Raw genomic sequence first — 54,920 nt, forward strand, 5'->3', positions numbered from 1 at the left:
CCTTTTTCCCCACCCCCCGCTTGTCCTTTCGGCTGTAGGGCCGTTCGGGCTGGGGTGTGGGTGGTCGGCCGGGCCGACCTCCCACTCCGTTTTCGTTGCCGGCCGCGGCCCGCGGCCGGACCCGCCCGAGCTCCGCGCCTATCGTTTGACGATCAGATCGAGGACGGCGGCGATGCGTTCCTTGACCGCCGCACGGTGGCGGAGCGCTTCCGGTGCCGACTCGGTGCCCGGCGCTCGCACGCCCCGGTCCGCGAGGACATAGAGCAGGCGCAGCGTGCGCAGGCAGTTGGTGAGGTGGGCGGGAACCGGGGTACTGAGGCGGTCGGCTCCGAAGCAGGCCCCGATCGGGTCCAGCCATGTGGTCGCGTCGCGCTCGCTCAGGTCGGGCCGGGTGAGAACACGGGCGACCGCCCTCGCCAGCCGGTCGTCCTCCAGCTGGTCGAGCACGTGGTCGGTGGGCGTCGTCAGCCGCGTGGCGGCGAGGTGCAGCATCCGCACCGGATCCACCTCGGGGTGGCGCCCGAACCGGTCCAGCAGGTCCGCGCCGTGCGCGACGGCATGAAGCCAGCCGAGCTTCTCGTCGTAGCCGCGCAGATCCGTCTCCGCCGGGTACCACCGCTCGAACGCGTCCACCCAGCCGGCCCTGAAGTCCCCCTTCTCCACGAGCATGTCGAGCACGAGGGGGGCGAACGTGCGGGCCTGGATCTCCCGGTCCTGGAGGCGGGCGGCCATCTCGTCGCCCAGCGCCAGCCGCCGGGGGGCGTCGATCACCCCGCGGGCTATCCAGGTCGCGAGGACGGAGTAGGGCGCTCCGTCCCGGACCGCCGGATCGGGATCCCCCAGGGCGGCGGAGAGTTCTCGCACCAGTTCTTCCAGGGGGCGGTCGGCGGGTACGGCACAGTCGTCGGATTCGATCATGGTCCAGTCGGTCACGGCAGGCAGGATAGGCCGGCGCTGCCGTACCGCGCCGTGAATTACGCGGGCCCCGGACCTCCGTACGGCGGGCGGACCCCCGCCCGGGTGGCACCGGGCTCCCGGATGGCTGGGGGTGGCTGGGAGGCTGCTGGGGGTTCGGCCAACGAATGACCGGGCGACGGCCAAGCCGAGGGCTCGGGCCGGGCGACCCGTGCCGGAATGCCCGGATTCGGCCGGTCAGCCTTCTCCCAGGCGGCGTCCAGGGTGCCGCAAGAGCGCGCCGCGAAGCTGTGCGGCATGAAGGTGCTCCCGCGACGGCGTGGTGCCGTCCTCGTCAATTCCGCGCTCGGCGTGGCCCTGCTGGGCGGCGCCGCCCTGGTGTACACCACCCTGGACAGCGGTACCGGCGTGGCGGCCGGCAAGGCCCAGGTCCGGACGGCGACCGTGGCCAAGGGCACGGTCCTGGCCACCGTGTCCGGAACCGGCACCCTGGCCTCGCCCACCGACGCGGCCCAGGACTTCACCACCGGCGGGCGGCTCACCGCCGTCAAGGTGGCGGTGGGGGACACCGTGACCAAGGGGCAGGTGCTCGCCACCGTCGACACCACGGCGGCCCAGCAGCAGGTGGACGCGGCACAGGCGGCGCTCACCACGGCCAGCGCCAACCTCACCAAGGCGCAGGCCGGCGTCACGACCACGACCACCCAGCAGATCCCCGGCACCGCCAACTCGTCCGGCTCGGGCGGTTCCGGTGGCACCGGAGGATCCGGCGGCACGGGCGGCTCCGGCGGCGGTGGGGAACGCGGGGCGGGCGGGAGCAGTACGCCCGCCCCGCAGACCACCACGATCACCACCACCAAGGTCGACGACGCCGCCGTGGCCCAGGCCCAGCAGCAGGTCGCCACCGCGCAGACCAACCTCGCCAACGCCCAGGCGGCGCTGGCCGGGACGACGCTCACCGCCTCGGTGGACGGCACGGTCGCCTCCGTCTCCGGCAAGGTCGGCGACACCGTCGGCGGCGGTGCCCCGGGCGGCACCTCCGGCGGTACCGGCAGCGGCTCCACGACGGCGAAGTCCGGCAGCACAAGCACGGGTTCGGGCACCCCGAGCGGATTCATCGTGCTGACCAACCCGACCGGGATGCAGGTCACCGCCAACTTCTCCGAGCTGGACTCGCTCAAACTGAAGAAGGGCGAGGCGGCCACCGTCACCCTGAACGCGCAGTCCGACACCAAGCTCAACGCAACGGTGCTGTCGGTCAGTTCGCTGCCCAGCGGCGGTGGCGGCACCGGCGGTTCGACGGCCGTCCAGTACGCGGCGACGCTGCAGATCGGCGGTGACACCAGCAAGCTGCGCACCGGTCTCAGTGCGACCGTCTCGGTGATCACCGGTGAGGCGGACAGCGCGCTCTCGCTGCCGACCGCCGCGCTGGCCGGTACCGGCACCAGCCGGACGGCCACCGTCGTCCACCCGGACGGCTCCACCGAGCGGGTCAGTGTCGAGGTGGGCGTCGAGGGCGACACCACGGTGCAGGTGGTCTCCGGGCTCAAGGAGGGCGACAAGGTCGAACTCGCCTCCACCAGCGGGGGCAACGGCTTCCCGAACGGCTCCTTCCCGGGCCTGAACGGCGGCCAGGGCGGCCGCGGCGGGGCGGGCGGGACCGGCGGTGCGGCGGGCGTGGCCGGGGTCGGCGGCGCGGGCGGCAGTGGCGGCGGCGCGGGCCGGGGCGGTAGTCGCTGATGGAGCGTCAGGCATCCTCCGCGCCGCCCCCCGTGATCCAGATCCGCCGGGTCACCAAGGCGTACGGCCACGGCGACGCCACCGTGCACGCGCTGCGCGGCCCGGCCGACCCGGTCACCGGTGAACCGCTGGGCGTCAGCCTCTCCATCGACCAGGGCGACTTCGTCGCGGTGATGGGCAGTTCGGGCTCGGGCAAGTCCACCCTGATGAACATCCTCGGCTGCCTGGACGTCCCCACCGCCGGCCGCTATCTGCTGGACGGCATCGACGTCGGCCACCTGGATGAGGGGCAGCTCTCGCTGGTCCGCAACCGCAAGATCGGCTTCATCTTCCAGTCCTTCAACCTGGTGCCCCGCACCACCGCCCTCGCCCAGGTCGAACTGCCGCTCGCCTACGCGGGCGTACGGGCCGCGGAGCGTCGTCGCCGGGCGCTGGCCGCGCTCTCCCTGGTCGGCCTGGCCGAGCGGTCCGGCCACCGGCCCAACGAGCTCTCCGGCGGCCAGCAGCAGCGGGTCGCGGTGGCCCGCGCCCTGGTCACCGCGCCCGCGATGCTGCTCGCGGACGAGCCCACCGGCAACCTGGACAGCCGCTCCACCGAGGAGGTGCTGGGCATCATCGACGGCCTCAACGCCACCGGCCGTACGGTGGTGCTGATCACCCACGAGGACGAGGTCGCGCGCCACGCCAAGCGGGTGCTCCGGCTGGTGGACGGCGCGATCGTCAGCGACGTCCGGCAGGCCCCGGTGGCCGGGCCGCCGCCCGCGCTGCGCGGCGCCGCCGGCCGCCAGGGGGTGCTCGCGTGATCCTCTGGCAGATGATCCGCTTCGCGGTCGGCGGTCTGGCCGCCAACAAGGTGCGTTCCGCCCTGACCATGCTCGGCGTGCTGATCGGCGTCGCCTCGGTGATCCTGCTGCTCGCGGTCGGCAACGGCTCGTCGGTGGCGGTGAAGGAGTCGATCACCTCGCTCGGCACCAACTCCCTGACGGTCAGCTCCGGTTCGTCCTTCGGTGGCTCGCGCGGCGCGACCGCCGCGAAGAAGCTCACGGTCGCCGACGCCCAGGCGCTGGCGAGCGGCGCGGACGCCGCCGCGATCAAGTCCGTCGCGCCGGTGGTGACCACCAGCGGTACCGCGCTGTACGGGGACATCTCGTACAGCCCCGGCTCGATCGTCGGCACCTACCCCGCGTACTTCGAGACCGCCAACCAGAAGATCGGGCACGGCGACTACTTCTCGAACGACGACGTGCTCAACTCGCGCAAGGTCGCGGTGCTCGGCGCCACCACCGCCAAGCAGCTGTTCGACACCGCGGACCCGGTGGGCAGGCAGATCACCGTGGGCGGCACACCGCTCACCGTGGTCGGCGTGCTCCAGGCCAAGGGCGGCACCGGCTTCACCGACCCGGACGACGTGGTGATCGCGCCGCTGCCGACCGTGCAGAACGCGTTCACCGGCTTCGGCTCGGTCAACCAGATCCTGGTGCAGGCCACCTCGGCGGAGACCACCGCCGAGGCCCAGGCGGAGATCACCCGGGTGCTGCTCGGCACCCACGCGATCGCCGACCCCGCCAAGGCGGACTTCCGGATCAGCAACCAGGCCTCGCTGCTCACCGCCCGGGAGAGCACCACCAGGACCTTCACCGTGCTGCTCGGCGCGGTCGCGGCGATCTCGCTGCTGGTCGGCGGGATCGGCATCACCAACATCATGCTGGTCACCGTCACCGAGCGGACCAGGGAGATCGGCATCCGCAAGGCGCTCGGCGCTCCGCGCGGGGTGATCCTGGGGCAGTTCCTGACCGAGTCGACCCTGCTGTCGGTGCTCGGCGCGGGGCTCGGGGTGGCGGTCGGCATCGTGGGCTCGCGTTTCAGCATCGTCGGCATCAAGCCGGTGGTGATCCCCGAGTCGGTCCTCGGCGCCTTCGGCATCGCCGTCGCCATCGGGCTGTTCTTCGGCAGCTATCCCGCCAACCGGGCCGCCTCCCTGCGCCCCATCGACGCCCTCCGGCACGAGTAGGACGAGTAGGACGAGTAGGACGTGACACCCATGAGCAACGAGATCACCCCGGTCAATCCCGCTACCCCGGCCACCCCGGCCGAGCAGGTCGTCCTGCTCTCCACCCCGCCGGACGCCCGTGACATCACCGCCGAGCTGGCCGCGCCCCCGCGCCGCCGGCTGCCCTGGGTGACGCTGGCGCTGGCGGGCGGGGTGATCGCCACGGCCGCGTTCGCGGGCGGCGTCTGGTACCAGCAGAACCACGGTTCGTCCGGCGGGAAGACGGTCGCGGCGGGCGGGCAGCAGCCCCGGGCGGCGGCGTCCGGGGGCTACGGGCAGAACGGTTCGCGCCGCGGCGGCCAGAACGGCCAGGGCCAGGCCGGGCAGAACGGCCAGGGCCAGGGCGGTCAGGGCGGCGGTCAGGGCGGCTTCACCCGCGGCACGGTCAAGGCGGTGGACGGCTCCACCGTCTACCTCACCGACGCCAACGGCAACACCGTCAAGGTGACCACCGGCGACACCACCAAGGTGCAGCTCAACAAGGAGGGCAAGGTCGCCGACCTGCAGCCCGGCCAGAGCGTGACGGTGGTCGGCACCCCGGACGCCGACGGCGGCTACCACGCCACCCAGCTCGTCGAGGGCGCGGCCGGCGCCGGGGCGGGCGGCTTCGGTGGCTCCGGCGGCTTCGGCGGCTTCGGCGGTGGCAACCGCACTGCTCCCTCCTCGCCCGCCACCAACGGGTAGGGAGGAGGGGTCCAAAGGCTGACCCCGCAGCCTGCGGACGTCGGCGCGGTCCGGTCGAAATTCCTCCGGCGACCGGACCGCGCCTTCGCACGTCAGGGCCCGTGCGCACACCATCCAGCCGCACCCGGCGGGCTTGGCGGCCCAAATCCGCCCGATAAGGTGTTAATCCAACATTCATCGATGGCGCATAGCCTCCCCGGGCTAGCCTCAAGCTGAACGCCATCGTGCGACCGGGAGGCGGAACCCCCGTGCAAGGCACTGTGTCCACACCAGGCAGCTCGGCGGTGGCCGGCGGCCCTGGCGAGGCGTTCCTCCTCGTCGTCGACGACGAACCCAACATCCGCGAGCTGCTCTCCGCCTCCCTGCGCTTCTCCGGCTTCCGGGTCGCCTCCGCCGCCAGCGGCACCGAGGCGCTCGCCCTGATCGCCGCCGAACGCCCCGATCTCGTCGTCCTCGACGTGATGCTCCCCGACCTCGACGGCTTCACGGTGGTCGAGCGGCTGCGCGAGCAGACCAGCCGGGGCCAGCTCGCCGGCCCCGGCCACGGCCACCCCGGCGACCACCTGCCGGTGCTCTTCCTCACCGCCAAGGACGGCGTCGGTGACAAGGTCCAGGGTCTCGCCGTCGGCGCGGACGACTACGTCACCAAGCCGTTCAGCCTGGAGGAGCTGATCGCCCGGATCCGGGCGATCCTGCGCCGGGCCGGCGGCCCCGCCGAGGACGGCCGGCTGATCGTCGCCGACCTCACCCTCGACCCGGTCGCCCACGAGGTCACCCGCGGCGGCTCCCCGGTCTCGCTCTCGCCGACCGAGTTCAAGCTGCTGCACTACCTGATGGCCAACGTCGGCCGGGTGGTCTCCAAGGCGCAGATCCTCGACCACGTCTGGGCCTACGACTTCGGCGGCGACCTCTCCATCGTCGAGTCGTACATCTCCTACCTGCGCCGCAAGCTCGACTCCGGCCCGGCGCACGGCCCCAAGCTGATCCACACCGTGCGCGGCATCGGCTACGCGCTGCGCCGGCCCCCGCAGAACTGACCGCCGCCCGTGCTCACCCGGCTCTCGCTGCGCGCCCGGCTGCTCGTGCTCGCGCTCGCCCTGGTCACCACCGGGCTCGCGGTCAGCGACACCGTCGTGCTCGGCACCGTCCGGGTGCAGCTGGTGGAACGGCTGGACGAGCAGCTGCAGCGCTTCGGTGAACCGCTCTCGCACCGCTCGCCCAGCCGGCTCACCTGGCCCGACGCCAAGCAGTCGGCGGTCGGCGGCAAGCGGACCACCCAGTACCTGGCCGCGCTGCCCAGCCAGTACCTCGTCCAGTACCTCTCGGTGGACGGCAAGGTGCAGCAGGTCGTCCGCCAGCCCGTCTCCGACACCGACCCGGCGCCGCAACTGGGAGGCCTCGACCCCGCCGACACCGACCCGGACTCCCCCTTCGACCTGCCCGACCAGCGCGGCCACCGCACCTGGCGGGCCGTGGTCCTGCCGCTCCAGCGCCAGCCGGCCCCCGCCAGCGTCTTCGCCGCACCCGCGCCCACCCCCGCGTATCTGATGGTCGCCGTGTCCCGGGAGGACATCGACGCCACCGTCGCCAAGCTGCGCACGTCCTTCCTGGCGATCGGCGGCGCGGTGCTGATGCTGATCGCCGGGCTCGGCTTCTTCGCCGTCCGGGCCGGGCTGCGGCCGCTGGAGCGGATCGAGGAGGGCGCCGAGCGGATCGCCTCCGGCGGGCTCTCGCACCGGATGCCGGAGCTCTCCCCGGGCACCGAGGTCGGCCGGCTCTCCATCGCCCTCAACGGCATGCTCACCCAGATCGAGGCCGCGTTCGCCGCCCGTGCCGAATCCGAGGCCCGGATGCGGCGGTTCGTCGCCGACGCCTCGCACGAACTGCGCACCCCGCTGGCCGGCATCCGCGGCTTCGCCGAGCTGTACCGGATGGGCGCGCTGCCGACCGAGGCCGACGTCAAGCGGACGATGAGCCGGATCGAGAACGAGGCCGTCCGGATGGGCACCCTGGTCGAGGACCTGCTGGTGCTCGCCAGGCTGGACGAGGAGCGCCCGCTCGACCTCGCCCCGATGGACCTGCGCACCCTCGCGGCGGACGCCCTGCACGATCTCACCGCCCTGGACCCGACCCGCCCGGTGGCGCTCACCGGCCTGGCCGGTGTCGGCGCGCCGGGCCCCGCGCCCGTCCTCGGCGACGAGGCCAGGCTCCGGCAGGTGGTCACCAACCTGGTCGGCAACGCCGTGAAGCACACCCCGCCCGGTACCCCGGTGCGGATCGGCGTGGGCACCGACGCGGGCCTCTGTCTGCTGGAGGTCGCCGACTCCGGCCCGGGCCTCACCGAGGAGCAGGCCGTCCGGGTCTTCCACCGCTTCTACCGGGTCGACGCCTCCCGCAGCCGCCAGGACGGCGGCGGCGCCGGCCTCGGCCTGGCCATCGCCACCGCGCTCACCCACGCCCACGGCGGCACCCTCACCCTGCACACCACCCCCGGTGCCGGCGCCACCTTCCGGGTGGAACTGCCGCACCAGCGGTGACCTTTCGCCGTCCACGGCCTGCCGTCTCGTCAATTCGGCGGCCCCGGCCGGCCGATGAGGTCAGTGACCGGCGTCCGGGCCGTACTCCCGGGCCCGAAGACCGGCCTGGAAGCGGGAGGTGGCGCCGAGCGCCGTCATCAGCTCGGCCACCCGGCGGCGGTAGGTGCGCAGCGAGACGCCGAGCAGCCGGGCGCCGGTCTCGTCGGTGTGACCGGCGGCCAGGGTGCGCAGGATCTGCCGGGCCTGCCCGGTGAGGTGCGGCGGGCAGGCGCAGTCGGCGAGGTCGGTGGCGGTCTCCCAGCTGGCGCGGAACAGCGAGCGCACCCCGTCGACCACCTCCGGTGAGTGCACCACGGTGTACGCCCGCACGCCGCGCACCGGGGCGCCGGCCAGGATGGCGGTGCGCCGGTCGATGATGATCGCTTCGCGGGACAGCGGTCCGTCGCTGATCCGGACCTCGATGCCGGAGGCGGCGATCCGCCGCAGGCGCCGCAGCGACTCCGGGTCGGCCAGCGCGCGCCGGGTGTAGAGCTTGCGCATGGTGAGGCCGGGGACGACGTGCGGCCGCTTGCCCTCGGCGAAGGCGGCGTTGACCCCGGCCGACCACGTCACCAGGTCGGTGGCCGCGACCAGGAACTCCTCGCGCGAGCCGACGAAGAGGTGGCCGGCCCGCTGGACGAGTTCCCGCTCGCCGTGCAGGGTGATGATCCGGTCGGTGTTCATGGCAGCAACCTGCCAGATCGGACGGGGGAGTGGCGAGGGCGGCGGAGGGTGATGGGTATGACGACCACACCCCACGCCTCCACCGCCGGCTCCCTTCGACTCGGCGGCGACCTGCCGGTGTCCCGGATGGGCTTCGGCGCGATGAAGCTCCCCGCCCGGGACTGGGACGGCCCGGCCTGCGACCCGGAGCAGAGCCGTGCCGTCCTGCGCCGCGCGGTCGAACTCGGCGTCGACCACATCGACACGGCCTGGTTCTACTTCCACCGGGACGTCTCGGCGAACGCCCTGATCCGCGCCGCCCTGCACCCGTACCGGGACGAGCTGGTGATCGCCACCAAGGTCGGCCCGGGCCGTGAGCCGGACGGCGGCTGGATGGACCCGGCCGGTCCGGCGGAGCTGCGCGCGGCCGTCCACCGCAATCTGCGCGAGCTCGGGGTGGACCGGCTCGACCTGGTCTATCTGCGCCGGATGCCCAGCCAGACCGCGTCGATCGCGGATCGCTTCGCCGTGCTGGCCGAGCTGCGCGAGGAGGGGCTGATCCGCCATCTCGGCCTCAGCAACGTTCGCGCGGACCACCTCGCCGAGGCGCTGGAGATCGCTCCGGTGGTGGCCGTGCAGAACCGTTTCAGCGTGCTGGAGCACAGCGCGGAGGACGCGGCCCTGCTGGCCGCCTGCGCGGAACGGGGCATCGCCTTCGTGCCCTTCTTCCCGCTCGGCGGCTCCGGGGTGCCCGCCGATCCGGGGCTCCGGCGGGTCGCCGAGCGCCACGGGGCCACGCCCGCCCAGGTCATGCTGGCCTGGCTGCTCGCCGTCTCCCCGGCGATCCTGGCCATCCCCGGCACCTCCTCGCCCGCCCACCTGGAGGAGAACGTCGCGGCGGCGTCGCTGCGGTTCGGGGCGGACGACCTGGCGGAGCTGGGGGCGCTCGCCCGGCGGTGACCCGGAACGGGTGTTCGTCTGCAAATACCTTTAATCCCATGGGAGTTTCCTGCCGGGACCGAAGGGAAGACCGCCCGCGACGAGGAAGATCCGCAGCACCCCGGGGGTACCGAGATGGCCAGGCCCGACGCGTCCTTCCGGCGCGACCTCAGCGAGTGGCGGATCATCCTCGTCGCGTGGCGGCTGCTGGTCCTGCAGGCGTCCCACCCCGTGGTCGGCGCCGGCATGGCCGAGCACTCCACCTACCGCGCCCACCCCTGGCGGCGGATCGAGCACACCATGGGCAGCGGCCAACGGCTCTTCTACGCCGACGCGGAGAGCCTGCGCCGCGAGATCGAGCGCCTCGACCGCGCCCACCGGCGGATCCGCGGTACCGCCCCGGACGGCCGCCGGTACGACGCCGAGGACCAGGACACCCGGGCCTGGGTGCTCCTCACCCTCTTCGAAGCCGTCGTCACCATGCGCGAGTTGAGCGGCGACCCGTACCCGGCGGGCGAACTCCAGCGGGCGTACGAGGAGTTCGGGGAGGTCGTCAAGGCCTTCGGCCTCCCGGCCTACGCGCTGCCGGCCACCGCCGCCGAACTGCCCGGCTACGTCGACCGGATGGTGCGCGAGCAACTGGAGTTCGGCGAGTCGGTGCGCTACCTGCTGTACGACATCCTGCGCGAGGCGCCCCGTCCGCGCCGGCTGCGGTTCCTCGGGGCGGCCGGCTGGAAGGTGCTGCGGGCGGTGGTGGCCGCGGTGCTCACCAGCCTGACCGTCGCCGACCTGCCGCCCGCCTACCGCGAGCGCTTCGGTCTGGTCCGCACCCGCCGCGCGGCCGCCCTCTCCTGGCTGCTGCACCGGGGCGGCCGTGCGCTGATGACCCGGCTGCCCGACCGCCGCCGGTACCGTACCCAGGGGCCGCGGATCCCCGCCCAGCGCGGTCGTCCGCCCCGGCGGGACGCCCGCCGGCCCCGGCTGGACCAGTTCTTCCGCGAAGTCCTCGACCAGACCGGCGACGGCTTCGTCACCGCCCGCGACCTCCAGGCCATGGCGCACAACGTCTGCTGGCAGCTGGAGCTCACCGAGGCGGCGGAGGCCGCGGTGTACGCCGCCTTCGACGCCTGGTGGGAGCAGCTCCGCGCGGCCATGGACGCCAACGGCGACGGCCGGGTCAGCAAGGACGAGTTCGTCGCCGCCACCCTCGCCGGCTGCGACCGCGATCCCGGCTACCTCGAAGGCGGGCTGCTCCCCGCGCTGCGCGCCGTCTTCACCGCCGCCGACACCGACGGCAGCGGCTACCTGGACGCCGACGAGTACCGTGCCGTGTTCGGCGGCCACCGCGTCCACCCGGCGGAACTCTCGCACGGATTCCGCCAGTTGGACGTGGACGGGGACGGCCGCATCACCGAGGAGGAGTTCCTCCGCGGCTTCACCGAGTTCTTCACCGCCCGCGCCGCCTCCACCCCCGGCAGTCAGCTCCTCGGCCGGGCCTGAGGCGTCTCCTGGTCCTGAGCCGTCTCCTGGTCCTGAGGCGTCTCCCGGGCCTGAGGCGTCTCCCGGGCCTGAGGCGTCTCCCGGGCCCGCAGGGCGGCGATGGTGTCCGCGACCAGGGTGCGGGCCCCGGCGACGGTGGCGGTCAGCTCCTCGGGGCCGGCGCCCGGAGCCGCGAGCAGCTGGTGGGCACGGGGCCCGAAGCCGGGCGGGGCGCCGGGGAGGGCCGTGGCGACGGCCAGCGCGCCCTTCTCGTTCAGGCACCAGCGGCGGGCGTCGGCGTGCAGCGCCTGGACCAGGATGCCGACGGCCCGGGAGAGGCAGAGCGAGACGTACAGCGTGTCGGCCCGGGCGGCCCCCTTGGCGGCCGAGACGACCAGGAACTCCGCCTCCCAGACGGCCGCCGTCAGCGCCGCCCGCAGTGGCTCCGGGTACTCCGCCATGGTGGCCCTGGCTCTGGCCAACTCGCCGGTCGGATCGGCCAGTACCCGTCCGAGTGCCAGCTCGCCCGGGTAGCAGGGCGACCAGAAGCCGAGCGGGTGCCCCGCCTGTACGCCCACCTCGTAGCGGCCCTCGCGGCAGTCCGACCAGACCCGCTCGACCCGGTCCAGATCGCGCAGGATCCAGTCCACCGCCACGCCGTCCACCTCCAGCCAGGCGCCGCCGTTGACCCACGGCCCCCAGCCGCCCGGCCCGGCCACCTCGACGCCCGGGCCGGCCAGGGCCCGCAGAGCGCCGAGGTCGGGTTCGCCGCGGTAGTAGACGCCGAGGTCCCAGTCCGACTCCGGCCGGTGCTCCCCACGGGCCCGGCTGCCACCCAGCAGGACGCCGACCACACCCGGCACCCCGGCCAGCCTCCCGGCCATCGACTCGATGATCGTCCGCATGAGGTGGAAGTCTGGCACGGACCGGAAACCGCTCGCCGGACGTACGGGTCAGGCCGTACCGTCGAAGGCTATGAAGGTGCTATCGGTCAATGTGGGCAGGCCCCGGCAGAACCCGTGGAAGAGCGGCGTCGGCGCGACGGGGATCGACAAACGGCCGGTGGACGGCCCGGTGGCCGTCTCCGCCCCCGGCCCGAAGGGCACCGGCCGGGTGGGTCTGGCCGGTGACCAGGTCTTCGACGTCAAACACCACGGTGGCGACGACCAGGCCGTCTACGCCTACGCCCGCGAGGATCTCGACGGCTGGGAGGCCGAGTTGGGCCGCCCGCTGGGCAACGGCGTCTTCGGCGAGAACCTCACCACCGCCGGTCTGGACGTCAACGGCGCCCTGATCGGTGAGCGCTGGCGGATCGGACCCGACGTCGTCCTGGAGGTGTCCTGCCCGCGGGTACCGTGCGGCACCTTCCAGGGCTGGCTGGAGCGCGACGGCTGGATCAAGCGCTTCACCCGGGCCGCGGTGCCCGGTGCCTATCTCCGCGTGGTCACGCCCGGTGACCTCCACGGCGGCGACCGGGTGGAGATCGTCCACCGCCCCGCACACGGGGTGACGATCGCTCTCGCCTTCCGCGCCTTCACCCTCGAACCCGGCCTGCTGCCGGACCTGTTGACCGCCGAAGCACTTCCCGACGACCTCCGGGAGCTGGCCCGCCGGCGGATCGAGGCCTAGGATCGGAGGTACGGCATCGCGTGTCGGTCACCGGCTGGGTGAGGCATGGAGGTAGCCCGTGAGTGCCTTGATGGAGGCATTCCGCATGGCAGTTCAGTTGAATCACACCATCGTTCACGCCCAGGACAAGCGGGAGTCCGCCGAGTTCCTGGCGAAGATCCTCGGCCTTGAGGTCGGCGCCGAGTGGGGGCCGTTCATCCCGGTGGCCACCGAGAACGGCGTCACCCTCGACTTCGCGACCGTCCCGGCCGAGTCGATCGTCGCGCAGCACTACGCGTTCCTCATCTCGGACGAGGAGTTCGACGCCGCCTTCGCCCGGATCAAGGCGGACGGCCTCACCTACTACGCCGACCCGCACCTGAAGCAGCCCGGCGAGATCAACCACCACCACGGCGGCCGGGGTCTGTACTTCCTCGACCCGGTCGGCCACGGTATGGAGATCATCACCCGCCCGTACAGCAACTGATCCCTGCTACTCCCCGTTACGGCGAGGGGAGTTTCCACGGCGCGGGGCGAGCGTCGCGCGCTCGCCCGGCGCCGCGGGAAGGGTGATCAGAGGGTGTCGAACTCGCCGGTGCGGACGGCGGTGACGAAGGCCTGCCAGCCCGTCGGCGAGAAGCACAGCCGGGGACCGCCGGGGTCCTTGCTGTCCCGGACCCGGCCCGGGTGGGTGTCGTCCACCTCGATGCAGGCGCCGCCGTCGTTGTTGCTGTAGCTACTCTTCCGCCACTTCTCCTGCTGGTGTCCTTGCACGGCCGTACTCCTTCGAGATGTGCCTGATCATTGCTTGGGGCAACAGGAACAGGACAGTGTCAGACAGCGCCGAACTCGCCGGCCTGCACGGCGGTGACGAACGACTGCCAGACACCGGTCGGGAACACAAGAACGGGTCCCCCCAGGTCCTTTGAGTCACGGACGGGGACGATATCGGGGAGGTCGGGCGATACTTCCACACACGTCCCGCCGTTGTCGCTGTACGTGGACTTGAACCAGGAAACGTCGGACAGGTCTACGGGGATGGCGGCCTCAGCCATGGGTGGAGTTCCTCTCGTGCCTTGCGGATTGTTGCCAGTGATGCAGCCTGCGACAGCGCCTCAATGTCTCGGTAGTACGAGAGACGTAGCCTCGCTCAGGTGATTCGGGTTTTCAGAAGGCGCTGCCGCCCCGGTGCGAAGGGGCGGCAGCGCCGAAGGGCTGATCAGCTGGCGTCGAACTCGCCGGTGCGGACGGCGGTGACGAAGGCCTGCCAGCCCGTCGGCGAGAAGTGCAGCCGGGGTCCGTCGGGGTCCTTGCTGTCCCGGACCCGGCCCGGGTGGGTGTCGTCCACCTCGATGCAGGCGCCGCCGTCGTTGTTGCTGTAGCTACTCTTCCGCCACTTCTCCTGCTGGTGTGCTCGCACGGCCGTACTCCTTCGAGATGCGTCTGATCATGGCCCGGGAGTCCCGGGGTGACAGGGCCAGAGCCCTCAGCAGATCGTAGGACCTGCGGCGTTTGGCCACACCCTTGACGTCTTCGATGAGCTCGCCGTTTCGGGCGCCTTCTTCCCATGCCATCGACGGGCTGTCGGAGACTGTGTACAGGAAGAGAGAGCCACCCATCTCGGCGTGCTCCCCTGCGGTGAAGGGGAGCACCTGGATCGTGATGTGGGGGCGTCGATCGGCAGCGAGTGCGTCAAGCTGTCTGGCCATCACCACGTGTCCGCCGACAGGGCGATGGAGCGCGGACTCATCGATGATGAACCAGCAGTGGGGTGGTGTTTCCGAATCCAGGCGCTTCTGCCGGTCCAGCCGTGTCGTGAGCGACGTGTCCAGTTCTTGTGGAGTCATGTATGGATGCCCTACCTGGAGTGAGAGGCGGGCAAGTTCGGGCGTTTGGAGAAGTCCTGGGACGGTGGCGCAGGAGTACTCCTCGATGACAGAAGCTCTGGCTTCCAACTCGGACCATCGGCGGTACTTGCCCGGGAACTTTTCCTTCTTGGCGACTCGGTAGATCCGGCCGAAGATGCCGTCCGTTCCGAAGGCGGCATCAAGCTTGGCCGGAAGATCGGGCGGAGGCATCGATTCGGCGCGCTCGATGCGAGCCAGGTGCCCCTTGGAGATGTAACCGACTACCAAGGCCAGTTGGTCCAGAGACATGGATCCGGCGTGCTGGCGATGCGTACGCATCTCCCACCCGAAGAGGTCGCGGGCCGAACGCCCCGGATCCAGCTCGTTGGGCTTGAAGGCCATGGCGCCCCTCCGATGTGTCCATTCCCAGCGCGGCACAGAGCAACGCTGGTCAGCGTACCTGCGGTGAGCAACGATTGGGACACGGACAGTTAAGTTCGCTCTAAGTCTGCTTGTCTGATTGATGCTTGAAGAAGGGGTGGTTCGCCATGGGTGCCATGAGGTCGGTCGGCGAGCCGGAGAGAGCGGGAAGCGAAGTGCCACGGGTCCACGAAACCGAGGCCGCTCCGTCGATCGCCAAGCTCCACGGCTACGGCGTGCGTTGGGACCGTGAGGCCCGGCTCTACCGGGTGCGGAACGAGCTGACGGGGGAGTGGCTGCGTGGCTCCGACGGGGCGTTGTGCGGGTTCTCGTCCTTCAGTGTCGCCGAGAAGGCCTGGCGGGGGTTCGAGTCGCACCGGGTGGTGGCGTGATGGGGACCATGCTCAACCGGGCGACCGCCGAGTACCGGCGGGAGGCCGCCGTTGCCGTTGAGGACCTGGTCGCTGTCCTGGCGCTCGGTGACGCCAAGCTGCCTTCCGTCGAAGTGGACTGGGACTACGGGCGGTTGACCGGTGCCTATCTGATCAACCTCGGGTCGGCCCGAACTGCCCAGATCGTCCGGATCACGGACCTGCTGCGAAAGGGCCTGCGGTATGAGCGGCAAGCCGTCGAAGGCTGAACTCCTCCGTCGGCCGAGGCGGGAAGGTGGCCACCTCGGTGCGTGATCCCCGGTTGTCGGCCAAGCCCCCGGTCTGCCGGCTCGGCTGCCTCGTGCTCCTGCGGAACCGGCGAGGCCACGTCCTGCTCATCGACCCGGACTTCATGGACGGCCTGATCCTCCCCGGCGGCAGTGCCCGCCCCGATGAGCCCCCGCACGAGGCCGCTGCCCGGCACCTCCGGGCGGAGACCGGCCTCCACCGCCGCGTCACCCATCTCGTCGCGGTGGACTTCACCCCCGCCGACCGCTACCTGGAACGTCTCAACCTGGTCTTCGCCGGCGGCACCGTCGCGGACCGGGAAGCCGCTCGCATCGCCGTGCTGCCCCGGAACCGGAGCGGTCTGCTGGGCGCCCGGTTCGTCGACCCGTGTGAGCTGCCCGGCGTGATGAGCCCCGCCCAGGCCGCCCGCGTGCAGGAGGCTCTCGCCACCGTCCCCTACCGCTTCCCGTTTCTCGTCCACGGTCAACGGGCCGCCTGAAGAAGGCGGAGGCTACGCGCTGCGGTCGGTGACGAAGGAGCCCATCCCGGGCGTCGTCGTGATCAGGCCCTCTGTCCGCAGGGCGTCCGTCGCCTTGCGGACAGTCTTCCGGTTCACGCCCAGCTCGCTCTCCAGTTGCACTTCGGAGATCAGGTGGCGCGGCGGGTACTCGCCGCTCGCGATGCGCGCTCGCAGGAGCTCCGCGATCTGCTGCCACTTCGGCTGGGTGGGGTCGAACTCGATCACGGCATGACCGTACACAGGGGATGCCTTCCCCTCATAGGCCCGGGCATCCGGGTATAGGTATGGACAGGCGGGGATAGGGTTAGGTACCGTCGAAGACGTAAGTGGCCTCGGATCGCGGGAACGGTCCGAGGCCGATGCCACCAGCTACAACGGAGCTGACGACATGCGCGAGCTTATCGCGACCCTCTTCGAACCCCTCCGGGCGTTCCTCGCCCCCGGCACCGGCCGACGGGCGAAGCCCTCGGTCCTCCGCTCGGCCTGTGCCTTCCTCGCCCCGAAGCCCCGGCGCGGGCCCGAGGTCGCGAGCTTCATCTGCACCGACCTCGACACCTGGCTCGCCGAGGTGGCCCGCCAACGCAGGCGCCGGGCCGAGGCGTTCGCCGCCGCGCTCGACCTGCCCGACCCCTCCCACTGGCTCGACAGCCTCACCGTCGGGGCGGTGGCCCGGTGACGGACAGCACGCCGGACGAGACCCCCGAAGAGTTCTGCTCGCACTGCCACCGGCGCCGCCCCGGCGTCACCGTCGTCGGCCACATCGAGGCCGTCAGCGGCCCCGGCTGGCTCGTCCTCGCCTGCCCCGACTGCACCCCCGCCGTACGGAAGGAGCTCGGCTACGCCACGTAGCCCGAGCCCGGCGGGCCCTCGCAGCAGCGAGGGACCGCCGAACAGCGTGGGGGTACCTTTCCGGGCGGCCGGCGGCGCGGCTACCTGACGCAGAACTCGTTGCCGGCCGGGTCCCGCAGAACGGTCCAGGCCAGACCCGGCACGCTGTGCTCGCTCACGACTGTTGCGCCCATGCCCACCAGCCGGTCCACCTCATCGGGGCGGCTCTGCGACGCGAAGTCCACATGGACGCGGTTCTTGCCCTGCCTGTCCTCGGGGACGCGCTGGAATCCCAGAGCCACCGGCTCCGCACCGACCACGACGAACTCGCCGAAGTCCTGGACGATCTCCGCGTCCAGCGCGGCCGCCCACCACCGGGCGAGCTCCTGCGGCTCCGCGCAGTCCACTGTGATCATCGCCGCCGAAAGAGTCATGGACGCACTGTAGCCATCCAGGGCGGAGCGGCAGCGGTGCGGCCGGATCCTGCCGATCGGCCTGGGCCCGGCCCCGTCTGTCAAGCGACGGATCGGCCAAGATTGCCGCGGTGCGCGCCCGGCCCGCTTGTTGTGGCGGCGCCGGGCGGGTCCGCAGACTGTGCGCACAACATCGCTGGTCAACCCCCACCCCGCCTGCGGGCCGCTCGTAAGCATCGTGGATACTTCCCTTGTGAACGTGTTCACGTTCACAAGCGGACAAGCTTGCGCGGTTGGGCAGCGGTCTACAGCTATAGATGAAGTTTGTCCTGAATGTGCCCTACGACAGGGTCAGTTGGAGAGAGGGCGACGTGGAACTGGCAATCGCTCACGAGACCATCGCGCGATGGCAATTCGGCATCACCACCGTCTACCACTTCCTCTTCGTCCCGCTCACCATCAGCCTGGCCGCCATCGTGGCCGGGCTGGAGACCGCCTGGGTGCGGACGAACAAGGAGAAGTACTTCCACGCCACCAAGTTCTGGGGGAAGCTTTTCCTGATCAACATCGCGATGGGCGTGGTCACCGGCATCGTCCAGGAGTTCCAGTTCGGCATGAACTGGTCGGACTACTCCCGGTTCGTGGGTGATGTCTTCGGTGCCCCGCTCGCGATGGAGGCGCTGATCGCCTTCTTCTTCGAGTCCACCTTCATCGGGCTCTGGATCTTCGGCTGGGACAAGCTGCCGAAGAAGCTGCACTGCGCCTGCATGTGGATGGTCGCACTCGGCACCGTGCTCTCGGCCTACTTCATCCTGGCCGCCAACTCGTGGATGCAGCACCCGGTCGGCTACTCGATCGACCCGGTGACCGGCAAGGCGCAGCTCACCGACATAGCGCGGGTGCTGTTCCAGGACACCACCGTCACCGTCGTGCTGCACACCCTGACCGCGGCCTTCCTCACCGGCGCGGCCTTCATGGTCGGCATCGCCTCCTTCCACCTCTGGAAGGCCAAGCGCAAGCCGGAGACGGCCGACCCCAAGAAGACCGCCGTGATGCGGACCTCGCTGCGGCTCGGCCTGGTCCTCGCGGTGATCTTCGGTCTGGGCACCGCGCTCAGCGGCGACTCGCTGGCCAAGGTCATGTTCCGCCAGCAGCCGATGAAGATGGCCGCCGCCGAGGCCCTCTGGGACACCCAGGCGCCCGCGCCGTTCTCGGTCTTCGCGGTCGGTGACGTCAGCAAGGGCCACAACTCGGTCGAGCTGGAGATCCCGGGGATACTCTCCTTCCTCGCCAACAGCGACTTCAGCTCCTCCGTCCCGGGCATCAACGACACCGCCCAGGCCGAGGCCGCCAAGTACGGCGGTGACCCGAAGGACTACATCCCGAGCATCTTCGTGACGTACTGGGGCTTCCGCCTCATGATCGGCTTCGGGATGACCTCCTTCATGGCCGGCCTGATCGGACTCTGGACCACCCGGAAGAAGCGGTTCCTGGCACCGGAGTTCCGCACCGGCGAGACCGAGGTGCCCCGGCTGATGCTCACCCCGAAGCGCGAGCTCGGGCCGTTCCTCACCAAGTGGAGCTGGCGGATCGGCATCCTCACCATGGGGTTCCCGCTGATCGCCAACAGCTTCGGCTGGATCTTCACCGAGATGGGCCGCCAGCCCTGGGCCGTCTTCGGGCTGATGACCACCGCGAGCGCCGTCTCGCCGAACGTCGGCATCGGCACCCAGATCGGCGCCCTGACCACCTTCACCCTGCTGTACGCGATCCTCGCCGTCGTCGAGGTGCGGCTGCTGGTCAAGTACGCCAAGGCCGGCCCGGTCACCGCCGAGGAGCCGCCCGCCAAGGACCCGACGCTGCGCGGCCCGTCCTCCGAGGACGACGCCGACAAGCCGCTCGCCTTCGCCTACTGAGGATCCGAAATGCAACTCCACGACGTCTGGTTCATCCTCATCGCCGTCCTGTGGATCGGCTACTTCTTCCTTGAGGGCTTCGACTTCGGCATCGGCATCCTGACCAAGCCGCTGGCCCGCGGCCGTGCCGAGCGGCGGGTACTGATCAACACCATCGGCCCGGTCTGGGACGGCAACGAGGTCTGGCTGCTGACCGCCGGCGGGGCCACCTTCGCGGCCTTCCCCGACTGGTACGCGACGCTGTTCAGCGGCTTCTACATCCCGCTGCTGATCATCCTGGTCTGCCTGATCGTCCGCGGCGTCGCCTTCGAGTACCGGGCCAAGCGCCCGGAGGAGCGCTGGCAGCGGAACTGGGAGGAGGCCATCTTCTGGACCTCGCTGATCCCGGCCTTCCTCTGGGGCGTGGCCTTCGCCAACATCGTCCGCGGCGTCGACATCGACCAGCAGAAGAACTACGTTGGCGGCTTCTGGGACCTGCTCAACCCGTACGCCATCCTGGGGGGCCTGGTGACGCTGTCGCTGTTCACGTTCCACGGCGCGGTGTTCGCCGCGCTCAAGACGGTCGGCGACATCCGGGAGCGGGCGCGGGTCATGGCGCTGCGGGCCGGCCTGGTGACGGCCGTGCTGGCGCTGGCCTTCCTGGTCTGGACCCAGGCCGACAGCGGCAACGGCTGGAGCCTCGTGGCCATGGTGATCGCCGTACTGGCCCTGGTGGCGGCCCTGGTGGCCAACCAGCTGGGCCGCGAGGGCTGGGCGTTCATCGCCTCCGGGGCGACCGTGGTGGCCGCCGTCGCGATGCTCTTCCTGGCGCTCTTCCCGGACGTGATGCCGTCCACCCTCAACACCGAATGGAGCCTGACCGTCTCCAACGCCTCGTCCTCGCCGTACACGCTGAAGCTGATGACCATCGTCGCCGCGGTCTTCACCCCGCTCGTGCTGCTCTACCAGGGCTGGACGTACTGGGTGTTCCGCAAGCGGATCGGCGTCCAGCACATCCCCGGGCACGACCCGGCCGCCGCGCTCGACAAGGCCTGACCCCGTGAAGCCGGTCGACCCCCGACTCCTCGGGTACGCCCGCACCACCCGTGCCTTCCTCGCCGGATCGGTGGTCCTCGGCGGGGCGGGCGCGGCCCTGGTGGTCGCCCAGGCGAGCCTGATCGCCGAGATCGTCGTCCGGGCGTTCCAGCAGGGCGCGGCCCTCGGCGAGCTGACCACGCCGCTGGTCCTGCTCGCGCTGACCGCGCTCGGGCGCGGGCTGGTCGGCTGGCTCACCGAACTCACCGCGCACCGGTCCGTCGCCCGGGTGAAGTCCACCCTGCGCCGCCGGCTGCTCGACCACGCCACCGCGCTCGGCCCGGCCTACCTGGCGGGCCGGCGCACCGGCGAACTCACCACCCTCGCCACCCGCGGCATCGACGCGCTCGACGACTACTTCGCCCGCTACCTCCCGCAGCTGGCGCTCTCCGTCGTGGTGCCGGTGATCGTGCTGCTGCGGATCGTCGGCGCCGACTTCGCCTCCGCCGCGATCATCGCCGGGACGCTGCCGCTGATCCCGCTGTTCATGGTGCTGATCGGGATGGCCACCCAGTCCCGGATGGACCGGCAGTGGGACACCCTCTCCCGGCTCTCGCACCACTTCCTCGACGTGGTCGCCGGGCTGCCCACCCTCAAGGTGTTCAACCGGGCCCGGGCCCAGGCCGCCACCATCGCCCGGATCACCGCCGACTACCGCCGGGCCACCCTGCGGACCCTGCGGATCGCCTTCATCTCCTCGTTCGCGCTGGAACTGCTCTCCACGCTGTCCGTCGCGCTGGTCGCGGTCTCCGTCGGCTTCCGGCTGGTGGACGGCACGCTGGACCTGGAGACCGGGCTGCTGGTCCTGATCCTCGCGCCCGAGGTGTACTTCCCGATCCGCCAGGTCGGCGCGCTCTACCACTCCAGCGTGGAGGGGCTGACGGCGGCGGACGAGATCTTCCAGGTGCTGGAGACCCCGCTGCCGGCGGCGGGCACGGTGGCGGCACCCGCCCTCGCCGGTGCCGTCGTCACGGCCGAAGACCTCACCGTCACCTTCCCCGGCCGTACCGGGCCCGCCCTCGACGACGCCTCGCTGACCCTCCGCCCGGGCGGCACGGTCGCGCTCACCGGCCCGAGCGGGGCCGGCAAGAGCACCCTGCTCGCCGTCCTGCTCGGCCTCACCACGCCGGACACCGGCACCGTCCGGATCACCGCCGCCGACGGGCGGACGTACGACCTGGCCGAGCTGGCGCCGGAGAGCTGGCGCCGGCAGATCGCCTGGGTGCCGCAGCACCCGCACCTGTTCGCCGGCACCATCACCGACAACCTGCGGCTGTACCGGCCGGACGCGGACGAACCGGAACTGCGGGCCGCGCTGCGCGCCGCGCACGCGCTGGACTTCGTGGACCGGCTGCCGCAGGGGCTCGCCACCGTGCTGGGCGAGGACGGCGCCGGGCTCTCGGCCGGCCAGCGGCAGCGGCTGGCGCTCGCCCGGGTGCTGCTCGCCGACGACCGGCCGCTGGTGCTGCTCGACGAGCCGACCGCCAACCTGGACGGCGAGTCGGAGGCGGCCGTCGTGGCCGCCGTCCGGGCACTGGCCGAGGACCCGGCGCGGACCGTGCTGCTGGTCGCCCACCGCCCGGCCCTGCTGGCGGTGGCGGACGAGCGGGTACGGCTGGCCGGGCCCGCCCCGATGGCCGCCGCGGCCGCCCGCCCGCCCCGGCTCACGCACGACGGCCGGCCGGTGCCCGCCACCGACCCGGGCGAGGGCGACCCCGCCGCCGAGGCCACCACGCCGCGGCTCGCGCTCTCCGTCCTGCTCGGCTCGCTCGCCCTCGGCTGCGCGGTCGCCCTGATGGCCACCTCCGGGTACCTCATCTCCCGTGCCTCCGAGATGCCGCCCGTCCTCTACCTGATGATGGCCGTCACCTCGGTCCGGGCCTTCGGCATCGGGCGGAGCGTCTTCCGCTACGCCGAGCGGCTGGTCTCGCACGACGCCGTCCTGCGGACCCTCGGCACGCTGCGGGCGGCCGTCCACCGGCGGCTCACCGTGCTCGCCCCGGCCGGGCTGCCCGCGTTCCGCCGGGGGGACCTGCTGTCGCGGCTGGTCGCGGACGTCGACGCGGTCCAGGACCACTACCTGCGCTGGCGGCTGCCGGCGGCGGTGGCGGCCGTGGTCTCGCTGGCCTCCGCCGTCGCGCTCGGGCTGTTCCTGCCCGCCGCCGGCGTCGTGCTCGGGCTGGGGCTGCTGCTGGCCGGGGCCGTGGTGCCCGCGCTGGCCGCCCGCTGGTCGGCCGGCACCGAGCGGCGGCAGGCGCCGGCCCGGGGGCGGCTGGCCACCGCCGTGGTGGACACCTTCACCGGCACCGCCGAGCTGACCGTCGCCGGGGCGCTCCCCGGCCGGCTGGCCGCCGTCCGCTCCGCCGACTCCGCGCTGACCGGGCTGGCCGCCCGGTCGGCCGCCACCACGGCGCTCGGCACCGGCCTGATCGCGCTGCTCACCGGGCTGACGGTGGCCGCAGCCGCGGCCGTCGGCGTCCAGGGCGTGCGGGCCGGCGCGCTGGCGCCGGTCTGCCTGGCGGTCGTCGTGCTCACCCCGCTGGCCGCCTTCGAGGCCGTCACCGGCATGCCGCTCGCCGTCCAGGCCCGCCAGCGCAGCCGGGCCGCCTCGGCGCGGCTGCGCGAGGTGCTGGACGCGCCGGCCGTGGTCGCCGAGCCCGCCGCCCCGGCGGCGCTGCCCGGGCAGCCGCTGCCGATCGCCGTCCGCGGGCTGACCGTCCGGCACCCCGGACAGGCCGAGTCCGCGCTCACCGGGGTGGACCTCGATCTCGCCGCCGGGCGCCGGATCGCGGTCGTCGGCCCGTCCGGCTCCGGCAAGACCACGCTGGCCCAGGCGCTGCTGCGCTTCCTGGACCAGACGGCGGGCACGGTCACCCTCGCCGCCGGCCGTCCACCGGCCGTGGACAGCCGGGAGCTCGCCGGGGACGACGTCCGGCGGGTGATCGGGCTCTGCGCGCAGGACGCCCACGTCTTCGACAGCTCGCTGCGGGAGAACCTCCGGCTGGCCCGGCCGGCGGCCACCGAGGACGAGCTGCGCGCGGCGCTCGCCGCCGCCCGCCTGCTGGACTGGACCGACACCCTCCCGGCCGGCCTGGACACCATGGTCGGCGAGCACGGCGCCCGCCTCTCCGGCGGCCAGCGGCAGCGGCTCGCGCTCGCCCGCGCGCTGCTCGCCGACTTCCCCGTGCTGGTCCTCGACGAGCCCGCCGAGCACCTGGACCTGCCGACCGCCGACGCCCTCACCGCCGACCTGCTCGCCGCCACCGCGGGCCGCACCACCGTCCTGATCACCCACCGGCTGGCCGGCCTGGACGACACCACGGTCGACGAGGTCCTGGTGCTGGACGCCGGACGGGTCGCCGAACGCGGCACCTGGTCGGCCCTGGTGGCGGACCGGGGCGGCCGGCTGCGGGCGATGTGGGAACGGGAGCAGGAGGCGGACGGGCTGGTGGACGCGCCGGGGAGCGGGCCTGGCGCCCCCGACCGGGCCGGGGCGCCGGTCGGAAACTGATGCCGGGCGGCCGTGCCGTCCTTCGGCAGAAAACCGTACAAACTACGCTCGTCTTCATGGACCCCACGCCAGACCTCTCCGCCGCCGCACCCGGCCCGACGCCGTCCGATCCGGCGCCGCACCGGGTGCCCGAGATCTCCTCGCTCGGGCTGGACACGCTGGTCACCGAGGTGGCGGAGCGCCTGCAGTCGGCGGCGGCCGTCACCGACCGGATGCAGCGGCTGCTGGAGGCGGTGGTCTCGGTCGGGTCCGGGCTGGACCTGCACGCCACCCTGCACCGGATCGCCACCGGCGCGGCGGAACTGGTGGACGCCAGGTACGCGGCGCTCGGGGTGATCGCGCCGGGCGGACACGGACTGGCCGACTTCATCCACGTCGGGGTGGACGACGAGACCGCCACCGAGATCGGCGAACTGCCCGCCGGGCGGGGCATCCTGGGCGCGCTGATCGACCGCCCCGAGCCGCTGCGCCTCACCGACCTCACCACCGACCCGCGCTCGTCCGGTTTCCCGTCGCACCACCCGTCGATGAGGACCTTCCTCGGGGAGCCGATCCGGATCCGGGAGGAGGTCTTCGGCAACCTCTACCTCACCGAGAAGAAGGGCGGCGGCGCCTTCACCCCCGAGGACGAGCAGGTCGTGCACGCGCTCGCCGCCGCGGCCGGCGTGGCGATCGAGAACTCGCGGCTGTACGAGGAGGGCCGGCGGCGGGAGCGCTGGATCGCCGGCGCGGCCGCCGTCACCACGGCGCTGCTCTCCACCGACGAGGCCGAGGTGGCGCTGACCGTCGCGGCCGAGCAGGTACGGGAGTTGGCGGACGCGGCGCTCGGCATGATCCTGCTGCCCACCAGCGGCGGGCCCGCGGACGGCCAGATGCGGGTGGCCCACGCCTCGGGCGAGGCGGCCGAGTTCGTCCGGGGCGAGCTGCTGCCGCAGGACAGCTTCGCCGCGCGGCTGTTGCAGGGCGAGAGCGTCTACCTGGACGACATGTCCAGCGACCCGACCGTGGTGATCCGCCTGGCGCGCAGCTTCGGCCCGTCGATGGCGGTGCCGATGGTCGCGGCCGGCCGGGTACTGGGCGGGCTCTGCGTGTGGCGCTCGCGCGGCGCGCTGCCGTTCACCGACTCGGAGAAGCAGCTCGCCGAGACCTTCGCCTCACAGGCCGCGCTCGCCCTGCGGCTCGCCGAGGGCCAGCGGGACCAGCAGCGCCTGGCCGTCTTCCAGGACCGCGACCGGATCGCCCGGGACCTCCACGACCTGGTGATCCAGCGGCTGTTCGCCACCGGGATGATGCTGGAGAGCGCCGCCCGGCGGGCCCTCGTCCCCGAGGTGAAGGTCGGCATCGGCAAGGCCGTGGACGAGCTGGACGCCACCATCCAGGAGGTCCGCACCACCATCTACGCACTGCAGCACGACAACCACGGCGACGCCCCCGACACCCTGCGGACCAGGGTGCTGCGGGAGGGCAGTCAGGCCGCGGCGGCGCTCGGGTTCAAGCCGTCGGTGACCTTCACCGGGCCGGTGGAGAGCCTGGTCGGCGAGAATACCGGGCGTCAACTCCTGGCGGCGCTAAGGGAAATGCTCTCCAACACGGCCCGGCACGCGCGGGCCTCGCGGGTCGGGGTGGAGATCGACGCGACCGTGCACCTGGACGACGAGGGCCATCCGATGGGCGGCGGCCCGGAGTCGCTGGACCGGGCCGGGCGGCCGGGTGTGCTGCTCACCGTGACGGACGACGGCGTCGGCATTCCGCCCGGTGGGCGCCGCAGCGGCCTGCGCAACCTGACCCGGCGGGCGGAGGTGCTCGGCGGCGACGCGTGGCACGAGCCGGGCCCGTACGGCAAGGGCACGAGGGTGTGCTGGACCGCCCGGCTCTGAACGTTCGACGCTGCGTGTCCGGCCGGTTTCGAACGCCCTGTGCACGGAAAGGGAGGACGGCGTCCAGTTGGTGTACACCCGGTGAAAGTTTAACGAGAGAGAACTTCCCGGCCAACGGAGCAAGTTGTGCATTTCCCTCCCTTCCGGCGCCCTCGTGTGCACACATAGCTTTACTCCCGTCTCGGAGAGGTACCGGACTGGGGGAGCAGTGGACGCGTCAGGTCGCGGTCACACCGCAGCAGGGGCAGGTCGCGGGGGGTTCCGGACCGAACGGGCGCCGGACGGCCGGTACCGCTGGCAGTTGAAGGCGCCCAACGGCCGGGTGGTGGCGATCACCCCGGCCGCGTACGAGACGGCCGGTGAGGCCGAGCGCGGCTTCGACGGCTTACGGGCCGGTGCGGACGGGCTGGTCGCCCGGATCACCCATGTCCGGGACGGCATCGGCTGGATCTGGGTCGTCCCCGGCTCCCGCACCCTCCCCGAGGTGCGTTCCAGCCGTGCGTACGAGCGGTACGCGACCTGCCAGAACGCCTTCCGGCGGTTCGTGGCGCTGCTGGCCAAGCATCCCGGTCACGAACTCACCGACATCAGAGTCCCGTTGAGACCGTCCGATGCGGGCTGAGCGGCGTGGTCCGAGACTGCTGACCGTCCCCGCGGCCGGCCAGTGCGTCGGCTGGGCGCTGCGCGCCGCCAACGGGCGGCAGCTGGGCGTCGGTGTGCGCACCTACCGCAGCGAGGACGAACTCGCCGACGCGGTCAGAGAACTGATCATCGAACGGGCCGCGCTGCGGTGCACCGTCGGACAGTCCGAGGCCCGGCTCTGGGTGTGGACCGCCTACCTGCCGGTGCGCAGCACCCGGCCGGGCGCGGGCGAGGCCGGCCCGATCGCCCGCAGCGCCCGCGGCTATCTGCGGCGCGACCAGTGCCAGGCCGGGGTGGACGGCTTCCTGGCCGGGCTCCACTGGGTCGGCCAGGAACTGCGGCGGGCCGGCCGTGACGCCCGCTGGCCCTGGTGACGCTGCGCGCCCCTGCCGACCGTTCGTTTCTTCCCCCGTCGGCCCGTTCGCGCCCTCCCGCCCGCCCCGGCTCCGGCGTTCCCGCGCTCCCGGCCCGCCCGGCACTCCCCGCACGTCCGCCCGCCGTGGCTACCGCTGCCCCGTGCGCGCCGTTCCGGTGAAGCCCAGGTTTCCGGCAGCCTCCCGAACCGCCACCTGGAGAAGAACGTCACAGGCCTGCGACCTGCGTGTTTCTGCCCCTCCACGCCCGCGCTGACCAGTCGCTAAACCTGTCTGAACCGACGTATCGACAATCTCCGCCCGTCGTCGACCACCCTTCCGGCGGAACCTCCGAGCCGGACAGGATCAGCTCTGCCGGACGGACCGCCGCGGACGCGGTCACCGGCCCCGGGCCCCCAACCAGGGCCCGGGTACAGCGATGTACGTCTCTCCCACCGGAGGAACAGGAACATGCGCAAGACCGCTGCCAAGCTGCTCGCCGTCGCCGCTCTCGCGACCTCGGTCGCCACGATCGCCAGTGGCACCGCCATTGCCGACCCGACGGTCACCCCGGCCGCCACGGACATCGTGAGCGTGGGCTCCGACACGACCCAGGCCGTGTCGAACCAGTTCTCCACCGACTACAACGCCTACCTGGCGAGCATCGGCGACACCACCTCGCCGCGCTACTACAGCTGGGACGCGACCGGCTCCGCCACCATCAACCTGCGGGCCGGCGTCTCCAACTTCAACCGTCCGAACGGCTCCGGCGCCGGCATCACCGCGCTGAACGCGCTCAACAGCCCGGTCGACGTGGCCCGCTCCTCGCGTGGCCCGAAGGCGAACCCCGGTGGCGACCCGACCACCGACGTGTTCGTGGCCTTCGCCAAGGACGCGGTCTCCTGGTCCGCCCCGGCCACCGGCTACGCCCCGGCCGACCTCACCACCGTCCAGCTCAAGTCCATCTACGAGTGCGGCACCACCGACTGGCACACGATCGTCCCGTCCGTGCCGGCCGGCACCACCATCAAGCCGTACCTGCCCCAGAGCGACTCCGGCACCCGGGCCTTCTTCCTGACCGCGATCGGCAACCCGGCCCTGGGCCCCTGCGTCACCACCGGCCCGCAGGAGAACGAGGGCACCGACGCGGCGTTCACCAACCCCGCCTCGCTGTTCCCCTACTCGGTCGCGCACTACATCGGCCAGGTCTACGGCGGCCACAGCAGCGGCACCGACGCGCCCGGCAGCCTGACCATCCGCACGGTTGACGGTCTCTCGCCGCTCACCGCCGCCAACACGCTCAGCCCGCAGTTCGCCGCCACCCCGTACGGCCGGACGGTCTACAACGTGGTCCGTCAGGGCGACTGGACCGCGAGCAACGCCCGCGGCACCGCGCTCCGCAACATCTTCGGCCCGGCCAGCACCAACGGCTGGATCTGCAAGAACGGCACCAGCATCATCAAGAACTACGGCTTCCTCCCGCTGCCGGGCACCGCGTGCGGCAGCACCATCCAGAACACCGTCTGATCCACCGTCACCAACCAGGCGGCCGGGGGTGCTGAACCCCCGGCCGCCGGGCCGGATCCGGCGCCGAGTACGGATATTCAAGGAGTCCTGGCAACAGTGCGAAAGACCTCTGTCAAGCTGCTCGCCGGTCTGGCCCTGGTCATCACAGTGACGGCCACCGGCACCGTCGGTACGGCCGTTGCCGACCCTGCGGTCACGCCGTCGGCGACCGACATCGTGGGTGTGGGTACCGAGGACACCGAGGGGGTGCTCAACGAGTTGTCCGCCGGGTACAACGCCTATCTGGCCGGCCTGGGGGACACCGCCTCGCCGCGCCTGCGCAGTTGGGACGCGAACGGCAGTGCGCTCATCACGGTGAGGGCGGGCACCGCTCCGATCTCCCGGCCGCACGGTACGCGGCCCGGCATTCTGAAACTCATGGAACCCCGGAGCCCGGCGGACTTCGCCCGCTCCTCCCGTGGGCCGGAGCTCTTGGACCCGGGGACCCAGGACCCCCAGAGCAACGTCTTCGTGGCCTTCGCGAAGGACGCGGTGACCTGGTCGGCCAAGGCCGGCGGCCACGCACCCGGCAGTCTGAGCACGGCGCAGCTCAAGTCCATCTACGAGTGCTACGTCACCAACTGGCAGCAGATCGACCCCGCGCTGCCCAACGCGGCGATCAAGCCCTACCTGCCCCGGTACACCTCCGACACCCGGAGCTTCTTCCTGAAGGCGCTGGGCAACCCGGCTCTGGGCGGCTGCGTCACCACCGGCCCGCAGGAGAACGAGGGCACCGACCCGGCCCTGGACGACCCGGACGTGGTCTTCCCCTACTCGGTCGCGCACTACATCGGCCAGGTCTACGGCGGCCACAGCAGCGGTACCGACGCGCCCGGCAGCCTGGCCGTCCGCAGCATTGACGGCATCTCGCCGTTCACCGCCGCCAACACGCTCAGCCCGCAGTTCGCCTCCATGGTCTTCGGGCGGACGGTCTACAACGTCGTCCGTGAGAGCGAATGGATGGCGGCCGACGCCCACGGTGCCGCGCTCCGCAACATCTTCGGCATGGCCGGCCGCAATGGTTGGATCTGCAAGAACGGCACCGATGTGATCAAGAGCTACGGCTTCCTGCCGTTGCCGGGCACCGCGTGCGGCAGCACCATCCAGAACCCCTAGCGACTGTCATGAGCTGCCCGTCGGGGTGCTGAACTCCCGTCGACCTCCAACGGGGGCCGCGCTGCGTGCCGTCTTCGGGACGCCCGGCCTCGGCCGGGTCTGCGGGCACGGCATCGACACGATCAAGAGCTACGGCTTCCTGCCGCTGCCGGCCTTCTCGTGCGGTTCCACCATCTAGCGACCGGCCCGCGAGTGGTGACCGCGCGAGTGCGGCGCCGGTGACCCCAAAAGAACTTCGGCTTCCCGGATCCCCGGTGCGTGTTCACGGGATCCGGGCAGCCGGTGGCCGGCCTTCCGGGCCGGTGTTCCACCCAGCACAACCTTCACTCTCCAAGGAGCTCAGCATGTCCCGTACCCGCGCCCGCCTGGCCGCCACCGGTGCCGTCGTCGTCCTCGCCGTCACCGGTGCCAGCAGTGTGGCTGCCGCCGCCCCGGCGGCCACGGCCCCGACCGGCAGCGTGGTGGTGCACGAGAACACCACCTTCCTGAAGGACTCCGCTCTCAACGGTGTGGTGGTCATCCCGCTTCCCTCGGCGACTCCGTCCTACGACAACACCTCGGGCTTCTCGACGACCTTCCCGGTGACGGGCGGTCAGGTCAACCTGGCCGGCTACTACGGCAACGTCCAGCTCGGCGGCGGCCTGCTCTTCATCAACGTCTTCACCGGCAAGAGCGCGGTCTTCAAGCAGCTCGCGTTCAGCGCCGACAGCTGGCAGCTCACCGGCGTGCCGGTGGACGGCACCGCCCCGGTGGCGCTGCTGGACCCGGCCGGCAACACCCAGGTCACCAAGGTGGGCGCCACCCAGACCCTGACGGCCGCCGACCTCCAGGTGGACGTGGAGGGTGCGCAGTACGTGGACTCCAAGCTCAACACCACCTTCTTCAAGGGCGGCCAGTCCCTCGGTTCGCTCTCGCTGACCTTCACGGCCGGCAGCTGATCTCTCCCGTGCCTCAAGGCAGTTCGGCGGGCCCGCGCGACGGCGTGGGCCCGCCCCCCGTTGTGGATTTCCCAACTCCGCTACAGAGTCACCACGTTGGGCCCTCGTACATCAGGCCGACCGAATCCGGCCATCTATGGCTGGCCGAATGGATGCGTACCGGAATCGCCGGCCGCTCGCAGCCTGATCCATCCTCCGCGCCGCGTAACGGTGGTGCGGGATCGCACGGAGGTGCCCAGCATGAGAATCCGCCTGCCCGACCGGAGACATCCCGGGTGGTGGCGCCGGAGGCTACCGGCGCTCGCGCTCGTCTGGGGAGTGGTGGCGGCGCTCGGGGTGGTGCCGATCGGGATCGGGGCGCTGCCGCAGGCGCAGGCCGCGAGCTCGCTCACGGTGAAGGGCCCCAAGGTGTGGCTGCCGGCGACCGAGACGTACGGCCCCGAGGGCAGCGTCACCGTCTCGCAGGCGAGCAACCTCGGCAACCAGGTGCTCCAGGTGTCCTGGAGCGGCTTCACACCGACGGTCGACATCGTCCGCGGAAAGCCCGTGACGGTGGTGCCCCGGGGCAACACCTCGTTCGCCTACGCGGTCCGCGTCTACCAGTGCCGCGGTACGGACCCCAAGATCACCGACTGCTACGGCACCGCGGTCTACAACGCGGATCCGGCCAAGGGGTTCCTGCAGCCGGCGCCGCCCCCGGGCACCACCGCGCCGGACTTCCCGACCAACATGGTCGTCGCGCCGACCGGGCCGGACGGTTCCGGGGCCACCAGCATCGAGGTCTGGACCGGTCAGCAGAGTCCCTCGCTCGGCTGTGACGCGACCCACCCCTGCTCCCTGGTGGTCGAGCCGAACTACGGCGGGGACCCGCTCGACGGCTGGGCCGCTCGCAACGGGCAGCCCGACTGCAATGACCACTCCAGTGATATCGACTACGCCTTCGACACCACGACCGACGGCTTCCTGCAGTACCAGTACGGCTGGAAGCCCGGTATGAACGATGGCTTCATGATCGGCGAGATGTGTGCGTGGGAGCACCGCGCCGTCGTGCCGCTGTCGTTCGCGCCGACTCCGAGCGACTGCAAGGCCGCGGCGGCGGCCTTCAAGGCGGCGGGCCTGGAGATGGCCAACCGGGCCATGCAGCAGTGGCGCACCGGTCTCTGCCTGGACCAGAACCCGATGTCCATCCAGTACACCCCGGCGGGCGGCGAGCCCCAGGCCCGCGGGGACTTCCTCGGCGGCTCCGGACCGGATGTCGCGCTGACGGCCCGACCGGACCGCAGTCCGCCGGCGCGGCCGTACGTCTACGCCCCGCTCGCGACCACCGGGACGTCCGTCGTCTTCGTCGTCGACGACCCGACGACCGGGCGGCAGATCCGGGACCTCCGGCTGAACGCGCGACTGCTGGCCAAGCTGCTCACCCAGTCGTACTCCGCGCAGGGCGCCAAGATCGCCTCGGTGGAGGGGAATCCGACCTGTGTCTTCCAGGACCCGGAGTTCCTGAAGCTGAATCCGCAGACCGCCGAGAACGGGATCCACTGGCCGACGAGCTGCAGTCGGTTCCTGCCGACCGTCGTCGGCAGTATCACCGACCTCACCTACCAGCTGACCTCGTGGATCGCCGCCGACCCGGACGCCGCGCGGTTCCTGAACGGTGAGCCGGACCCGTGGGGCATGCACATCGACAGCTTCTACCTGCGGCCCAAGTACGCCGGCTTCCCGATCGACGCCCTCCAGCGTCAGGACGACACCGGTGTGGACGACCCGGCCCTGCCTGAGTACTTCCGGCACATGAAGCAGTACGAGTGGAACCCGGTCGGTGCCGACGGGCTGCTCGGGGTGGTCCGCAAGCTTCTGCAGAACCAGCCCAACTGCGTGAACCTCGACCCCAACAGCGCCGGTGCTCACGAGGCCTGCCCGGCGATGGACCGCGGGACCCGCACCCTGTTCGCCATCATGGACGCGGGCCAGGCCAAGGCCTTCTCGCTGCCCGAGGCGGCACTGCTGAACCCGGCCGGGGCCCTCGTGCCGCCGTCCACCTCCGGTTTCCAGGCCGCACTGGCGGACATGCCCGTCGATGCCGCCACCGGGACGCAGGAACTGCCGTACGGCCAGGCCGGTACCGAGTTCTCCCGGGACGCACAGGCTTACCCCCTCACCACCGTTCAGTACGCGATGGTGCCCACGGCCGGCGTCGGGCAGGACAAGGCCGCCGCGATCTCGCGGTTCGTCAAGACGGTGAGCGGCGCGGGCCAGGTCTACGGGACCGAGCCCGGCAAGCTCGCACCGGGCTTCCTCGGCCTGACCAACGCCCAGCGGCAGCAGGCGCAGGAAGCCGCCGACCACGTCGAGGCCCAGGACGGCAAGCTGCCCGGCAACCAGGTGGCCCCGCCCGCGCCGCCCAACGGCGGTGACGGCGGTACGACCGGTGGCACCGACGGCGGTACCACCGGCGGTACCGGTGGCGGAACCACCTCGGCGACCGACACCTCGGGCACCGGCGGTGGCACCGGTGCCGGTACGACCTCCGGCGGAGGCGGCACCGGTGGCAGCGGAACCGTCGGCGGCCTCGGCCCGGACGGCACCACGGGCGCCCCGGCGGCCGGCACCCCGGCGGCCCCCGGCGGCAAGCCCGGCGCCACGCCGAGCCCGTCCGGCGGCCCGCTGGCAGCCGCTCCGGTGGCGGCCGGGACCCCGGCGGCCGACCGGGCCGGTACCGCCCGCCTGCTCCTGCCGATCGCGCTGATCGCGGGCCTGGTGCTGCTGGTCGGCGGCCCGGCGGCGCTCTTCTTCGGCGGCACCCCCGCCGGAGCGAAGGCCGCGGCCGGACTGCGCTCCGGCTGGGCGCGGCTGCGCCGCAGGCACTGACGCTCCCGGCAATCGACTCGGCGGGGCCGCCGTCCTGGCCCCGCCGAGTCCCCTTCCCGGGGGCCTCGCCTCCGGGATCTCCCTGTACCCGAGCACTTCCGTACCGAGCGCGCCGGAGAGCAGACCATGACAGCCGCCGCCGAGCCCGCGGCACCCTACGCCGGGGCTCCACGCCAACCAGACCGACAGCCCGACCCCGATGTACCCCGCACCATCACCGCCCCCGCCACGCCCGGCGACCGGGTGTTCCGCGGCCTGCTGCGCGCGGCCGGCCTCTCGGTCTTCGCCATCATGGGGCTGATCGCGTTCTTCCTGCTGCTGCGCGGTTCGGACGCGCTGACCGAGGTCGGCTGGTCCTTCCTCACCGAGCAGAAGTGGCAGACCCAGGCGCACAACTTCGGCATCGCCGCCGTGCTGCCCAACGGTCTGCTGATCGCCCTGATCGCCCTCGTCATCGCGGTGCCGGTGGCGCTCACGGCGGCGGTCTTCATCTCCGAGTACGCGCCGCAGCGGCTGCGGGCCACACTGGTCTCGCTGGTCGACCTGATGGCGGCGATCCCCAGCATCGTCTACGGCCTCTGGGGGCTGTTCTTCCTCCAGCCGAGGATCATCGGCTTCGTCCGCTGGCTGGCCAACCACCTCGGTGACGCCATCCCCTTCCTCAAGGTGCGCACCGGCGACATCGGCACCTCGTACACCTCCTCGACCTTCATCGCGGGCGTGGTCGTCTCCCTGATGATCATCCCGATCGTCACCTCGCTGAGCCGGGAGGTCTTCTCGCAGGCCCCGCAGGGCGAGCGGGAGGGCGCCTACGCGCTGGGCTCCACCCGCTGGGGGATGGTGCGCACGGTGGTGCTGCCGTTCGGCAAGGGCGGTGTGATCGGCGCGGTGATGCTCGGCTTCGGGCGCGCGATGGGCGAGACCATCGCCGTCGCGCTGATCATCTCGCCCAACTTCAAGACGATCACGCACATCCTGGAGAACGGCGCCAACTCGATCTCCGCGCTGATCGCCCTGCGCTTCGGGGAGTCGGACACCCTCTCGCTCTCCGCCCTGATGGCGGCGGGACTGGTGCTCTTCGCGCTCACCCTGCTGGTCAACCTGGCGGCCGGCTTCGTGATCAACCGGTCCCGCTCCGGCTCGGCCACGGCGGACTGACGATGACTCAACTGTCTGACGCCCGCCTCCCGCTGCCGCCCGCCCGTGAAGGGACGACCCGATGACCACGCTCGACCTGCCACCCGTCACGGCGCCCGCGCCGGCCGGCGTCCCGTCGGCGCCGGAGCCGCCCCGCCCGGAGAAGCGGGTGAAGCTCGGCGGGGTCACCCGCGAGGACGTGTTCACGCTGGCCGGCTCCGTCGTCGGTTCGCTGGCGCTCGACTGGATGCTGTACGAGCGGATCCTGCCGTTCAGCGGCGCGCTCGGCTTCCTGGTCTGCTGGTATCTGCTCTTCCTGGTCGGCTACTTCGCCCTCGGCCGGCTCCAGTGGGGGTCGCTGATGGTGCGCGAGCGCCTGGTCTCGGTGGTCGCCTGGAGCTCCGGCCTGCTGGTGGTGGCGCTGATCGCCGACCAGATCGGCTACGTGCTGCTGCGCGGCCTGGAGGCGGCGAAGCACCTCAACTTCTTCACCGAGTCGATGGACCACACCGCCGCGCTCTCCCCGATCACCTCGGGCGGCGCGCTCAACGCGGTGGTCGGCTCGCTCGAACAGCTCGGCCTGGCCACGCTGTTCGCCGTTCCGCTGGGGATCGCGGCGGCCGTCTTCATGTCCGAGGTCGGCGGCCGGATGGCCCGCCCGGTACGGACCCTGGTCGAGGCGATGACCGCGCTGCCGTCGATCGTCGCCGGGCTCTTCATCCTCGGCATCGTGATCCTCACCTTCGGCTTCGAGAAGAGCGGGTTCGCCGCGTCGCTCGCGCTCACCGTGATGATGATGCCGATCGTCACCCGCGCCGCCGAGGTGGTCATCCGACTGGTGCCGGGCACGCTGCGCGAGGCGTCCTACGCGCTCGGGGGCAGCCAGTGGCGCACCGTGTGGAACGTGGTGCTGCCCACCGCCCGGCCCGGCCTGGTCACGGCGGTGGTGCTCGGCATGGCGCGCGGCGTCGGTGAGACCTCGCCGGTGCTGCTGACCTCCGGCTTCACCTCGCAGTTCAACGGCAACCCGTTCAGCGAGCACCAGGTGTCGCTGCCGCTCTACATCTGGAACTACGTCAAGCAGCCCTACCCGGAGATGGTCGCCCGGGCGTTCGCCGCCGCGCTGACCCTGATGGCCGTGGTGCTGATCCTCTTCGTCACCGCGCGGGTGCTCGGCGGCCGGCGCCCCGGGCAGTTGACGCGACGTCAGAAGCGCCGGATCGAGCGCGGCGCCCGCCGCGCCGAGACCGCGGCCCGCGCGGTCCCCGCCGTCACCGTCACGACCGCCGCCACCGCCCGTACCGCCACGACCGTACCCGCCGGGGAGCACTGATGTCCCACCCAACCACCCTCCGCACCAGAGGAGTCCCCATGTCGTGGGAGGCCGCAAGCCGACCCGTGGCCCGCACGCTGGCCGTGCTGCTGTCCCTGCTGCTCGCCTCGGCCTCCCTGCTGCTGGGGCAGAGCACCCCGGCGTACGCGGCGGTCGCGCTCAACGCGGACGGCTCCAGCTGGGCCGGCCCGGCCATCGACCAGTGGCGCCAGGACGTCGCGCCGCAGGGCATCCAGATCAACTTCAACCCGATCGGCTCGGCGGCCGGCCGCACCCAGTGGAGCAACGGCCAGGACGACTTCACCGCCTCGGACGTGCCGTTCCGCAGCAAGCAGGACGACGGCATCGGCCAGACCGGGCACAACAGCGGTGTCGGTACTGCCGAGAACCCGCGCTACGGCTACTCCTACGTGCCGGTCACGGCCGGCGGGACGACGTTCATGTACAACCTCGTGGTGGCCGGGAAGCAGGTCCGCGACCTGCGACTCTCCCCGCAGACCATCGTGGACATCTTCACCAACAAGATCACCAACTGGAACGACCCGAAGATCACCGCGGACTACGGCAAGGCCCTGCCCAGCACGCCGATCACCCCCGTGGTCCGCTCCGACGGCTCCGGCGCCACCGCCCAGTTCACCCGCTGGATGAGCCACACGCACCAGGCCCAGTGGGACGAGTACTGCCGCAGCATCAACGGCGTCCCCTGCGGTGACTACACCGAGTTCTTCCCGCCGTCCGGCCGCATGGTCGCCCAGAACGGCTCCGACGTCGTCGCCGGCTACATCAAGGCCCCGTCCGGCCTCGGCACCATCGGCTACGACGAGTACGCCTTCGCCAAGCGCAGCAACTGGCCGGTCGTGAAGGTGCTCAACTCGGCCGGTTACTACTCCCTGCCGACCGCCTCCAACGTCGCCGTCGCGCTCACCGCCGCCAAGATCCGCGGCGTGGACGACAACACCGCGCCGGACGACCCGAACTACCTGCAGCAGAACCTCGACGCCGTCTACACCATGAACGACCCGCGCGCGTACCCGATCTCCAGCTACAGCTATCTGATCGTCCCGCGCGAGAACAGCCTGGAGAAGCTGCCGAAGTTCACCAACGAGAAGGGCAGCGCGCTCAGCCGCTTCCTCTCCTACGTGCTCTGCGAGGGCCAGGGCGAGGCGGACGGCCTCGGCTACTCGCCGATCCCGCGCGGCCTGGTCCGCGGCGGGCTGCTGCAGACCCAGCACATCCCCGGCAACGCCAGCCCGGTCGACCCCAACACCCTCTCCAACTGCGCCAACCCGACCTTCAACTCGGCCGGTGAGCTGACCGTCCTCAAGAACGCCCCGCAGCCCAGCCCGTGCGACAAGGCGGGCGCGCCGCTGAACTGCACCGTGGAGAACGGCAAGCCGGTCGGCAACGGGTCCGGCTCGGGCGGTTCGGCCACGGGCGGCAGCGGTTCCGGTTCGGCCGCGGGCGGTACCGGCGGTACCGGCGGTACCGGTAACGGCAAGACCCCCGGCACCACGGGCGCCGGCTCCGGCGCGGGCGGTACCGGCTCCGGAGCCGGTGGCACCGGTGACGCGGCCGGCCAGCCCGGCGCCGGCGGTGACGCGGCCGCCACCGGGGGCGAGGGCGACCCGACGGCCGAGGACGTCGTCGACCCGCAGACCGGCCAGGTGGTCGCCCGCGGCCGGGGCGGCGTCGCCACCGAGGTCCAGGCGAACGTGGTCGCCGTGGACGGGCGGCCCGAGGACTGGCTGCTGACCACCCTCACCGCGCTCGAACTGCTCGCCGTCGTCGCCGTGCCGCCGCTGCTCGGCCGCCGGCTGCTGCGCCGCCGCAACGCCACCGGCGGCCGGTCATGACGGCCCCGGCACTGGAGAAGCCCGCCGCCCCCGCCCGACCGGCGGCGGCCCCGGCGCCCGCGGCGGCTCCCGCCCCGGCGCCGAAGCCGGACGTGCCGGAGGCCGCCGCCGTGACGCCCGGGCGGCGGCGGTTCCTCCAGGCGGCCTGGGCGGTCAGCCTGCTCGCCGTGCTGGTGACGGGCTTCGTCGGGTACCTCTTCACGCTCTCGCACGTCCAGGAGCGGCACTTCCAGTCCACCGCCTACAAGACCTTCCGGGACCAGCTGGCCCGGGCGGTCGCCCCCACCGGCGCCGCCGCCGACGGGGACCCGGTGGCGCTGCTCGACATCCCGGCGATCGGCCTGCACCAGGCCGTGGTGGTCGAGGGCACCACCGGCCGGGACCTGATGCGCGGTCCCGGCCACCGCCGGGACACCGCGCTGCCCGGGCAGACCGGCGTGGCCGTGGTGTTCGGCCGCGGGGCGAGCTTCGGGGCGCCGTTCGCCGAGCTGTCCAAGCTGCGGGTCGGCGACAAGATCGAGGCGACCACCGGCCAGGGCAGGTTCACCTACACCGTCAACGTGTACGGCGACGGCGACCACCCGATCAGCGACCCGGTCCGCAACCGGCTGGTGCTGGTCACCGGGGACTCCAACTGGATCCCCGGCTCCACGGTGCTGATCGGCGCCCGGCTGGAGGGCGACCCCGAGGTCAACCCCGGCGGCCGGCCCGCCACCGTCCCGTACGACAAGGCGCTGGCCGCGGACAAGGGCGCGCTGGCCACGCTGCAGCTGTGGATGCTCGGCCTGCTCGGCGCGGTGGTGGCCGCCACCGTACTGGCCCGGCGCTGGCACCGCTCGGCCGCCTATCTGAGCCTCGCGCCGGTCGTCGGCGCGCTGCTCTGGGCCGTGTACGAGAACGCCGCCGCCCTGCTGCCCAACCTCTACTGACGCGCGCCCGGAGGACCGTACCGATGACGGACGTACCGATGACGGAAGTACCGATGACCGACGCACCGATGACCGACGCACCGAACCCGACCGGCGGACCGCACCAGGGCGCCGTGCCCCACCCGGTGGACCGGGCCGGGTACGCCCGGGCCGGCGACGCCGAGACCACCCTCACCCTGCCGCCCGTCCCGGCGGCCGACCTGTCGGCGGGCCCGGGCCAGGAGGGGCTGGCCGGGCTGGAGACCAGGGACGTCTCCGCCTGGTTCGGCTCGCACAAGGTGCTGGAGCGGGTCTCGCTCGCCATGCCGGCCGGGGAGGTCACCGCGCTGATCGGTCCGTCCGGTTGCGGCAAGTCCACCTACCTGCGGATCCTCAACCGGATGCACGAGATGGTGCGCGGCGCCGCGCTCGCCGGCGAGGTGCTGCTGGACGGCGACGACGTGTACCGGCCCGGGCGGCGGCCCGCCGAGGTGCGGCGCCGGATCGGGATGGTGTTCCAGCGGCCGAACCCGTTCCCGGCGATGTCCATCCAGGACAACGTCGCCAGCGGGCTGAAGCTGGCCGGGATCAAGGTCTCCAAGGACGAGCGCGAGCACCTGGTGGAGTCCAGCCTGCGCCGGGCCGGGCTCTGGGACGAGGTCTCCACCCGGCTGCACACCCCCGGCGGTGCGCTCTCCGGCGGTCAGCAGCAACGTCTGTGCATCGCAAGGTCGTTGGCGGTCTCGCCGGACATCCTGCTGATGGACGAGCCGTGTTCGGCGCTCGACCCGACGTCCACCCGGCGGGTCGAGGAGACCATCGCCGAGCTGCGGGGGCGGCTCACCATCGTGATCGTCACCCACAACATGCAGCAGGCGCAGCGGGTTTCGCAGTCCTGCGCGTTCTTCCTGGCCACCCACGACACTCCGGGCCGGATCGTCGAGGCCGGGCCGACCGGGCAGCTGTTCGGCAGCCCGCGCGACCAGCGGACCTCGGACTACGTCAACGGCCGCTTTGGCTAAGGGGCTTGATGGCCGGAGCGGCTGCTGGGCCCTGGGGCTACGCCTCGGGGCCCAGCAGCCGTTCCAGCACCGCCGCGACGCCGTCCTGCTCGTTGCTCACCGTGTGCAGCGGCACCGCCGCCAGCACCTGCGGGTGCGCGTTGGCGACGGCGTACGCGGTGCCGGCCCAGGCCAGCATCTCCAGGTCGTTCGGCATGTCGCCGAAGGCCACCACCTCGCTCCGGTCGATCCCGCGCCCGGCGCACCAGTGGGCCAGCGTGCTGGCCTTGGTGACGCCGGGCGCGCTGATCTCCAGCAGCGGGATCGGGGCGGAGCGGGTGATCTCCGCCAGGTGCCCGGCCGCCTCCCGGGCCTCGCCGAGCAGCTTGTCCGGGTCGAGGTCCGGGTGCTTGGCGAGCAGCTTGAACAGGCCGCGCACCGGGCCGCCGGTGCCCAGCAGCTCCTCCGCCGGGCCGACCGGATGGTTCTCGTCCTGGCCCCACATCCGCACCTCGTAGCCGGGCTCACGGGCGAACCCGGCCGGGTACTCGAAGGCGAACGCGGTGCCGGGCAGCTTGGCCCGCAGCGCCGCCACGACGGCGAGCGCGTCCTCGGCGGAGAGCGGGAAGGACTCCAGCAGCTCGCCGCGCCGGACGTCCACCACCGCGCCGCCGTTCGAACAGATCGCCACCCCGTGGCCGCCGATGTGCGGGCTGACCTGCTGCATCCAGCGCGGCGGGCGGCCGGTGACGAACACCACCTGGATCCCGGCCGCCTCGGCCGCCGCGAGGGCGGCGGCGGTGCGCTCGGTGACGGTGCCGCCGGAGCACAGCAGGGTGCCGTCCAGGTCGGTGGCGATCAGACGGGTGGCGGCAACGGGGCGGGGCGGCATCGGCTGGCTGGTCACCGCTCCATCTTCGCCTACCGCCGTCGGGAGGTCACCGCCGAGGCGGCGGCCTCCCGACGCCCCGAGGCCTGCCTCAGACGACGACCTTGAGGGTCACCGCCGCGGTGTGCAGGGTGCCACCGGTGCGGAACTGCAGGAACAGCCGCCAGTCGCCGGCCGCGGGCAGTTCGGCGTGGAACGCCAGGGTCGGGCCGCCGGTGCCGCCCGGCTCGGCCCCGGCCTCGGGGTGGAGGTGGGCGAAGGCCTGGTCGCCGGTGTGGAAGGCGGTCAGGTGGGCGAAGGTGTCGAGGTACGGCTGGAGGTCGGTGACCGGCTTGCCGTCCCGGCTGACGGTGACCTTCAGCTCGCCGGCCCGCCCGGCCACGGGGGTGCCCTCGACGGCGACGGTGTAGCCGTCCACGGTCGCGGTGCCGGTGGTGGTGCCGGTGGTGGCGGGCGGCTCGGCGGCCGTCGCCGAGCCGTCGCCGGGGACGGTCACGGGGCGGCTGAGCACCAGACCGGTGCCCTTTCCGGCGCCGCTGTCCGGGATGAACGAGGCGTAGACCCGCCAGTCGCCGGGGGCGAGTGCGGTCAGCGGGGCCGTCCAGGTGCCGTCGGCGGCCATCTCGGGGTGCAGGTGCTGGAAGCCGGTCAGGTCGGAGCGGATCGCGTAGGCGTGCATCCGCATGGTCTGGTCGGTCTGGTAGGCGGTGACGGGGCTGCCGTCCGGGCCGGTGACGGTGAACCGGTACTCGGTGGGTGTGCCGGCGGGGAGTGTCCCGGTGGCGGGGTCGAGGCGGTAGCCGTTCTGCTCGGCGGCGAGACCGGGGGCGTTCGCGGAGCCGGGTGTGGCGGTGGTCCCGGCCGCGGTGGCCGAGTCGGCGCCGGGCGGCTGGTGGCCCTGATGGCCGCCGCTGGGGGAGGCGGCCGGCGTGGCGGTGCTCGCGCCGTGGTCCATCCCGCTCATCCCGTTCGCCCCGCCCGTTCCGGCGGAGCCGCAGGCGGTCAGGGCGGCCGCGAGGACGGCGGCGCCGGCGGTGAGAGCGAGGGTGCGGGTGCGGTGACGGGGGGTGGGAGTCATGTCGGTCGGTGTCTTCCGGTGGGTACGGGCAGGACGCGGCGCGCCCGGCCTCCCCGCGTTCGGCGGTGGAGCCCGGCGCGGGCCCGGTCAGGTCCGTGCGACGCACACCCGGAGGAGCAGCCGCCGCCCGGCGGCGGGTGGTGCCCGTGGGCCGCCGGTCCGCCGCCCGCGCGGGTCGGCGGCGACCCGGACGGCGAGCAGCGGGGCGAACGCCCCGGCGGCGAGCGGCGCGGCGGCGGGCAGCCCGGCGCCGTCCCGGTCCCGGGTGGACACGCAGGAGACGGCCTGCGGATCACTGCCGCGCGCCCGGTGGCCGTCCAGGGCGGGGGCGTCGTGGTGCGGGCCGGCCGCCGCCATCGCGACCGCCGCTGCCCCGGGTTCGTGGCAGCCGCCCGCCGAGGTGGGGGAGCCGTGCATCAGGAACAGCCCGGCCAGGAGCGCGCCGAGCACCAGCAGCCGGGCCATCGCCCCGCCGCTCTCCCCGCCGCTCGGCCGTCCGCTCGGCCGTCCGCTCGGCCGTCCGCTCCCGTGCCCGTCCGCCGTCACGGGCCGGAGAATACCCCCTGCCCGTATCTGTTTCCGGTAAGTGCCGTGCCGTGCGGCGCGTTTCGGCCCCGGATACGACGTTTCCAGCCGATTCGCACCCGATCGGGGTGTCCCGCTTCCCCCGCACGGGCAGAACTGCCATGGCCACCCCGTCGGCAGGAAGAGCCATGCCAACTCGCCAGCTTCGAGACGAGCGCCCACCGACCACCCCGGACGACACCCGCGACGCGCGCGAACCGGTCCTGATCGGCGACGTCATCTTCGCCGCCCTCGCCGACATCGCCCGCCGCACCCCCGAGGCCCCGCCCCGCTTCCCGGCCCAGCGCACCCGCCCGCACCCGTAGCCGGGCCTTCCTGTGCGCCGCGCACCCGCCGGCCCCGGGACCGGTCGGGGCGGCGGTCCGGTCCGCGGTCCGGCAGTTCGGGACCGGAGGCCTCAGTAGGAGACTTCGACGACCGCCCGGTGGGTGCGCCGGTCGCCCACGCCGGTGAGCAGGTAGTGGGCGAGGTCGGCGCGGGAGAGCGAGGTGGCGGCGGTCAGATGGGCGTTCTCCGCCGTCCGGTAGCGGCGGGTGAGCGGTCCGTCGGTGAGCATCGGCGGCCGGACGACCGTCCACGCGGTGTCGTCGGTCCTGACCACGGCCTCCATCCGGGCCATGTCGGCGTAGCCGTGGCGGTAGAGCCGCTGGATCACCAGCCTGGTGACCAGCCGCTGGGCGAGCGGGATGCCGGGGTCGGTCTCCAGACCGGCGGAGGACAGACAGAGCAGGCGGCTCACCCCGGCTTCGTGCATGGCGGCGAGGATGTTCAGGGTGCCCTGCGAGTAGACCGTCGTGGGGCGCCGGCGGTCGGTGCTGCCGAGGCAGGACAGGACGGCATCGTGTCCGGCGAGGGCCGAACGCCAGCCCGCCGCGTCGAGGACGTCACCGCGCAGGACGGTCAGTGGCCCGTCGGCCTTCCGGGAGGCGGGGGCGGGGACGCGGCCGGGGTCACGGACGACCGCGGTGACGGCGTGGCCCGCGGCCAGGGCCTGCGCCAGGAGTTGTACGCCGGTGCCTCCGGTGGCACCGAAGACCAGCAGTTTCCTGGCCCGACCGGCGGCCGTGGCCGTGACCTGGTCCGTGGCCTGGTTTGCGGCCTGGTCCGTGGCCTGGTCCGTGGTCGTCTCATCCCTCGCGGTCATGTCGTCCCTCCGTCCGCACACGCTGCCGGGGCAGCAGGAACCCGGCGGCGATCAGCCAGGCCAGGCCGGTGAAGCGGGCAATCGGCAGCAGCACGGCCGCGCCGTCGACCAGCAGGGTGAGGGCGGCCAGTTCGGCGACGGCGGCCACGACCAGACCGGCCAGTGCCAGCCGGCGCGGCAGCAGGCGGGCGAGGAGACCGGGTACGGCGATCCCGGCGACGAGCAGACCGAGCGGCACCACGTGCCCGGGCCCGCCGGTGGCGAAGGCCAGGTACTGCAGCGCCCGGACGAGCGCGGGCTGGTCGAGCACCTCGGGCCGGGAGAGCGCCCAGGTGACCAGTCCGCAGCAGGCCAGGAAGGCCGATGCGAGCACGCCGCCGGTCAGGGCGATGGTCGCGCCCGGGGCGCGGACGCCGAGTCGGTGCAGTCGCGCGGAGACGGTCGCGGCATAGACGGCGAGCGGGATCGCGGCCGCGAACTGCAGGGCGCCGGAGGCCTGGACGGCGCCGTGGTGGTCGCGGAAGTAGGCCACGATCTCGTCGGTGCGGCCGAACGGCGAGGGGAACGGATGACCGTCGGCCAGCAGGGTGCTGATGATCAGGCCGGCCAGGAACAGCGCGGTGAACACCACGGCGAGCACACCCGGTGGGGGCCCGCCCTGGGCCTGTCGTCGTGCTGGAGGAGAGACAGCGGCGATGGTCATGCGATCACCCGCCCGCCGGACAGGTCGAGCGTGGCTCCGGTGACCCAGGACGCGGCGTCGGAGGCGAGGTAGAGCACCGCCTGTGCGACGTCCTCGGGCCGCCCGAGCCGGCCGAGCGGGAACATGCCGGCCAGGCCGGTCAACTGCTCGTCGGACATGGACTGTCGCATCCGTTCGTTGAGTACCGCCGACGGCGCCAGGCAGTTGACCCGTACGCCGTGGCGGCCGACTTCGTTGGCCAGATGCCGGGCGAACATCAGCACGCCGGCCTTCGCGGCGGCGTAGGCGGCGTTCGATCCGCCGGGGTGGCGGCCGGCGGTGGAGGACATCATGACCACCGTGCCCGACCTCCGTTCGATCATGGCCGGCAGGAAGGCGGACACCGTCAGATACACCGATGTCAGGTCGGACGCGATGGCGGCGTTCCACACGTCGGGTGTCAGCCGCGCGGTCGGTACGGGCCGGCCCTGGCCGCCCGCGAAGGGGGCGAGGATGTCGACCGGGCCCAACTCGCGCTCGATGACGGCGCGGAGCCGCCCGGCCGTGTCCGGCTCGGTCACGTCCCCCGGCGCAGGAACGGCGTGCCCGCCGTCCTCGGTGATCGACCGGACGACGGCCTCGATCGCCGTCTCGTCCCGCCCGTTGACCGCGACCTTCACCCCGTTGGCCGCCAGGGCCCGGCACGTCGTCGCGCCGATGCCGCGCGATCCGCCGGTGACGAGAGCGACCTTGCCGTCGAGATCCGGGTGGCGGGGCCAGCTGTCGCCGGTACGTGGTGATTCCATGGGAATATCCGTTCTCTCGACTGAACAGTTCACAGTGGAGAATCATTTAGCTTTCCGTACCATAGCCCCGTGAGCAGTGCGTGGCAACCAGACCAGGACTCCGGCCCGCCGGCCCCGCGCCCCGGGGGCGGAGCGGCGTTCCTCCTCGCCCAGATCGGGGCGCACGCCGCCGCGCGGTTCGCCGAACGGGTCGCCGAACTCGGCCTGACCCCACCGGACATCGGGCTGCTGCGGATGATCGCGGGCAAGCCGGGCCGCAGCCAGCGATCGCTGGCGACCGACCTCGGGGTGGTGCCCAGCCGTGTCGTCGCCCTGATCGACAACCTGGACCGCAAGGGACTGGTGGAACGGCGGCGCAGCACCGAGGACCGCCGCAACCACGAGCTGTACCTGTCCGACGAAGGCCGCCGCGTGCTCGGCGGCGTGGGGAAGGTCGCCGCCGAGCACGAGGACGCCCTCCTCGCCGCCCTCGACGAGGGCGACCGGGCGCAGCTGGCCCGGCTGCTCGACACCGTCGCCCGCCAGCAGGGCCTCACCTCCGGCGTCCACCCCGGCTACCGCCACCTGCCCCCGGGCCGTCGCGGCCGAGCCTGACAGGGGGCGTCGCTCCGGCACGGCCGCGCCCGGAACGGTGTCACTCCGTGTGAGCGCACTCTTGGCGGACGTCACCGCGCGGCCGCCCGCGGGCCTGCCTAGCGTGACGTCATGAGCAACGTCGGATCAGGGTCGCCCGGGACGAACTCCGGTCGGGCCGTGCCGCGGTAGCGCTTTCACCGCTCGGTGCTCCTGGTGCGCCGATGCGGCCGGGAGGCACGTGCGGCGGCGTCGGCGGAGTCCGTTCCGTCCGCAGACGTCCCCTACTCGATGTCCAGGAGGCTTCACGTGAGAGTTCGAGTCCGCACCCGCCTGACGACGATGGCCGCGGTGGTGGTCGCCATGGCGGCCGGCACGGCCACGGCCACCCCGGCGGGCGCCCGCGAGCCGTTCGTCGGTCCGCTGAACACCGTGTCGCCCATCGCTTCGACAGTCCCGGCCAACGGCGATCTGAACCCCTACGGCACGGCGGTCGTCCAGCACAGCGCCGGTGACCTGCACCGGGGCAATGTGCTGGTCAGCAACTTCAACAACAGCCTCAACCAGCAGGGCACCGGCACCACGCTGGTCCAGGTGAGTCCCGACGGCACCGCGCGGCAATTCGCCGAGATCGATCCCGCCCGCCTGCCCGGCCCCTGCCCGGGTGGTGTCGGGCTCACCACCGCGCTGTCCGTCCTCCCCGGCGGATGGGTGGTGGTCGGCAGCCTGCCCACGGCCGACGGCACCTCGGCCACCGCCCGGGCGGGTTGCCTGCTGGTTCTGGACAGCCACGGCACGGTGCGCGAGACCTTCGCCGGTGAAGGCATCAACGGCCCGTGGGACATGACCTCGGTGAGCCACGGGGACAGGACCGAACTGTTCGTGACCAACGTGCTCAACGGCACGGTGGCCGGCGGCGGCAACGACGTGAATCAGGGCACCGTGCTGCGGATCACCCTGGACACCGGGCGCGCCGGGGAGCCGCCCTGCCGGTTGGCGACCACCAGGATCGGCTCCGGATTCACCGAACGCACCGATCCGGCGGCCCTGGTGATCGGCCCGACCGGCGTCGGACTCGGCCAGGACGGCACCCTCTACGTGGCCGACACCGCCGGCAACCGGATCACCGCGATCCCGGACGCACTGACCCGCGACTCCGACGCGGGTACCGGCCGGGAAGTGACCGCGGGCGGCAGGCTGAACGGCCCGCTCGGCCTGGCGATCGCACCCGGGGGCGACATCCTCACGGTGAACGCCGGCGACGGCAACCTCGTGGAGACCACCCCGCGCGGCGCCCAGGTGGCATTCCGCCGACTCGACGCAAGCGGCAACCCTCCGGGGGCCGGTGCGCTCTTCGGCCTCGCCGTGGACCTGGACAAGGACGCCGTCTACTTCGTCGACGACGCGACCAACCAGCTGGACGTACTGCACTGATCCCACCCTGACCCCCGGCAACGCCGGACGGAGGCGGTGCGTGGCAGTCGTGCGCGAGCGTGGCCCCGGTCCGGCGAGACCGGGCGAGTGCGCACGGCTGCCTCAAGGCGGCTGTCCACACGGCGCCCGTCGGATCCGGCGGGCGACCGCCCCGGCGCCGTGGCCGGAGACGCTGCCCGAGAGCTTCTTCACGCATTGACCTGGGTCGATCCGCTCCCGAGCAGCGCCCCGAGCAGCGCCCGGAGCGGCGTCAGAAGGGGCTCATCTCATCCAGGACCCGCTCCGCAAGCTCGATGATCGCCTTGACTTTCGGGGCGTCGTCAGCCACATCCTGGGCTTCGATCTCGGGCGAGTCCAGATCCGCGTACTCCGCCTGGTTCCGACGTCGGCGCATACGGTCAAAGGGCCTGAGAGCTGCCCCGAGGGGCGGCCCTGCTGCCATTTCATCCCCTACTTGCCCTGAAAGGCAGTACGCAGGAGTGGCAGCAGCGCTGGCGGAGGAGCTTGCATAGATTGAAGAGCAGCTTGCGACTTATGCAAGTACCTACTCTGAGTATCGCAATTCGCTCCTATGGGTGATCGGGTTGACGCGGCACGCGCCGCGCCCTGGTGAGCTTCCGTTGTCGGCCGCCCGCGGCGAGTTCGCCGAGGCGCTCGCCGACCACGGAAACGCCGGGGCGGGGCTCCTGGGCGTAGTACCAGGGCTTCCGCCGACGCAACAGCTCCTCGCCGTCCTCGCCCCAGGTGAATCCGGGCTTCCGCAGCAGCTTCCGGAACACCGCGTCGACCGTCTCCGGGTGGGCGGCGGCCAGTCGGTGGATCGGCAGGGGCGCGATCGACTCCTCGCGCAGGTAGGTGCGCAGCACGTCCTGGTGCTGCCTACGGCCCGCGAGGACCGGGTCGGCGAAGAGGTCCCGCAGCATCCCGTAGTCGGCGTAGAAGTTGAGTCCGTCGACCTCGTCGTAGATGACGCCGACCGTGTCCGAGTCCGCGAGGGACTGCGGCAGTTCGAAGGCCGGCAGATCGATTCCTGGCAACCGCCTGCCCCGGGCGCGGTCGGGCCGCTCGGCGACGGCGGCCTCCTGCCGGTGCCGGTAGTAGGCGTTGAGCCGCTCCTCGGCCTCGGCAGGGGGAAGAACCAGTTCGTCGCTGCCGCAGAACTCGATGAACGCCGCCCGGTCCTCCCGCATCGACGCCCATCCCTGCTCGATCTTCTCGGGGTTGCGGAAGACCAGTTCAGGGTGGTTCGTCGCCAGTTGGAGTGCGGCCCGGGCGATCTCGGTGGCGCTGGACTTCGGGTAGGACGACATCGCCCCCGAGATCAGCCACGCGGCGTCGGCCGAGTGGACGGGCACCAGGCAGGCAAGGAGGAATCCTCCTTTGGACACTCCGCGGAAGGCCGCCTGCCCGACGTTCGAGTACGTGCGGTACTCCAGGTCGTCGACCAGGTTCAGCAGGACGACGGCTTCCCCGTCCTTGCGCCGGATCTCGAAGACGCCCTCGACCGGGTCACGCCAGCCGAGCAGCATCTCCCGGTCGGCCTCGCTCAAGTCCCGCCGCCCGGCGACGAATCGGTCCACCACGGTCGAACCGTCCGGCAGGCGGTACCGCAGGATGAAGTGGTCGATGATCCGGATGGCCTCACCCTCGTCCAGCAGCCGCTCAGGGCCCGCGGCCTCCAGCAGAAGGGGAGTCAACCACCGGTCGAAGCGCGCGCTCTGCGCGAAGGCGACCAGCTCCCCCTTCAACTCGGCACTGCGCTCGATGAGATCGGTGAGCGAGCGCTCGCCGTGATCCGCGCCCCGAACGGCAATCGCCATGTCCTGTCTCTCCCCGCGAGCCAGTTCTGAAGTGATGTGTGAGCTGCTCGGCATCAGCCGGCCCAGTGTCGGTAGGCGTCGATCCACTCGGCGCCGTCCGGGGCAGGTGTCGGCATCGGCAGCTCCAGGATCCCGATCTTCTGTCGAACGGGGCCGCGAGAGCACAGGGCGACGATCCGGCCGTCCGGCGTGAGGTCGACGCCGCGCACGGTCACGTCGATGCCGAGAACTGTCGCGCTGAACGGCACCGCGAGGTTCTCCTCGATCATGGTGAACAGCCCGGTCAGTTGTTCGTCCTCACCGTAGGCGTCAACGGTGGCTTCATCGATCATGGCCTCAAGCTCGGCTTTGCCCAGTCCCATGGCGCCACGTTAACGGTCGTCCAGGCGTCGTCGCCGCGGGTTGCTCGAAGCCTCACCTGCCGGAGCGAACGCGCAGGGTCGATCGCATGCGCTTGAGCACGGTGATCCTCCCCAACCACCGGTGGAGCGAGGGGCAGAAGATCTGGCGGCGGGCCGAGGAACTCGGGTTCCACGCCGCGTACACCTATGACCGCCTGTCGTGGCGGTCGTTCCGGGACGAGCCCTGGTTCGGGGCGGTGCCGACGCTGACGGCGGCGGCCACGGCGACCGAGCGGCTGCGGCTCGGGACGCTGGTGACCTCGGTCAAGCCTCGTTCACCCATCGCAGCCTGACCTGCGAGAACGCGACGTCGGGGTCGAGGAGAGGTGATGAAGGCGGCAGATCGGCTCGACCTGTCCTGTATCGGCAGCGCGATCAGTGGACGTCGCGGCAGTGTTCGGCGGCCCGGTGGCCGCCCCCGGACACGGTGGCCAGCGGCCTTCGCGGAGAACAGACGACGGTGTACTGCGGGGGCAGGCTATCGCCATCGCCTCGGACAGTGGCGGCGGATCAGGGGTACTGCGCTCGATCGGGTTGATCGGTGCGGGGGCTGTGCCGCAGCCCCGGGCGAGGACCGGGTTGGCGGACCGCAGCAGGTACTCGCGCAGGTGCGGGAGGAGTATCTCGCCGGCGGCCCGTGGGGCAGCCGGGTGGGGTACCGGTCGCTGCGCGAGCTTGCCGGCTCCGCTGCCTTACGCAGCGTGATCACTCTCTGACCGTGAGGCGATATATGCATTACGCGCATGATATTCTGCGCGTAATGAAGCCTTCCGCACCCTCTCTGCTCCCCCTGTTCCGGTCTCAGCTGCAGGGAGACCTGTTGGCGCTCACTCTGCTGAGCCCGGAGCGCAGTTGGACGCTCATCGAACTGGCCAAGGCGCTGGACGTCTCACACACGGCGGTGCTCAGAGAGGTGGACAGGCTGATCGGCGCTGAGATCCTCACAGGGAAGCGGCTCGGCCGTACCCGGATCATCAGTGCTCGAACGGACACCCTGCTGTATCGACCGCTGTGCGACCTGCTGCTCGTGACATACGGGCCAGTGCCTCGACTCACGATGATCCTCTCGACTCTCGACGGAGTCGAGGAGGCATACATCTACGGCTCGTGGGCGGCCCGTTACGAGGGGGAGCCCGGTCCGATCCCAGGAGATGTCGATGTCCTGGTCGTCGGGCAGCCCGACCCGGACGAGCTCTTCGACATCGCCGAGCAGGCCTCGCGAGAGCTGCACCGGGAGGTCAACGTCCACCGCGTCTCCCCGCTGGCCTGGGCCTCGGAGAGCGCCGAACCGTTCCTCACCTCGGTCCGCGAGCGACCGTTGGTCCGCCTGACGCTGCACAAGGAGAATGGCGCGTGAACCGCTGGGAACAGGGCCGTGCGACCGTTGACGACCTGATCCAACGACGTGAGGTCGAGAGGGTGCCGGCGTCTGCGGAGCACGCCCAGGCGGAGTTGGCTCAGTCACGGCAGCACCTGGCCTCTGCGAAGCTGCTCCTCGACGTCGACCCGGTCGGCGCGTACAGCCTCGCGTACGACGCCGCGCGCAAGGCGCTTGCCGCGGTCTTGATGAACCAGGGTCTCCGTGCCACGAGCAGGGGTGGCCATGTCGCCGTGTACGAAACGGTGAAGGCGCAGCTCGACCCGCCGTTGGGCGGAGTCCTGCGACCGTTCAGCCGCATGCGGATCCGCCGCAACGAGAGCGAGTACCGGTCTGCCGAAGCCCCGGCCATCACCCCCGAAGAGGTGAGCGGCGATCTGCCGAAGGCGCAGGCGATCATCGATCTTGCCGAGAAGGCGATGCCCCACATGAGCCGCTACTGACCCCTGGGTGCGGCCTGCCTTGATGACCAGGGCCCACGACGACCGCTCCCGTAGGGTCGACGGCATGCGACTGAGTACCGTGATCCTCCCCGTCCACCGGTGGGCCGAAGGACAGAAGACCTGGCGGCGGGCCGAGGAACTCGGGTTCCATGCCGCGTACACCTATGACCACCTGTCGTGGCGGTCGTTCCGGGACGAGCCCTGGTTCGGGGCGGTGCCGACGCTGACGGCGGCGGCCACGGCGACCGAGCGGCTGCGGCTCGGGACGCTGGTGACCTCGCCGAACTTCCGGCATCCGGTGACGCTGGCGAAGGAGGTCGTGTCGTTGGACGATGTGTCGGGCGGACGGCTGACGCTGGGGGTCGGGGCCGGGGGGACGGGGTTCGACGCGACGGCGATGGGGCAGGAGGCGTGGTCGCCGAGGGAGCGGGCGGACCGGTTCGGGGAGTTCCTGCCGTTGCTGGACAAGCTGTTGCGGCAGGATGCGACGACCGAGGCGGGGGCGTACTACTCGGCGGTCGAGGTGCGGAACATCCCCGGGTGCGCGCAGACGCCGCGGGTGCCGTTCTATGTGGCGGCGACCGGGCCGCGCGGGCTGAAGCTGGCGGCGGAGTACGGGCAGGGCTGGGTGACGTACGGGGACCCGAAGGGGCCGGCGGACGTGCCGGTGGAGCAGGCGCCCGCAGTGATCGCCCAGCAGATCGGGAAGCTGACGGTGGCGTGCGAGGCGGCCGGGCGGGACGTGGGCGAGCTGGAGAAGGTGCTGCTCCAGGGCTCGACGGCGGAGAAACCGCTGGAGTCCCTGGGTGCCTTCGTCGACTGGGCGGGCACGTACCAGGAGTTGGGCATCACGGAGTTGGTGATCCACTGGCCGGTGCCGGACTCGATCTTCGCGAGTGACCTGGCCGTCTTCGAGCGGATCGCCACCGAGGGCCTGGCGCAGTTGGGCTGACGGGACGCGGTCGGTGTGTTCGGCGCGCTCGGCAGGGCCGTCGGGCCGGTCGGACGCGGCGGCTCCCGAACCGCGGCCCCGATCCGGCGCGGCGGCCCGTTGCGGTTAGATCACGACGTGTCCGTTTGATTGATCATTGGGCGGGAGTGTGGTGATTCATTTTGTTGGCAGAGGTGTGGACCGGCTCTCATAATTGCAGGTGAGACGCGTGACGGTCGGCCTGGAGAGCCACGGGGGGTGGCTCGCGAGGGGCCCGTGCGCGATATTCCACTTTCCCCGGGGGGAGTTCCTTGTCCGCGCCCGAAAACGTGCCGCCCGCCGCAGATCCGGTGAACGGTGCCGTGCCCGCGCCCGTGCCCGATCTCGCCAAGACCGCTGTCGAGCCCGCCACTGAGCCTGCGGCCGTCGAGCCCGCGCCTGCCGTCGAGCCCGCGCCTGCCGTCGAGCCCGCTACCGCCGAGCCCGCTACCGCCAAGCCCGTGCCTGCCGCCGAACCCGTCGCCGCGCCCGCGCGCAGGCTGCCGCGCGCCGTCGGCGTGGCCCTCGCCACGGCCGGCCTGCTCGCCGTCACGGCGACCAGCGCGGCCGTCACCGTGGCCGTCGGGAAGCCGGAGTCCCGGCCGGCCGTCGTGGCCGGACCGACCGGCACGGCGGCCGCGGGCGTGTCACCGACCGCCTCGCCGAGCCCGAGTGCGTCCGCCACCGCGTCCGCCGTGCCGACCGAGGTACCGGCCGTCCCGCCCGCGCCCAAGCCGACGAGCACCGTCAAGGGCAGCGTCAACGGCGGCAAGCACGAGGGCGATCTGCGCTACTTCCTGCTCCCGATCCCGGACGGTGGCGAGTCGTACGGGCCGGTCGACGGTGCGACCCTGACCGACGACGAGGTCTCGGAGATGTTCGGCAACCAGGACGGCATCATGCGGATCCTGGGCTCGTACGGGTACAAGGACGCCGCCAGCCGGATGTACCGCACGGCCGACGGGAAGGCCGAAGTCACCGTCACCCTGCTGCACTTCGGTTCCACCCGGGAGGCGGGCGACTTCGCCAAGGGCTACACGATGAAGCAGGACTCGATCGACATCGACGGCGATCCCAACGCCCACGGCTATGTGCACAAGCCCAAGCAGCAGGCGTACACCGGCTCGATGACCGGCATCTCCAGCCAGGGCGACGTCCAGTACACGATCGACGTCGAAGTGAAGGGCACTCCGGACAAGGCACTGCTGAGCGAGCTGATGAAGCGCCAGCGCGAGTGGCTGTCCTCCGGCGGCTGAACCCCGCCGCCCGTCGTCGACGTCACCTTTCCTTCCTTTCTGGAGCCACTTCGTGACCACCGAATCCGTGGAGCCGTCGCCCGCCGACGCGCCTCCGGCGGCCGTTCCGCCCGTACCGCCCCCGGCCGCGCCCGGGGTGCCCGAGGCGCCCGCCGTGCCGCCCGCCCCGCCTGTAGTGCCGCCCGCCCCGCCTGTAGTGCCGGCCGTCCCGCCGCTGCCCGAGGCCGTCGCCCCGGAGGCCGTCGCGCCGGACACGGCCCAGGACGCGGCCCCGGACGCCGCCCTGCCCGTCGACGCCGCCCTGCCCGCCGACGCGGTCCCGCCGGTGCGCGCCCCGCGCCGTCCCCGGCCGGTGCTGCTGCTGGTGTCCGCCCTGCTGCTCGGCACGGTGGTCGGCGGTGCCGTCGGGTACGCGATTCAGGCGAACCGCCCGCCGACCCCGCTGCCGCCGATCCAGGTCGCGCTGCCCTCCTACCCGGCCGAGGCGGCGGACCCGGCGGCCGTCGCCGCGGAGGCGCCGAAGGCGCTGGCCATCGACGGCGACCTGCGGAAGCTGCTGATGACGGCTCCGGACGGCAGCACGGCCTGGGCCGACTACCCGGACCGGCCCAGCTGGATCACCGTCGGCGAACTGGCCGGCCACAGCGGCAGTTCGGCCTCGCTCTTCAAGGCGCTGAACTCCAAGGACTTCCGGCGGGCCGTCGAGGTCGACTGGAAGAAGGACGACCTGAAGGTCCGGGTCACCCTGATCCAGTACGCGGCGGACCGCGCCGCCGAGGCGAAGTCCCGTGCGGCCGGTTACCACCTCACGCCGTTCGCGGAGGGCGCCAACGGCGGCTACCAGGTCGACACCCAGGCCGAGTACTGGGCCGAGACCACCGAGCAGTTCTACTACGGGTCCGCGCTCGCGCAGCGCGGAACCGTGGTGATGGACGTCGAGGTCTTCGGCACGAAGCCGGTGAACCCCGATGTCGTGAAGGACATCGCCAAGCAGCAGTGGGAGCGGCTGGTATGAGCGACAGCACCGTGACCGGGGCCGCGGCCCCCGTGCCGACCGTCGAGCCGACCGCCGCCGTCGAGCCGGCACCGCCCGTCGTGGACGCGCCCGCCGCCGAGGCCGTCACTCCCGAGGCCGTCACTCCCGAGGCCGTCACTCCCGAGGCCGCCGCCCCCTCCCCGGCCCGCCGACGGCTGCTCCGCGCCACCGGCGCGACGGTGGCGGCCGCCCTGGTCGGTGTGGGCATCGGCATCGGCATCATCAAGACCCAGTACGACGACCCGGCTCCCGTCGTCGTCGCCGGGCCGACCACCGCCCCCGCCCCGACCGCCACGCCCACCCCCTTCGGCGCCAAGTCCAACGGCAACCACTTCGGTTCGCTGCGCGACCTGCTGCTGCCCGTCCCGGCCGGCTACGAACTCGGCCCGGACGAGGGCGGCTACGGCAACGACGTCGAGCTGGGCGCGGACGTGCTCTCCGCCGAGCTGGACGACGACCTCCAGCAGATCCCCAAGGAGAAGCGCGACAAGCTGCGCGCGTACTGGGAGAGCCTGCACGTCAAGGCCACCGGCGTGCGCACCTACAAGAACACGGCGGACGACCTCGTCATCGGGATGAAGCTGCGCCAGTTCAACCAGCAGGAGGTGCAGAAGCTGAACGAGTACACCGCCGTCTTCACGGGCGACACCGGTCTCTTCCGCATCGGCCCGCAGATCCCCGGCCACCCCGAGGCGCACTGCTACCTGATGCCCGCTCCGCCGTCCGCGCCGATCGACAACCTGGAGTGCTCGGCCGCCGAGGGCGACCTCCTGGTGGTCATGAGCGCCGAGGGCGTGGCACCGCTGCCCAAGGACAGGATCGTCGCCCTCTTCGTCCAGCAGCTCGACCGCCTCGCCAGCCCGGGAGCGTCCGCATGACCGACAGCGCCACCCCCCACGACAACGCGGCCACTCCCGCCGACGCGCCCCCGGTCGCGCCGGTCGCACCGCCCGCCCCGGTCGCGCCGGTCGTGCCCCCGGCTGCCGAGGTG

General features: G+C 72.2%; 60 protein-coding genes (1 of these 60 running past the window's edge). 42 read left to right on the forward strand and 18 right to left on the reverse strand.

Going from position 1 to position 54,920, the window contains the following annotated elements; translation table 11 throughout:
* Window positions 1-138 precede the first annotated feature (138 nt).
* A complete protein-coding gene (locus tag AB0P06_RS05095; RefSeq protein WP_363605173.1) occupies window positions 139-933 on the reverse strand; it encodes a DUF2785 domain-containing protein in 795 nt (264 codons plus the stop codon).
* A 279-nt stretch (window positions 934-1,212) separates the two neighbouring features.
* Between AB0P06_RS05095 and AB0P06_RS05100 the strand changes: the two genes are divergently transcribed.
* The 6 genes from AB0P06_RS05100 to AB0P06_RS05125 all read left to right on the forward strand — a co-directional run bounded on the left by AB0P06_RS05100 (window position 1,213) and on the right by AB0P06_RS05125 (window position 7,926).
* Window positions 1,213-2,655, forward strand: a complete 1,443-nt coding sequence (locus AB0P06_RS05100) for a biotin/lipoyl-binding protein (protein ID WP_363605174.1) — start codon at window positions 1,213-1,215, stop codon at window positions 2,653-2,655.
* Window positions 2,655-3,458 (forward strand): ABC transporter ATP-binding protein, encoded by an 804-nt coding sequence (locus tag AB0P06_RS05105; RefSeq protein ID WP_363605175.1) that lies wholly within the window; start codon window positions 2,655-2,657, stop codon window positions 3,456-3,458. Before AB0P06_RS05100 ends, AB0P06_RS05105 begins: the two co-directional genes overlap by 1 nt.
* Window positions 3,455-4,666 (forward strand): ABC transporter permease, encoded by a 1,212-nt coding sequence (locus AB0P06_RS05110; RefSeq protein WP_363605177.1) that lies wholly within the window; start codon window positions 3,455-3,457, stop codon window positions 4,664-4,666. Before AB0P06_RS05105 ends, AB0P06_RS05110 begins: the two co-directional genes overlap by 4 nt.
* Before the next feature lie 30 nt (window positions 4,667-4,696).
* Window positions 4,697-5,389 (forward strand): DUF5666 domain-containing protein, encoded by a 693-nt coding sequence (locus AB0P06_RS05115; RefSeq protein WP_363605178.1) that lies wholly within the window; start codon window positions 4,697-4,699, stop codon window positions 5,387-5,389.
* 284 nt (window positions 5,390-5,673) lie between these two features.
* The gene (locus AB0P06_RS05120) at window positions 5,674-6,426 is read left to right on the forward strand and encodes a response regulator transcription factor (RefSeq protein WP_363605483.1); all 753 of its coding nucleotides are present in this window, start codon (window positions 5,674-5,676) and stop codon (window positions 6,424-6,426) included.
* Window positions 6,427-6,435: 9 nt separating this feature from the next.
* On the forward strand, window positions 6,436-7,926 hold the full coding sequence (locus AB0P06_RS05125; RefSeq protein ID WP_363605179.1) for a HAMP domain-containing sensor histidine kinase: 1,491 nt from the start codon (window positions 6,436-6,438) through the stop codon (window positions 7,924-7,926).
* A gap of 60 nt (window positions 7,927-7,986) precedes the next feature.
* Here AB0P06_RS05125 and AB0P06_RS05130 read toward each other — a convergent pair whose 3' ends face one another.
* Window positions 7,987-8,649: a helix-turn-helix transcriptional regulator gene (locus tag AB0P06_RS05130; RefSeq protein WP_363605180.1), complete on the reverse strand. Its 663-nt coding sequence runs from the start codon at window positions 8,647-8,649 to the stop codon at window positions 7,987-7,989.
* A 57-nt stretch (window positions 8,650-8,706) separates the two neighbouring features.
* On the opposite strand from AB0P06_RS05130, the gene AB0P06_RS05135 reads away from it, so the two are divergent.
* Both AB0P06_RS05135 and AB0P06_RS05140 read left to right on the forward strand, forming a co-directional pair.
* Window positions 8,707-9,588 (forward strand): oxidoreductase, encoded by an 882-nt coding sequence (locus AB0P06_RS05135; RefSeq protein WP_363605181.1) that lies wholly within the window; start codon window positions 8,707-8,709, stop codon window positions 9,586-9,588.
* Between the two features lie 114 nt (window positions 9,589-9,702).
* Window positions 9,703-11,067 carry an oxygenase MpaB family protein gene (locus AB0P06_RS05140; protein ID WP_363605183.1) on the forward strand — a complete coding sequence of 455 codons (1,365 nt, stop codon included), beginning with the start codon at window positions 9,703-9,705 and terminating at the stop codon, window positions 11,065-11,067.
* On the opposite strand, the gene AB0P06_RS05145 is transcribed toward AB0P06_RS05140, so the two are convergent.
* Window positions 11,046-11,951 (reverse strand): nucleotidyltransferase domain-containing protein, encoded by a 906-nt coding sequence (locus tag AB0P06_RS05145; RefSeq protein ID WP_363605185.1) that lies wholly within the window; start codon window positions 11,949-11,951, stop codon window positions 11,046-11,048. The two genes, AB0P06_RS05140 and AB0P06_RS05145, sit on opposite strands and share 22 nt — an antisense overlap.
* A gap of 70 nt (window positions 11,952-12,021) precedes the next feature.
* Here AB0P06_RS05145 and AB0P06_RS05150 point away from each other — a divergent pair, with 70 nt between their 5' ends.
* Complete coding sequence (locus tag AB0P06_RS05150) at window positions 12,022-12,675, forward strand: MOSC domain-containing protein (RefSeq protein ID WP_363605187.1); 654 nt, start codon at window positions 12,022-12,024, stop codon at window positions 12,673-12,675.
* Between the two features lie 85 nt (window positions 12,676-12,760).
* The gene (locus tag AB0P06_RS05155) at window positions 12,761-13,141 is read left to right on the forward strand and encodes a VOC family protein (RefSeq protein WP_363605189.1); all 381 of its coding nucleotides are present in this window, start codon (window positions 12,761-12,763) and stop codon (window positions 13,139-13,141) included.
* 86 nt (window positions 13,142-13,227) lie between these two features.
* Here the strand turns inward: AB0P06_RS05155 and AB0P06_RS05160 are convergent, their stop codons facing one another.
* The 4 genes from AB0P06_RS05160 to AB0P06_RS05175 form a co-directional block, all read right to left on the reverse strand.
* Window positions 13,228-13,428, reverse strand: a complete 201-nt coding sequence (locus tag AB0P06_RS05160; protein ID WP_363605191.1) for a DUF397 domain-containing protein — start codon at window positions 13,426-13,428, stop codon at window positions 13,228-13,230.
* Window positions 13,429-13,487: 59 nt separating this feature from the next.
* On the reverse strand, window positions 13,488-13,709 hold the full coding sequence (locus tag AB0P06_RS05165; protein ID WP_363605193.1) for a DUF397 domain-containing protein: 222 nt from the start codon (window positions 13,707-13,709) through the stop codon (window positions 13,488-13,490).
* Between the two features lie 164 nt (window positions 13,710-13,873).
* Entirely contained in the window at window positions 13,874-14,074 is a 201-nt protein-coding gene (locus tag AB0P06_RS05170) for a DUF397 domain-containing protein (protein WP_363605195.1), read from the reverse strand.
* Window positions 14,037-14,903 carry a helix-turn-helix transcriptional regulator gene (locus tag AB0P06_RS05175; RefSeq protein WP_363605197.1) on the reverse strand — a complete coding sequence of 289 codons (867 nt, stop codon included), beginning with the start codon at window positions 14,901-14,903 and terminating at the stop codon, window positions 14,037-14,039. The genes AB0P06_RS05170 and AB0P06_RS05175 overlap by 38 nt, the downstream gene beginning before the upstream one ends.
* A gap of 194 nt (window positions 14,904-15,097) precedes the next feature.
* Here AB0P06_RS05175 and AB0P06_RS05180 point away from each other — a divergent pair, with 194 nt between their 5' ends.
* The 3 genes from AB0P06_RS05180 to AB0P06_RS05190 are packed head-to-tail and all read left to right on the forward strand — an operon-like array spanning window position 15,098 to window position 16,079.
* On the forward strand, window positions 15,098-15,313 hold the full coding sequence (locus tag AB0P06_RS05180) for a hypothetical protein (RefSeq protein WP_363605199.1): 216 nt from the start codon (window positions 15,098-15,100) through the stop codon (window positions 15,311-15,313).
* Window positions 15,313-15,561, forward strand: a complete 249-nt coding sequence (locus tag AB0P06_RS05185; RefSeq protein ID WP_363605201.1) for a hypothetical protein — start codon at window positions 15,313-15,315, stop codon at window positions 15,559-15,561. Before AB0P06_RS05180 ends, AB0P06_RS05185 begins: the two co-directional genes overlap by 1 nt.
* 38 nt (window positions 15,562-15,599) lie before the next feature.
* On the forward strand, window positions 15,600-16,079 hold the full coding sequence (locus AB0P06_RS05190; protein ID WP_363605203.1) for an NUDIX hydrolase: 480 nt from the start codon (window positions 15,600-15,602) through the stop codon (window positions 16,077-16,079).
* Window positions 16,080-16,091: 12 nt separating this feature from the next.
* Here AB0P06_RS05190 and AB0P06_RS05195 read toward each other — a convergent pair whose 3' ends face one another.
* A complete protein-coding gene (locus tag AB0P06_RS05195) occupies window positions 16,092-16,325 on the reverse strand; it encodes a GntR family transcriptional regulator (RefSeq protein WP_363605205.1) in 234 nt (77 codons plus the stop codon).
* Between the two features lie 163 nt (window positions 16,326-16,488).
* Here AB0P06_RS05195 and AB0P06_RS05200 point away from each other — a divergent pair, with 163 nt between their 5' ends.
* Window positions 16,489-16,776, forward strand: a complete 288-nt coding sequence (locus AB0P06_RS05200; RefSeq protein ID WP_363605207.1) for a hypothetical protein — start codon at window positions 16,489-16,491, stop codon at window positions 16,774-16,776.
* Window positions 16,773-16,949, forward strand: a complete 177-nt coding sequence (locus AB0P06_RS05205) for a hypothetical protein (RefSeq protein WP_363605209.1) — start codon at window positions 16,773-16,775, stop codon at window positions 16,947-16,949. The genes AB0P06_RS05200 and AB0P06_RS05205 overlap by 4 nt, the downstream gene beginning before the upstream one ends.
* Before the next feature lie 80 nt (window positions 16,950-17,029).
* On the opposite strand, the gene AB0P06_RS05210 is transcribed toward AB0P06_RS05205, so the two are convergent.
* On the reverse strand, window positions 17,030-17,362 hold the full coding sequence (locus AB0P06_RS05210; RefSeq protein ID WP_363605211.1) for a VOC family protein: 333 nt from the start codon (window positions 17,360-17,362) through the stop codon (window positions 17,030-17,032).
* A gap of 350 nt (window positions 17,363-17,712) precedes the next feature.
* Here AB0P06_RS05210 and AB0P06_RS05215 point away from each other — a divergent pair, with 350 nt between their 5' ends.
* The 16 genes from AB0P06_RS05215 to AB0P06_RS05290 all read left to right on the forward strand — a co-directional run bounded on the left by AB0P06_RS05215 (window position 17,713) and on the right by AB0P06_RS05290 (window position 39,455).
* Window positions 17,713-19,257 carry a cytochrome ubiquinol oxidase subunit I gene (locus tag AB0P06_RS05215; RefSeq protein ID WP_363605212.1) on the forward strand — a complete coding sequence of 515 codons (1,545 nt, stop codon included), beginning with the start codon at window positions 17,713-17,715 and terminating at the stop codon, window positions 19,255-19,257.
* A gap of 9 nt (window positions 19,258-19,266) precedes the next feature.
* On the forward strand, window positions 19,267-20,292 hold the full coding sequence (gene cydB / locus AB0P06_RS05220; protein WP_363605214.1) for a cytochrome d ubiquinol oxidase subunit II: 1,026 nt from the start codon (window positions 19,267-19,269) through the stop codon (window positions 20,290-20,292).
* A 4-nt stretch (window positions 20,293-20,296) separates the two neighbouring features.
* Entirely contained in the window at window positions 20,297-23,842 is a 3,546-nt protein-coding gene (gene cydD / locus AB0P06_RS05225; protein ID WP_363605215.1) for a thiol reductant ABC exporter subunit CydD, read from the forward strand.
* Window positions 23,843-24,054: 212 nt separating this feature from the next.
* Window positions 24,055-25,719: a GAF domain-containing protein gene (locus AB0P06_RS05230; RefSeq protein ID WP_363605484.1), complete on the forward strand. Its 1,665-nt coding sequence runs from the start codon at window positions 24,055-24,057 to the stop codon at window positions 25,717-25,719.
* 301 nt (window positions 25,720-26,020) lie between these two features.
* Window positions 26,021-26,341, forward strand: a complete 321-nt coding sequence (locus tag AB0P06_RS05235; protein ID WP_363605216.1) for a hypothetical protein — start codon at window positions 26,021-26,023, stop codon at window positions 26,339-26,341.
* Entirely contained in the window at window positions 26,331-26,735 is a 405-nt protein-coding gene (locus tag AB0P06_RS05240; RefSeq protein ID WP_363605217.1) for a hypothetical protein, read from the forward strand. Before AB0P06_RS05235 ends, AB0P06_RS05240 begins: the two co-directional genes overlap by 11 nt.
* A 450-nt stretch (window positions 26,736-27,185) precedes the next feature.
* On the forward strand, window positions 27,186-28,241 hold the full coding sequence (locus AB0P06_RS05245; RefSeq protein ID WP_363605218.1) for a substrate-binding domain-containing protein: 1,056 nt from the start codon (window positions 27,186-27,188) through the stop codon (window positions 28,239-28,241).
* Between the two features lie 96 nt (window positions 28,242-28,337).
* Window positions 28,338-29,396, forward strand: coding sequence for a substrate-binding domain-containing protein (locus AB0P06_RS05250; RefSeq protein WP_363605220.1), 1,059 nt, complete (start codon window positions 28,338-28,340; stop codon window positions 29,394-29,396).
* A gap of 25 nt (window positions 29,397-29,421) precedes the next feature.
* Window positions 29,422-29,574 (forward strand): hypothetical protein, encoded by a 153-nt coding sequence (locus tag AB0P06_RS05255; RefSeq protein WP_363605221.1) that lies wholly within the window; start codon window positions 29,422-29,424, stop codon window positions 29,572-29,574.
* A 166-nt stretch (window positions 29,575-29,740) separates the two neighbouring features.
* Window positions 29,741-30,334, forward strand: a complete 594-nt coding sequence (locus AB0P06_RS05260; protein WP_363605222.1) for a hypothetical protein — start codon at window positions 29,741-29,743, stop codon at window positions 30,332-30,334.
* Window positions 30,335-30,574: 240 nt separating this feature from the next.
* Entirely contained in the window at window positions 30,575-33,202 is a 2,628-nt protein-coding gene (locus AB0P06_RS05265) for a hypothetical protein (RefSeq protein WP_363605223.1), read from the forward strand.
* A 126-nt stretch (window positions 33,203-33,328) separates the two neighbouring features.
* Complete coding sequence (pstC, locus tag AB0P06_RS05270) at window positions 33,329-34,360, forward strand: phosphate ABC transporter permease subunit PstC (RefSeq protein WP_363605224.1); 1,032 nt, start codon at window positions 33,329-33,331, stop codon at window positions 34,358-34,360.
* A 61-nt stretch (window positions 34,361-34,421) separates the two neighbouring features.
* Entirely contained in the window at window positions 34,422-35,672 is a 1,251-nt protein-coding gene (pstA, locus tag AB0P06_RS05275) for a phosphate ABC transporter permease PstA (protein WP_363605225.1), read from the forward strand.
* 38 nt (window positions 35,673-35,710) lie between these two features.
* On the forward strand, window positions 35,711-37,525 hold the full coding sequence (locus AB0P06_RS05280; RefSeq protein ID WP_363605226.1) for a phosphate ABC transporter substrate-binding protein PstS: 1,815 nt from the start codon (window positions 35,711-35,713) through the stop codon (window positions 37,523-37,525).
* Complete coding sequence (locus AB0P06_RS05285) at window positions 37,522-38,454, forward strand: class E sortase (RefSeq protein WP_363605227.1); 933 nt, start codon at window positions 37,522-37,524, stop codon at window positions 38,452-38,454. Before AB0P06_RS05280 ends, AB0P06_RS05285 begins: the two co-directional genes overlap by 4 nt.
* Before the next feature lie 53 nt (window positions 38,455-38,507).
* Window positions 38,508-39,455 carry a phosphate ABC transporter ATP-binding protein gene (locus AB0P06_RS05290; RefSeq protein WP_363605228.1) on the forward strand — a complete coding sequence of 316 codons (948 nt, stop codon included), beginning with the start codon at window positions 38,508-38,510 and terminating at the stop codon, window positions 39,453-39,455.
* Window positions 39,456-39,492: 37 nt separating this feature from the next.
* Here AB0P06_RS05290 and AB0P06_RS05295 read toward each other — a convergent pair whose 3' ends face one another.
* The 3 genes from AB0P06_RS05295 to AB0P06_RS05305 form a co-directional block, all read right to left on the reverse strand.
* On the reverse strand, window positions 39,493-40,326 hold the full coding sequence (locus AB0P06_RS05295; RefSeq protein WP_363605485.1) for an HAD family hydrolase: 834 nt from the start codon (window positions 40,324-40,326) through the stop codon (window positions 39,493-39,495).
* Window positions 40,327-40,414: 88 nt separating this feature from the next.
* Window positions 40,415-41,401 carry a hypothetical protein gene (locus tag AB0P06_RS05300; RefSeq protein WP_363605229.1) on the reverse strand — a complete coding sequence of 329 codons (987 nt, stop codon included), beginning with the start codon at window positions 41,399-41,401 and terminating at the stop codon, window positions 40,415-40,417.
* A gap of 87 nt (window positions 41,402-41,488) precedes the next feature.
* Complete coding sequence (locus tag AB0P06_RS05305; protein WP_363605230.1) at window positions 41,489-41,947, reverse strand: hypothetical protein; 459 nt, start codon at window positions 41,945-41,947, stop codon at window positions 41,489-41,491.
* Window positions 41,948-42,114: 167 nt separating this feature from the next.
* On the opposite strand from AB0P06_RS05305, the gene AB0P06_RS05310 reads away from it, so the two are divergent.
* Complete coding sequence (locus AB0P06_RS05310) at window positions 42,115-42,291, forward strand: hypothetical protein (RefSeq protein WP_363605231.1); 177 nt, start codon at window positions 42,115-42,117, stop codon at window positions 42,289-42,291.
* A 92-nt stretch (window positions 42,292-42,383) separates the two neighbouring features.
* Here AB0P06_RS05310 and AB0P06_RS05315 read toward each other — a convergent pair whose 3' ends face one another.
* The 3 genes from AB0P06_RS05315 to AB0P06_RS05325 are packed head-to-tail and all read right to left on the reverse strand — an operon-like array spanning window position 42,384 to window position 44,618.
* Window positions 42,384-43,130 (reverse strand): SDR family oxidoreductase, encoded by a 747-nt coding sequence (locus AB0P06_RS05315; protein WP_363605232.1) that lies wholly within the window; start codon window positions 43,128-43,130, stop codon window positions 42,384-42,386.
* Entirely contained in the window at window positions 43,114-43,833 is a 720-nt protein-coding gene (locus AB0P06_RS05320; protein ID WP_363605233.1) for a hypothetical protein, read from the reverse strand. The genes AB0P06_RS05315 and AB0P06_RS05320 overlap by 17 nt, the downstream gene beginning before the upstream one ends.
* On the reverse strand, window positions 43,830-44,618 hold the full coding sequence (locus AB0P06_RS05325; protein WP_363605235.1) for an SDR family oxidoreductase: 789 nt from the start codon (window positions 44,616-44,618) through the stop codon (window positions 43,830-43,832). Before AB0P06_RS05325 ends, AB0P06_RS05320 begins: the two co-directional genes overlap by 4 nt.
* Before the next feature lie 69 nt (window positions 44,619-44,687).
* Here AB0P06_RS05325 and AB0P06_RS05330 point away from each other — a divergent pair, with 69 nt between their 5' ends.
* Together AB0P06_RS05330 and AB0P06_RS05335 are read left to right on the forward strand one after the other, a co-directional pair.
* Complete coding sequence (locus tag AB0P06_RS05330) at window positions 44,688-45,212, forward strand: MarR family winged helix-turn-helix transcriptional regulator (RefSeq protein ID WP_363605236.1); 525 nt, start codon at window positions 44,688-44,690, stop codon at window positions 45,210-45,212.
* Between the two features lie 288 nt (window positions 45,213-45,500).
* A complete protein-coding gene (locus AB0P06_RS05335; protein ID WP_363605238.1) occupies window positions 45,501-46,625 on the forward strand; it encodes a hypothetical protein in 1,125 nt (374 codons plus the stop codon).
* A gap of 250 nt (window positions 46,626-46,875) precedes the next feature.
* Here AB0P06_RS05335 and AB0P06_RS05340 read toward each other — a convergent pair whose 3' ends face one another.
* The 3 genes from AB0P06_RS05340 to AB0P06_RS05350 form a co-directional block, all read right to left on the reverse strand.
* Entirely contained in the window at window positions 46,876-47,067 is a 192-nt protein-coding gene (locus AB0P06_RS05340; protein ID WP_363605240.1) for a hypothetical protein, read from the reverse strand.
* Window positions 47,068-47,194: 127 nt separating this feature from the next.
* Window positions 47,195-48,445, reverse strand: a complete 1,251-nt coding sequence (locus tag AB0P06_RS05345; RefSeq protein ID WP_363605241.1) for a hypothetical protein — start codon at window positions 48,443-48,445, stop codon at window positions 47,195-47,197.
* Between the two features lie 53 nt (window positions 48,446-48,498).
* Window positions 48,499-48,807, reverse strand: a complete 309-nt coding sequence (locus AB0P06_RS05350; protein ID WP_363605242.1) for a calcium-binding protein — start codon at window positions 48,805-48,807, stop codon at window positions 48,499-48,501.
* 86 nt (window positions 48,808-48,893) lie between these two features.
* Between AB0P06_RS05350 and AB0P06_RS05355 the strand changes: the two genes are divergently transcribed.
* The 8 genes from AB0P06_RS05355 to AB0P06_RS05390 form a co-directional block, all read left to right on the forward strand.
* Window positions 48,894-49,139 carry an LLM class flavin-dependent oxidoreductase gene (locus AB0P06_RS05355; RefSeq protein ID WP_363605243.1) on the forward strand — a complete coding sequence of 82 codons (246 nt, stop codon included), beginning with the start codon at window positions 48,894-48,896 and terminating at the stop codon, window positions 49,137-49,139.
* Between the two features lie 527 nt (window positions 49,140-49,666).
* On the forward strand, window positions 49,667-50,203 hold the full coding sequence (locus AB0P06_RS05360; protein ID WP_363605244.1) for a nucleotidyltransferase domain-containing protein: 537 nt from the start codon (window positions 49,667-49,669) through the stop codon (window positions 50,201-50,203).
* Window positions 50,200-50,667 (forward strand): hypothetical protein, encoded by a 468-nt coding sequence (locus AB0P06_RS05365; protein WP_363605245.1) that lies wholly within the window; start codon window positions 50,200-50,202, stop codon window positions 50,665-50,667. The genes AB0P06_RS05360 and AB0P06_RS05365 overlap by 4 nt, the downstream gene beginning before the upstream one ends.
* Before the next feature lie 64 nt (window positions 50,668-50,731).
* On the forward strand, window positions 50,732-51,619 hold the full coding sequence (locus AB0P06_RS05370; protein ID WP_363605246.1) for an LLM class flavin-dependent oxidoreductase: 888 nt from the start codon (window positions 50,732-50,734) through the stop codon (window positions 51,617-51,619).
* Window positions 51,620-51,909: 290 nt separating this feature from the next.
* Window positions 51,910-52,893: a hypothetical protein gene (locus tag AB0P06_RS05375; RefSeq protein WP_363605247.1), complete on the forward strand. Its 984-nt coding sequence runs from the start codon at window positions 51,910-51,912 to the stop codon at window positions 52,891-52,893.
* A 52-nt stretch (window positions 52,894-52,945) separates the two neighbouring features.
* Window positions 52,946-53,908: a hypothetical protein gene (locus tag AB0P06_RS05380; RefSeq protein ID WP_363605248.1), complete on the forward strand. Its 963-nt coding sequence runs from the start codon at window positions 52,946-52,948 to the stop codon at window positions 53,906-53,908.
* A complete protein-coding gene (locus AB0P06_RS05385) occupies window positions 53,905-54,807 on the forward strand; it encodes a hypothetical protein (protein WP_363605250.1) in 903 nt (300 codons plus the stop codon). Before AB0P06_RS05380 ends, AB0P06_RS05385 begins: the two co-directional genes overlap by 4 nt.
* On the forward strand, window positions 54,804-54,920 hold the 5' portion of the coding sequence (locus AB0P06_RS05390) for a hypothetical protein (RefSeq protein WP_363605251.1). 966 nt of this gene lie beyond the right edge of the window; 117 of the gene's 1,083 nt are visible here — the first part of the coding sequence; the start codon lies at window positions 54,804-54,806; its stop codon lies off the right edge, out of view. Before AB0P06_RS05385 ends, AB0P06_RS05390 begins: the two co-directional genes overlap by 4 nt.

The organism is Kitasatospora sp. NPDC088351 (genome assembly GCF_040685575.1).
In the GTDB taxonomy this organism is placed as follows: domain Bacteria; phylum Actinomycetota; class Actinomycetes; order Streptomycetales; family Streptomycetaceae; genus Kitasatospora.

Excerpts from the sequence above, each read along its gene's own strand:
- AB0P06_RS05100 (WP_363605174.1), top strand. The coding sequence starts at position 1,213 with ATGAAGGTGCTCCCGCGACGGCGTGGTGCCGTCCTCGTCAATTCCGCG.
- AB0P06_RS05105 (WP_363605175.1), top strand. The coding sequence starts at position 2,655 with ATGGAGCGTCAGGCATCCTCCGCGCCGCCCCCCGTGATCCAGATCCGC.
- AB0P06_RS05115 (WP_363605178.1), top strand. The coding sequence starts at position 4,697 with ATGAGCAACGAGATCACCCCGGTCAATCCCGCTACCCCGGCCACCCCG.
- AB0P06_RS05130 (WP_363605180.1), bottom strand. The coding sequence starts at position 8,649 with ATGAACACCGACCGGATCATCACCCTGCACGGCGAGCGGGAACTCGTC.
- AB0P06_RS05135 (WP_363605181.1), top strand. The coding sequence starts at position 8,707 with ATGACGACCACACCCCACGCCTCCACCGCCGGCTCCCTTCGACTCGGC.
- AB0P06_RS05140 (WP_363605183.1), top strand. The coding sequence starts at position 9,703 with ATGGCCAGGCCCGACGCGTCCTTCCGGCGCGACCTCAGCGAGTGGCGG.
- AB0P06_RS05145 (WP_363605185.1), bottom strand. The coding sequence starts at position 11,951 with ATGCGGACGATCATCGAGTCGATGGCCGGGAGGCTGGCCGGGGTGCCG.
- AB0P06_RS05150 (WP_363605187.1), top strand. The coding sequence starts at position 12,022 with ATGAAGGTGCTATCGGTCAATGTGGGCAGGCCCCGGCAGAACCCGTGG.
- AB0P06_RS05155 (WP_363605189.1), top strand. The coding sequence starts at position 12,761 with ATGGCAGTTCAGTTGAATCACACCATCGTTCACGCCCAGGACAAGCGG.
- AB0P06_RS05165 (WP_363605193.1), bottom strand. The coding sequence starts at position 13,709 with ATGGCTGAGGCCGCCATCCCCGTAGACCTGTCCGACGTTTCCTGGTTC.
- AB0P06_RS05175 (WP_363605197.1), bottom strand. The coding sequence starts at position 14,903 with ATGGCCTTCAAGCCCAACGAGCTGGATCCGGGGCGTTCGGCCCGCGAC.
- AB0P06_RS05185 (WP_363605201.1), top strand. The coding sequence starts at position 15,313 with ATGGGGACCATGCTCAACCGGGCGACCGCCGAGTACCGGCGGGAGGCC.
- AB0P06_RS05200 (WP_363605207.1), top strand. The coding sequence starts at position 16,489 with ATGCGCGAGCTTATCGCGACCCTCTTCGAACCCCTCCGGGCGTTCCTC.
- AB0P06_RS05210 (WP_363605211.1), bottom strand. The coding sequence starts at position 17,362 with ATGACTCTTTCGGCGGCGATGATCACAGTGGACTGCGCGGAGCCGCAG.
- cydB (WP_363605214.1), top strand. The coding sequence starts at position 19,267 with ATGCAACTCCACGACGTCTGGTTCATCCTCATCGCCGTCCTGTGGATC.
- AB0P06_RS05230 (WP_363605484.1), top strand. The coding sequence starts at position 24,055 with ATGCAGCGGCTGCTGGAGGCGGTGGTCTCGGTCGGGTCCGGGCTGGAC.
- AB0P06_RS05240 (WP_363605217.1), top strand. The coding sequence starts at position 26,331 with ATGCGGGCTGAGCGGCGTGGTCCGAGACTGCTGACCGTCCCCGCGGCC.
- AB0P06_RS05245 (WP_363605218.1), top strand. The coding sequence starts at position 27,186 with ATGCGCAAGACCGCTGCCAAGCTGCTCGCCGTCGCCGCTCTCGCGACC.
- AB0P06_RS05260 (WP_363605222.1), top strand. The coding sequence starts at position 29,741 with ATGTCCCGTACCCGCGCCCGCCTGGCCGCCACCGGTGCCGTCGTCGTC.
- AB0P06_RS05265 (WP_363605223.1), top strand. The coding sequence starts at position 30,575 with ATGAGAATCCGCCTGCCCGACCGGAGACATCCCGGGTGGTGGCGCCGG.
- pstC (WP_363605224.1), top strand. The coding sequence starts at position 33,329 with ATGACAGCCGCCGCCGAGCCCGCGGCACCCTACGCCGGGGCTCCACGC.
- pstA (WP_363605225.1), top strand. The coding sequence starts at position 34,422 with ATGACCACGCTCGACCTGCCACCCGTCACGGCGCCCGCGCCGGCCGGC.
- AB0P06_RS05280 (WP_363605226.1), top strand. The coding sequence starts at position 35,711 with ATGTCGTGGGAGGCCGCAAGCCGACCCGTGGCCCGCACGCTGGCCGTG.
- AB0P06_RS05285 (WP_363605227.1), top strand. The coding sequence starts at position 37,522 with ATGACGGCCCCGGCACTGGAGAAGCCCGCCGCCCCCGCCCGACCGGCG.
- AB0P06_RS05290 (WP_363605228.1), top strand. The coding sequence starts at position 38,508 with ATGACCGACGCACCGATGACCGACGCACCGAACCCGACCGGCGGACCG.
- AB0P06_RS05295 (WP_363605485.1), bottom strand. The coding sequence starts at position 40,326 with ATGCCGCCCCGCCCCGTTGCCGCCACCCGTCTGATCGCCACCGACCTG.
- AB0P06_RS05300 (WP_363605229.1), bottom strand. The coding sequence starts at position 41,401 with ATGACTCCCACCCCCCGTCACCGCACCCGCACCCTCGCTCTCACCGCC.
- AB0P06_RS05310 (WP_363605231.1), top strand. The coding sequence starts at position 42,115 with ATGCCAACTCGCCAGCTTCGAGACGAGCGCCCACCGACCACCCCGGAC.
- AB0P06_RS05315 (WP_363605232.1), bottom strand. The coding sequence starts at position 43,130 with ATGACCGCGAGGGATGAGACGACCACGGACCAGGCCACGGACCAGGCC.
- AB0P06_RS05320 (WP_363605233.1), bottom strand. The coding sequence starts at position 43,833 with ATGACCATCGCCGCTGTCTCTCCTCCAGCACGACGACAGGCCCAGGGC.
- AB0P06_RS05325 (WP_363605235.1), bottom strand. The coding sequence starts at position 44,618 with ATGGAATCACCACGTACCGGCGACAGCTGGCCCCGCCACCCGGATCTC.
- AB0P06_RS05340 (WP_363605240.1), bottom strand. The coding sequence starts at position 47,067 with ATGGCAGCAGGGCCGCCCCTCGGGGCAGCTCTCAGGCCCTTTGACCGT.
- AB0P06_RS05345 (WP_363605241.1), bottom strand. The coding sequence starts at position 48,445 with ATGGCGATTGCCGTTCGGGGCGCGGATCACGGCGAGCGCTCGCTCACC.
- AB0P06_RS05350 (WP_363605242.1), bottom strand. The coding sequence starts at position 48,807 with ATGGGACTGGGCAAAGCCGAGCTTGAGGCCATGATCGATGAAGCCACC.
- AB0P06_RS05355 (WP_363605243.1), top strand. The coding sequence starts at position 48,894 with ATGCGCTTGAGCACGGTGATCCTCCCCAACCACCGGTGGAGCGAGGGG.
- AB0P06_RS05370 (WP_363605246.1), top strand. The coding sequence starts at position 50,732 with ATGCGACTGAGTACCGTGATCCTCCCCGTCCACCGGTGGGCCGAAGGA.
- AB0P06_RS05385 (WP_363605250.1), top strand. The coding sequence starts at position 53,905 with ATGAGCGACAGCACCGTGACCGGGGCCGCGGCCCCCGTGCCGACCGTC.